The following is a 55,951-nucleotide window of genomic DNA, read 5'->3' as shown; positions in this document are numbered from 1 at the left end:
AGCGCCGACGAGGCGGTGGCCCCGGCACCCAGCACGGCCGCCCCCGCCACTTCGGTGATGCCGCGCTCGCGCAGGGCGTTGACGAGGCCCGGGATGTCGGTGTTGTCCCCGGTGCGCCGCCCGTCGGCGGTGAAGACCACCGTGTTCACCGCGTCGACCGAGCGGGCGGTCGCGCTCACCTCGTCGAGCAGCGGGATGACCGCCCGCTTCAGCGGCATGGTGAGCGACAGGCCCGCCCACCGCTCCGCGTCCAGTCCGGCGAGGAAGCCGGGCAGCCCGGCCTCGTCCACCTCGAAGGCGTCGTAGCGCCAGCCGTCCAGCCCGAGCGCCGCGAAGGCGGCGCGGTGCAGGTGCGGCGAGAGCGAGTGGGCGATCGGCGAGCCGAGGACGGCGGCCCGGTGCTTGCTGGTCAACGCTGCTACTCCGTGAACTACTGGCCCGTCAGGGCTACTTGGTGGTGCAGTGGACGGCCACCTTGTCGAAGCCCTGGCCGGCCGCCTTGCAGTACTCCTCGACATCGGCCGCGAACTGCTTGTCCGTCTCCGAGAAGCGGGTGTTCTTCGGGTCCATCGCGATGAAGTACAGCCACTTGCCGTCCGCCGGGTTCAGCACCGCCTTGAGCGCCGCGTCACCAGGGTTGGAGATCGGCCCGGGCGGCAGGCCCGCGTTGATGTAGGTGTTGTACTTGTTGGAGGCGTCGTTGATGTCCTTCTTGTCCAGCACCTTGCGGCCCAGCGAGTACTGCAGCGTGGTGTCCATGCCGAGCTTGCCGTCGATCTTGCCCGTGTCGGCCAGCCGGTTCTGGATCGTCCGGGCCATCTTGGCGAAGTCGTCGGGGTTGTTGCCCTCGGCCTGGAGGATGCTCGCCTCGATGACCACCTCGTAGCCGGTCTTGAGGCCGATCTTGGCGGCCTCCGCGTCCAGCCCCGCGTAGCGGTCGACGGCGTTCTTCACCATCTGCTTGAGCAGGTCCTCGGGCTTCATGCCCGAGGCGATCGAGTAGCGGGCCGGCCAGAGGAAGCCCTCGATGTTGCCGTTGGCGTACGCGGGCAGACCGAGGCTGCCCAGCTGCGCCTTGGCCACCTCGGCCGTGGTGCCCTTGGCCAGCTGCAGCTTGTCGTCGATCTTGGCGTAGGTGGCGGCGGCCGTCAGCCCCTCCTGGACGATCAGCTTCTCACCGCCGTTCGCCTCCACCAGGTTGGTGACGGCGGCCTCGGCCGACATCTCCTTGGGCATGGTGTAGGTGCCGTACTGGATGGTGGTGCACTTCGGGTTCTTCCCGCACGCCTGGGTGAAGGCCTCGATGCTCTTGACCACACCGGCCTCCTTGAGCGTCTTGCCCATCTCGGCCCCGACGGCACCCTTCTTGATCTCCACCATGACCGAGCCGCTGCCCTGGCCGGTGAAGTCCGGGGGCGGCCCGAAGTGGTCCTGGTAGAAGCCGTACCCCCACCAGCCCGCGCCGGCCACGCCGCCGACCATCACCAGCGCGACCAGCAGGCAGGCGCCACCGTTGCGGCGGCCGGACTTCTTGCCCTTCTCCTTGCGCTTCTTCTTGCCCTCGCGGGAGTTGTCCTCCTCGCCGAGGAAACCGTTCTGGTCGTCCCCGCCGTCCTCGGCGTAGTCGTCCTGGTGCTCGTCCCACTCGACCTCGGCCTGCTCGGGCTCGGCCTCCGCCGGCCGGCCGCCGGCCTCCAGCGCGGCGGCCTCCGCCTCCCAGTCGATGCCGTCCGGGCCGGGACCGGCGGGCCGCTCGGGCTCGGGCTGCCGGCGTCGCGAGGCCCGCCCGCCAGGCACCTGCCCGCCCGGAGCCTGCTCGCCCGGCACCCGCTGCTGACCGGGCTGCTGCGGCATCCCGGGCTGGGAAGCGCCCTGCTGCGGCATCCCGGACTGGGGCGCGCCCTGCTGGTTCATACCCGACTGCGGCATACCCGCCTGCGGCATGCCCTGCTGCGGCATGCCCTGCTGCGAGTACCCCTGCTGCTGCCCCTGGTACCCGGGGGCGCTCTGCTGCTGCCCGGGGAACCCCTGCTGCGGGTAGCCCTGCTGCTGGTCCTGGTACCCCTGCCCACCCGGGAAGCCCTGGCCCCCGCCGTGCCCCTGCTGCGGGTACCCCTGCTGGTCGCCGAAGGCCTGACCGCCGTACTGCTGGGCCTGCTGGGCCTGCTGCTGTCCCTGCGCGAACTGCTGTCCCCCGTACTGCTGGGGCTGCTGGGGCTGGCCGCCCGGGTACGCCTGCTGCGGGTAGCCCTGCTGGGGGTAACCCTGCTGCTGCGCGGCCTGCTGCATCTGCTGCGGGTAGCCCTGCTGGTCGACGAAAGCCTGACCGCCGTACTGCTGGGGCTGCTGCCACTGGTCGTCCGTCGGCCCGGGGACCGGCTGCTGGCCGCCGTACCCGGGGTCACCGGGGTGCCACGGCTCGGAGCCCTGGGGGCCGTAGCCCCGACCCAGATCGGTCATTGATCCCCTTACACCGACGGAGACGGCCGGAGGATCGGACCGGCCGTCCGGGACGGCGTCCCGGCTGATTCTCGAACCGGCGTGCTACTGCAGCGCCTGGAGGGAGACGTTACCGTACCGCAGCCTGGCCTCCGGCAGGGGCGATGTGCCCTCACTGCCCGCCCGGAGCGGTCGGCGCACCCGTCGGCTGACTGCCGCTCGCCCCCGCGGAGGCACCGCCCGAACCGCTCGCCGACGGGCTCGGCTGCGCGGCCCGGGCGGCGTTGAACTCGGCCACGTTGCGCTGCTGCACGTCGAAACTGTCGGTGAACCGGGTGTCCCCCGGCTTCACGGTGACGAAGTAGAGCCAGTCCCCCTGCGCCGGGTCCACCGCCGCCATGATCGCCTGCCGCCCGGGGTTGCCGATCGGCGTCGGCGGCAGTCCGGTGTGCAGATACGTGTTGTACGGGGAGTCCAGCTTGGTCTCCGTGACGGTGGTGTTCAGCGTCGAGCGGCCGAGCGCGTAGTTGATCGTGGAGTCCAGTTGCAGCGGCATGTTCTTGGCCAGCCGGTTGTAGATCACCCGGGCCACCTTGGCCATGTCCTCGGTGTTGTCCGCCTCGCCCTGCACCATGCTGGCGATGGTCACCAGCCCGTACAGGCTCTGCCCGAGGTTCTGCGCGACGACCTCCGCGCCGTCCCGGGCGAACTCCTTGCCGGCCCGCTCCACCATCTGCTTCAGCAGGTCCACCGCGGTGGTCCCGTCGGTCACGCTGTACGTCGCGGGGAAGAGGTACCCCTCCGGGCTGCCCTTGGCGAACTCCGGCAGCCCCAGCTCGGCGCCCTGCTCCTGGGCGGCCCGCTGCGTGGTGCCCTCGGGCAGGTCCAGCTTCTTGTCGATCGCCGTGTAGATCTGGTTGCCGCGCCAGCCCTCGGGGATGGTCAGGCCGTTGGCGTTGGCGGGGTCGACCAGGATCGCCAGCGCGGCGGCCGCCGACATCTTCTGCTTCAGCGTGTAGGTGCCGGGCTGGATCCGCCCGGCGGCGGCCGCGCTGCCCTTGGCCGCCCGGGTGAAGGCCAGCGAGCTGGCCACCACGCCGTTGCGCACCAGCGCGGAGGCGATCTGGGTGAGCCCGGCGCCCTCGGGCACCGAGACCTGGACGTCGCCGGTGCCCGCCCCGTGGTAGTCGGCGGCGGCCGGCGGCTTCTGCTGTCCCTGCAGCCAGGTGTACCCGGTCAGACCGGCCCCGCCGAAGACGACCACCAGGGCGAGCGCGGTCAGCCCGCAGGCGAGCCCGTTGCGCCGGCGGTGCGGATCCGGCGCATCGTGGCGAGGACGGGGCGCACCCGGCGGACGGCCCTCGGGTTCGAGCACCGGCGCACCGAGGTGGCCGGGTGTGAGCCCGGGCGTGAAGTCCTGGTCGGTCATTGCGCCCCCTCGGCGGTCCCGGAACGAGCAGAAGGGGCCCGTGCGGACGCGTCCGCACGGGCCCCTTCACCGGGACGTTAGATCAGGCCGGTCAGCCGGCCGCCTCGACGCTCTCACCGGGCGGGCGTCCGCTCACCCGTTCGGACTCAAGGGCGGTCTGCAGGATCACCACCGCGGCGGCCTGGTCGACCACCGAGCGGCCCTTCTTGGCCTTGACCCCGGAGGCGCGCAGCCCGTGGGTGGCCGTGACGGTGGACATCCGCTCGTCGACCAGCCGGACCGGCACCGGGTAGAGCCGGTTGGCCAGCCGGGTGGCGTACCCGCGGACCTTCTCCGCCGCCGGGCCCTCCTTGCCGCTGAGCGAGCGCGGCAGGCCGACGATCACCTCGATCGCCTGGTACTCGTCGGCGATGGCGGCGATCCTGGCCTGCGACTTCACCCCGGCGGGGACGGTCTCCACCGGCGTGGCGAGCACCCCGTCGGGGTCGCAGGACGCGACCCCGATCCGGGCGTCACCGACGTCGACGGCGATCCGCCGCCCGCGGCGGAAGGGCGGCCTCTCCTCCTGGTCCATCAGCTGGCGCGCTCCGCGACCAGACCGCGCACCGCGGCGATGGCCTCGCCGACCGCGCCCGCGTCGGAGCCGCCGCCCTGGGCGACGTCGTCCTTGCCGCCACCGCCGCCGCCGAGGGTCTTGGCGGCGACCCGGACCAGCTCGCCGGCCTTGATGCCGCGCCCGCGCGCGTCCTCGTTGGTGGCGATCACGGTCAGCGGGCGGTCGTTGGCCACCGTGAAGGCGGCGACCACGGCCGGCCGCGAGCCGAGCCGGCCGCGCACGTCCAGGACGAGCTTGCGCAGCTCGTCGGCGCCGGTGCCGTCGGCGACCCGGGCGGCCACCACGGCGATGCCCTGGACGTCCTCGGCGGAGTCGGCCAGACCCGCGGCGGCGGCCAGCACCTTCTCGGCGCGGAAGCGCTCGATCTCCTTCTCGGCGTCCTTGAGCTTGGCGAGCATCCCCGAGATCTTCTCCGGCAGCTCCTCCGGGCGGCCCTTGACCAGCTCGGTCAGCTGGGCGACCACGGTGTGCTCACGGGCGAGGAACTTGTAGGCGTCCACGCCGACCAGCGCCTCGACCCGGCGCACGCCGGAGCCGATCGAGGACTCGCCGAGCAGCTTCACCAGGCCCAGCTGGGCGGTGTTGCCGACGTGCGTGCCGCCGCAGAGCTCCTTGGAGAAGTCCCCGATGGTGACGACGCGGACCGAGTCGCCGTACTTCTCCCCGAACATCGCGATGGCGCCGGCCTTGCGGGCCTGGTCCATCGTCATGACCTCGGCGGTGACGTCCAGCTCGCGGGTCAGCACGTCGTTGATCTTCTGCTCGACGTCGACCAGCACGCTGCCGGGCACGGCGGCGGGCGAACCGAAGTCGAAGCGGAAGCGGCCGGGGGCGTTCTCGGAGCCGGCCTGGGCGGCCGTCGGGCCGAGCGCGTCGCGCAGCGCCTGGTGGGTCAGGTGGGTGGCCGAGTGGGCGCGGGCGATGGCCCGGCGGCGCTCGATGTCGATGGTGGCGTACGCCGAGGCGCCGAGCACGACCTCGCCGAACAGCACGCCGCCGGAGTGCACCGTCACGCCCGGGACGGGCTGCTGCACGTCGCGGATCTCCACCACGGCGCCGGAGTCCAGCCGGATCCGGCCGTGGTCGGCGAGCTGGCCGCCGCCCTCGGCGTAGAACGGGGTGCGGTCGAGGATGATCTCGACCTCGTCGCCCTCGCTCGCGGCCGGCGCCGGGACGCCGTCCACCAGCAGGCCGACCACGGTGGCCTCGCCCTCGGTGAGGTTGTAGCCGGTGAAGACGCTGGCGCCGGACTTGTCGGCGACCTCGCGGTACGCGGCGACGTCGGCGTGGCCCATCTTCTTGGCCTTGGCGTCGGCCTTGGCACGGTCCCGCTGCTCCTGCATGAGGCGGCGGAAGCCGGCCTCGTCGACCTGGAGGCCCTGCTCCTCGGCCATCTCCAGGGTCAGGTCGATCGGGAACCCGTAGGTGTCGTGCAGCTTGAACGCCTGCTCGCCGGAGAGCACCGCGCCGCCGGACTGCTTGGTCTCGGTGACCGCGGTGTCCAGGAGGGTGGTGCCGGCCTTCAGGGTCTGCAGGAAGGCCGTCTCCTCGCCGGTGACGACCGTCTCGATGCGCTTGCGGTCGGCCTCCAGCTCCGGGTACTGCGGGGCCATCGCCTTGATCGCGACCTCGGTCAGGTCCTTGGCGACCTGGCCGGTGGCGCCCAGCAGGCGCATGTTGCGGATGGCGCGGCGCAGGATGCGGCGCAGCACGTAGCCGCGGCCCTCGTTGCCGGGGGTGACACCGTCGCCGATCAGCATCAGCGCGGTGCGGATGTGGTCGGTGACCACGCGCAGCGAGACGTCCGACTTGTGGTCGGCGCCGTAGGTGTGACCGGTCAGCTCGGCGGCGCGGTCGAGGATCATCCGGCTGGTGTCGATCTCGAAGAGGTTGTCGACGCCCTGCAGGATGGCGGCGAGGCGCTCCAGGCCGAGGCCGGTGTCGATGTTCTTGCTCGGCAGGTCACCGAGGATCTCGAAACCGTCCTTGCCGTCACCGTGGCCGCGCTCGTACTGCATGAAGACCAGGTTCCAGATCTCCAGGTAGCGCTCGCCGTTGACGGCCGGGCCGCCCTCCTCGCCGTACGCGGGGCCGCGGTCGTAGTTGATCTCCGAGCACGGGCCGCACGGGCCGGGGACGCCCATCGACCAGAAGTTGTCCTTCATGCCGAGGCGCTGGATGCGCTCGGAGGGCACGCCGATGACGTCGCGCCAGATCTGCTCGGCCTCGTCGTCGTCCTTGTAGACGGTGATCCAGAGCTTCTCCTTCTCCAGGCCGTAGCCGCCGTCCGCGACGGGAGTGGTGAGCAGCTCCCACGCGAACTTGATGGCCCCTTCCTTGAAGTAGTCGCCGAAGGAGAAGTTGCCGCACATCTGGAAGAAGGAGCCGTGCCGGGTGGTCTTCCCGACCTCCTCGATGTCCAGGGTGCGCACGCACTTCTGGACGCTGGTGGCCCGGGAGAACTGCGGCTTGACCTCGCCGAGGAAGTACGGCTTGAAGGGCACCATGCCGGCGTTGACCAGCAGCAGGGTGGGGTCGTCGGCGACCAGGGACGCCGACGGAACGACGGTGTGGCCGCGCTCCTCGAAGAAGCGCAGCCAGCGGCGGCGGATCTCTGCCGACTCCATTAGTGGTCCTTCCGGTTCGGGGTACCGCCCGGCTGCGGCAGTGCGCGGCCGGGCGTCTTTTCGATGGCTGGGGTGGTGCGCGCACCGTCGGACGATGCGCGGGCACTGCTGGACGGAGGCAGGGCGGCGGCCGGGCTGCCGGGCGCCGCCGAGATAGCTCGGTACTGCGGCTCGCCGCGCAGGACCCGGCGCCGGGGCTCGACGACGGCGGTGCCGTCCAGTCCGAGGTCCTCGCGCAGCTGCTCCTCGCGCTCGGCCATGCCCGCCTTCACGTCCTGGGCGAACCGCTTGGCCGCGTCGCCCAGGTGCAGCGCGCCGCGCGCGGCGGTGCCGGAGAGGCTGTCCGGGGTGAGCCGGTGCACGGCCTCGTTGGCCTTGTTCATGGCCCAGACGGTGGCACCGGCGCCGACCGCCATCCAGAAGATGCGTCGCACCATGCCGTCAGCCCCTCACCGCGCGCCGGACCCGGGCGAGCAGGCCGCTCTTGGCCGTCGTCGCGGCGCGCACCTCGGCCCGGATCAGCCGGGCCAGCTCCTCGCGCTCGCTCGGCTGGGTGGGCAGCGTCACGGTGCCGTTCTGCTTGGCGACGGCCTTGCGGACGCCGTAGCTGAAGGCCGCGACCTTGACCAGCGGCCCGCCCAGGGTGGCCGCGACGGTGGAGGAGAGCGCCTGGGCGTTGGCGGCGGCGTCCTGGACGTTGGCGGTGATCTCGTCCACCCGCTCCAGCTGCTCGTTGGCGCTGCGCACGGCGGCTCCGGCCTCGGTCAGCAGCGGCACGGCCTGCTCGGTCACCGCGGAGACCAGGACGGCGGCCTCCTTGAGCACCCGCGAGAGGTGCACCAGCACGACGGCGAGCAGGGTGACCAGGACCGCCCAGAACACGGCGACGAGCAAGCCGGCCAGCTCTCCCACGGACACCTTGTGCGCTCCCTCGCCTTGCTGTTCTCCGAAGGAGACCCTATCGCGACCACGGCCGGTTTCCGGACCGGATATCGGCCGGGGCGTCCCCGGGCCCGCCCCCGCGGATCCGGTCCGGGGTACGAGCCGCGCGCGTAACCTACCGGCCGGTCACCTCGTTCTGCCGGACGGGCCGTCGCCGGGGCGGCCCGCGGGCACGCCCGAACCGCGACGGTCCGGGCCCGGAGACGGGAGCAGCGCTTGGCCGCGGACCCGACAGCACGGCCCGGAGCGGGGGCGGCGCGGCGGGAGCCGGCGCCCGGCCGGCTCCCGGCCGAGGTGACCAGCTTCGTCGGCCGGCAGCGGGAGCTGACCGAGCTGGCCCGGCTGCTGGCCGCCGCGCGGCTGGTCACGGTGACCGGCCCGGGCGGCGTGGGCAAGAGCCGGCTGGCCCTGCGCGCGGCGGCCCGGGCGGCCGGCGCCTTCCCGGACGGCACCTGGCTGGTCGAGGTCGCCCCTGTGCAGGACCCGCTGCTGCTCGGCCACGCCGTGCTGGAGGCGCTGCGGCTGACCGACGGCACCCCCCGGCCGCCGCTGGACGTGCTGACCGAGCAGCTCGCCGGGCGCCGGACGCTGATCGTGCTGGACGGCTGCGAGCACCTGGTGGAAGCCTGCGCGGAGCTGGTCGACGCCCTGCTGCGGGCGCTGCCCGGCCTGCGGGTGCTGGCCACCAGCCGGGCGGCGCTGCGCGCCCCGGGCGAGCACCTGCTCGTCCTGGCGCCGCTGCCGGTGGGCCCGGTCGGCCCCGGCGTACTGCCGGACGCGGTGCGGCTGTTCGCCGACCGGGCCCGGGCGGTGCTGCCCTCCTTCGAGATCACCGCGGCCTCCGCCGAGGGGATCGCCCAGCTCTGCCGCCGGCTGGACGGCATCCCGCTGGCCGTCGAGCTGGCGGCCGGCCGGCTGCGGTCGCTCTCGGTCGCGCAGATCGACGCCCGGCTGGGCGACCGGTTCCGCCTGCTCACCGGCGGCGCCCGGACGGCGCTGCCGCGCCACCAGACGCTTCGCACGACCATCGGGTGGAGTCACGAACTCTGCACGCCGCAGGAACGTTTGCTCTGGGCCCGGCTCTCGGTCTTCACGGGGAGCTTCGACCTGGAGGCCGCCGAGTACGTCTGCGCCGGCGACGGCATCGAACCGGAGGACCTGCTCGACCTGGTGTCCGAGCTGATCAACAAGTCGGTGCTGCTCCGGGTGTCGACCACCGGCCGGCCGGCCGAGGAGGGGGGCGGCGTCAGGTTCGGACTGCTGGACACCCTGCGCGAGTACGGCCTGCGGTGGCTGCGCTCGACCGGTGAGGAGCGGCGGCTGCGGCGCCGCCACCGGGACTGGTACCTGGGCGTGGCCACCTGGGGCGAGGTCGAGTGGTTCGGCCCCCGGCAGGCGGAGACCGCCGAGCGCACCGAGCTCGCCCACCCCAACCTGCGCGCGGCGCTGGAGTTCTGCCTGGCCGAACCGGGCGAGGAGCAGCTCGCCCTGCTGCTGGCGAGCACGCTCTGGTTCTACTGGGTCGGCTGCGGCCACCTCGGCGAGGGGCGGCACTGGCTGGACCGCGCGCTCGCCCTCGACCCCGAGCCGACCGAGGCCCGCGCCAAGGCGCTCTGGGTCACCGGGTACATGGCGACCCTCCAGGGCGACCTGCTCACCGCGCGCCCGGCCCTGGAGGAGTGCCGCCGCCAGGCGCTGGACACCGGCGACGCCCGGGCGCTCGCCTACGCCGTCCACCGGCAGGGCTGTGCCGCGCTGATCGGGGACGAGCCGGCCCGTGCCGCCGAGCTCTTCGAGGAGGCGCTCTGGCACTACCGGACGATCGGCGAGCTCAACAGCAACGTCCTGATGGCCATGTTCGAGCTGGGCATCGCCTACCTGTTCCAGGGCGACCAGGACAGCGGCGAGTTCTGGCTCGGCGAGGTCCGCGAGCTCTGCGAGGAGCACGGCGAGCAGTGGGCGTACGCCTACGGGCTCTACGCGCTCGGGTACTCGCACTGGCTGGACGGCGAGGTCCGGCTGGCCCGGGCGCGGGCCCGCGAGAGCGTCCGGCTCAACCACCTCTTCCACGACCTGCTGGGCATCGTGCTGGCGATCGACCTGCTGGCGCTGCTGGAGACCGAGCCCACCGGGCCCGGTCGGCCGGGCGACCTGCGCGAGGCCCGGGTGCTGCAGGGCGCCGCGCACCGGATCTGGCAGGCGGTGGGCAAGCCGTTCTTCGGCTCGCGCACCTTCAACGGCCCCCACCGGCACTGCGAGGAGCGGGCCAGGGCCGGGCTGACCGAGCAGGAGTTCACCGAGTGCTTCGACCACGGCGCCCGGCTGGACCTCGACGCCGCCGTCCACCGGGCGCTCGGCGGCGACGGCCGCGCGGGCGGTCCGGGCCGGCTGCCGGGCCCCTTCCCGGTGCCGCCGGCGCCGCACCCCTCACCGGCCAGGAATAGTTGAATCTTGTCCATTGCTACACCGGTCGGCACCTCCCGGCACCCCCGCCGGGCGGACGCCCGGAAGGAGCAATCGTGGCCACCAACACCGCCGACGAGTACCGCCTCGCGACGTACTACTTCGACTCCAAGGCGTACACCGACGCCGCCCGCATGCTGGAGGGCGTCCTCGCCGAGGAGCCGGCCAACCTGTCGGTCCGGCTGCTGCTGGCCCGCAGCTACTTCCACTCGGCCCAGCTCTCCCGCGCCGAGGCCGAGCTGCGCCGGATCCTGGACGCCCACCCCGCCGAGGACTACGCCCGGCTGATGCTGGGCCGGACCCTGGAGCGCCAGGGCCGCGCCGAGGAGGCCCGCCCGCACCTGCGGCTGGCCGCCGCGATGACCGGCGAGGACGACTGAGCACAACCCGGGAGCACCCGGGAACGGGACGAGCCCCCGCCGCCTCGAAAGGCGACGGGGGCTCGCTGGGTACGGCAGGCGTACCGCTCGCGGGTCAGCGCGAGTAGTACTCGACGACGAGCTGCTCGTCGCAGATCACCGGGACCTCCTTGCGCTGCGGCGCGCGGTCCAGGCGGAAGGCCAGGGCCTTCAGGTTGACCTCGAGGTACTTCGGGGTCTGGCCCTCGCCCGCGTAGCCACCCTCACGGGCGACCTGGAACGGGACCTTCTCCTTGCTGCGCTCGCGAACGGTCACGACGAAGCCCGGCTTCATCTGGTACGACGGCTTGTTGACCTTGCCGCCGTTGACCTCGATGTGACCGTGGACGACCATCTGACGGGCCTGGTAGATGGTGCGGGCAATGCCCGAACGCAGCACCAGGGAGTCCAGACGGGTCTCCAGCTCGGCGACGAGCGCCTCACCGGTCTTGCCCTCGGCCTTCTTCGCGCGGTCGAACGCGCGCGCCATCTGCTTCTCGCTCAGGTCGTACTGGGCGCGCAGACGCTGCTTCTCGAGCAGACGGACCTTGTAGTCCGAGTTCTGCTTGCGGCCACGGCCGTGCTGGCCGGGCGGGTACGGGCGGGCCTCGAAGTACTTGACGGACTTCGGGGTCAGCGGCACGCCGAGCGCACGCGCGATCTTGACCTTGGGACGCTTCTGGTTCGCCATGAACCAAACCTTCCTTGCTTACGAATACGGCTTCACCAGGTGTTGACGGAGGTCGCTCCTCGCGGTCCGGAGACAACCGCACCGCCCGGGGGCAGTGCGATCAGCCGCTCTCCACGACCGGGCACGGATGTGCAAGCACACGAGTGGCCCACCGAACCTGGGTTGGTGGGCTGCACGCGACACCGAAACGGTGCGCGACGCTCCTGGGGCCTCCCGGAGGAGACCACGGCCATTGCCCCGCTGGTGCGGCCGGTCGGTCAGGGTCTCCCCTGCCGCCGCGCCCGGGACACGGCACTCCGGACGAGTATACCCGCCGATCACTCGCCCTTGAGCCGGCCCCTGGTCCACTCCACGATGTCCGCGTACCGGGCCTCCCCGCCGTGCCGGGTCGGCCGGTAGTACGCCTTGCCGTGCACGGCGTCCGGCGCGTACTGCTGCGCCGCGATGCCCTCCGGCAGATCGTGCGGGTACTGGTAGCCCTGGCCGTGCCCGAGCTTGCCCGCGCCGCCGTAGTGCGCGTCCCGCAGGTGCGGCGGCACCGCGCCCGCCAGGCCCTGCCGGACGTCCGCCAGCGCCGCGTCGATCGCCAGGTAGGCGGCGTTGGACTTGGGCGCCAGCGCCAGCGCGATCGCCGCCTGGGAGAGGATGATCCGTGCCTCCGGGAAGCCGATCAGCGCCACCGCCTGGGCCGCCGCGACCGCCGTGGCCAGCGCCGTCGGGTCGGCCAGGCCGACGTCCTCGCTGGCCGAGATCATCAGCCGCCGGGCGATGAACCGCGGGTCCTCGCCCGCCTCGATCATCCGGGCCAGGTAGTGCAGGGTGGCGTCCACGTCACTGCCCCGGATCGACTTGATCAGCGCGCTGGCCACGTCGTAGTGCTGGTCGCCGTCCTTGTCGTAGCGCACCGCGGCCTGGTTCACGGCCGTCTCGGTGGTGGCCAGCGTGATGCTCGCCTCGCCCTTCTCCAGCGCCGCCCCGGCGGCCGCCTCCAGCGTGGTGAGCGCCCGCCGGGCGTCCCCGCCGGCCAGCCGGACCAGGTGGTCCTCGGCCTCCGGGGTGAGCTCCAGCGCGCCCTCCAGACCGCGCTCGTCGGCCACCGCGCGGTGCAGCAGGGCGCGGATGTCCTCGTCCGTCAGCGACTCCAGCGTGAGCAGCAGCGAGCGCGACAGCAGCGGGGAGATCACCGAGAAGTACGGGTTCTCGGTGGTGGCCGCGATCAGGGTGACCCAGCGGTTCTCCACGGCGGGCAGCAGCGAGTCCTGCTGGGCCTTGGAGAAGCGGTGGATCTCGTCCAGGAAGAGCACCGTCTCCCTGCCGTTCATGCCGACCGCCCGGCGGGCGCCGTCGATCACCGCGCGGACCTCCTTGACGCCCGCGGTGATCGCGGACAGCTCCACGAAGCGGCCCTCGACGGACTGGCTGATCACGTGCGCCAGGGTGGTCTTGCCGGTACCGGGCGGGCCCCAGAGGATCACCGAACTGGTCGCCGCCGGGCCGCGCGAGCCCGACACCAGCCGGCGCAGCGGCGAGCCCGCCTTCAGCAGCTGCCGCTGCCCGGCGACCTCGTCCAGGGTGCGCGGGCGCATCCGCACGGCCAGCGGGGCCCGGCCGGGCTCCTTGGCCTGGCGTTCCTCGGCGGCGGCGGTGAAGAGGTCCGGTTCGTCCACACCGGAAGCCTATGCGAGCCGACCGACACCCCGGCCCGGCCGCCGCGCCCCCCGACCGGGTCCGCGCCCCGGCGGCCCCGGGGAACTGTCGGGCGGCCGGGCCTACCCGATCCGCGCCGAGTGGTCCGGTACGTACTTCTGCAGGTCCCGCGGCGGCCGCTGGTAGCCGCGCGACTCCGGGCGGGCCGGCAGCTCGATCCGCCGCGGGGCCACCTCGTGGTACGGGACGGTCGAGAGCAGGTGGGCGATCATGTTGAGCCGGGCCCGCCGCTTGTCGTCGCTCTCCACCACGTTCCACGGCGAGTCCGGGATGTCGGTGTAGACGAACATCTCGTCCTTGGCCCGCGAGTAGTCCTCCCAGCGGCTGACCGACTCGACGTCCATCGGCGAGAGCTTCCACCGCCGCATCGGGTCCTCCAGCCGGTCCCGGAACCGCCGCTGCTGCTCGGTGTCGCTGACCGAGAACCAGTACTTGCGCAGCAGGATGCCCGACTCGATCAGCATCCGCTCGAACATCGGGCACTGGTGCAGGAACTGCCAGTACTGCTCGTCCGTGCAGAAGCCCATCACCCGCTCGACCCCGGCCCGGTTGTACCAGCTGCGGTCGAACAGCACGATCTCCCCCGCGGCCGGCAACTGCTCGACGTAGCGCTGGAAGTACCACTGGGTCCGCTGGCGCTCGGTGGGCGTGGGCAGCGCCGCCACCCGGGCGATGCGCGGGTTCAGGTACTCCGTCACCCGCTTGATCGCGCCGCCCTTGCCGGCCGCGTCGCGCCCCTCGAAGACGACCACCAGCCGGGCGCCCTCGGCCCGCACCCACTCCTGGAGCTTCACCAGCTCGTTCTGGAGCCTCAACAGCTCCCGCTCGTACGGCTTCTTCGCGAGCCGCTCCCGCCGGTGCTCCGGCCCGGTACCGGGATCGCGCTCGGCCTTGGCTGCCACCTGGGTGCCTCCGTTCGGCAAAGGCTGATGAGCACTCACCGTAGGCGCAACCCCGGGTTCCCGCAGGCCGGGCGCCGGCCCGGCAGCGGCGGCCCCCTGAACCGCCGCTGCCGGACTCCCCCGTGGCCGGCCCGCGAGGGCCGAGTGATCAACCCTGTCGTAGACCTGCCGGGCCGGTCCAATATCCCGTTCCATAACCTTGGGGCATGGATGTGGACACCCGACTGCTGCGGAGCTTCGCCGCGGTCTGCGAGGAGGGCCAGCTGACGGCCGCCGCGGCCCGGCTGTTCGTCTCGCAGCCGACCCTCACCAAGCAGATCCGCCAGCTGGAGGCCCTGCTCGGGGTGGAGCTGTTCGAGCGCTCGCGCCGGGGCATGGCGCCCACCCACGCCGGCCGGGCCCTGGCCGAGCGCACCGGGCCGGTGCTGGCCGGCTGGGACGACGCGGTGCGCGCCAGCCGGGCGGCGGCGGCCGAGCAGGGCTCGACGCTGCGGGTGGGCTTCGAGGGCGGCAGCATCAACCTGATGACCCGCAGCACGGTGACGGACTTCACCCGGCGGATGCCCGGCTGGCAGGTGGAGCTGCGGCAGAACAACTGGTTCGACCCGACCTCGGGGCTCGCCACCGGGGAGATCGACCTGACGCTCTGGCACGCCCCGCCGTCGCTCTCCGAGCAGTACAACGTCGCGGTGCTGGGCGAGGAGCCGCGCTGCGTGGCGCTGCCGGCCGGGCACCGGTTGGCGGGCCACCAGGTGATCCGGTTCGAGGACCTGCTGGACGAGCCCTTCGTCGCGATCCCGCTGGAGGCCGGGCACTGGCGCGACTACTGGCTGGCGGTCCCGGAACGGCGCGGGCGACCGGTGCGGATCGGCGCGGTGGCGCACAACTCCGACGAGTGGCTGGCCGCGGTGGTGTGCGGTCAGGGCGTCGGCTTCGCCCCGGAGGCGATGAGCAGGCTGGCGGCGCGGGAGGATGTCGCGTACCGGCCGGTGCGGGGGCTCAGCCCGAGCCTGGTCGGGCTCTACTGGCCGATGGGCCGCGAACTGACGCCCGCCATGGCCGCGTTCGTGCGCAGCTGCCGGGCCACGGTCGGGTTCTCGGCCGGCCCGGCGGTCCCGGGCCAGGCGGAGTGAGCCGGACGGAGCCGGTCCGGCGCGTACGGGGGCGGGCCGGGTCGGGTCAGACCGCCTCGAAGGGCTCCGGGTAGCGGCAGAGCCCGCGCGGACCGCCGTCGTAGGCCGGCAGGGCGAGGGTCTGGAAGTAGGCCTCCGGCACCTCGAACGGGCCGGTGACCTCGTGCCGGCCCGCCGGCGCGAAGCCGAACCTGCCGTAGTAGTCCGGATCGCCGAGGACGACGACGAGCTTCTCCGCCGCCTCCTCCGCGGCCGTCAGCGCGGCCCGGACGACCAGCTCGCCGACGCCCTTGCGCTGCCACTCCGGGGCGACCGCGACGGGCGCGAGCGCCAGGCCCCGGCCGTCGCCGACCGCCAGCCGGGTGAGCAGCGCGTGGCCGACCACCAGCCCGGCCTCGTCCACCGCCACCACGGACAGCTCGGGCAGCCAGGCGGGGTCGCGGCGCAGCGCGTCCACCAGATCGGCCTCGTCGGGGCCGGGGAAGGCCGCCATGTGGACCCGTCTGGTGGCGGGTGCGTCCTCGGGACACTCGATTCTGGTGGTGACCTTCATGGGGGGAGCCTCTCTCCGTCGCACACCGTTGTGGACCGGCCCCGGACGGCGGGTGCGCCGTCCGGGGCCGTGAAAGATTAGCCGATTGGGCGTCAGGCCTGGGGCTGGGCCTCGGGCTTGGCCTCGGAGGACTTGGCGTCCTCGCGGACCTTCGGCTGGGCGTCGACGCCGGCCTCGCGACGCTGCGCCGGGGTGATCGGGGTCGGGGCACCGGTCAGCGGGTCACCACCGGTGGACGTCTTCGGGAACGCGATGACGTCGCGGATGGTGTCGTACCCGCCCAGCAGCGTGACGACGCGGTCCAGGCCGAAGGCGACACCGCCGTGCGGCGGCGGGCCGTAGTTGAAGGCGTCCAGCAGGAAGCCGAACTGCGAGGCCGCCTCCTCCTCGGAGAGGCCGATCGCGTCGAACGCCCGCTTCTGCACGTCCCGCTGGTGGATACGGATCGAACCGCCGCCCAGCTCCGAGCCGTTGAGGACCAGGTCGTAGGCGTTGGAGAGCGCCGAACCCGGGTCGGTGTCGAAGGTGGCGAGCGACTCGGCGGTCGGGGCGGTGAACGGGTGGTGCACCGCGTGCCAGCCCTGGAACTCGCCCTTGTCGTCCTCGATCGGCTCGAACATCGGGAAGTCGACGACCCAGAGGAAGGCCCAGCGGGACTCGTCGATCAGCTCGCAGCGGCGGCCGATCTCCAGACGGGCGGCGCCGAGCAGCTCCTGCGAGGGGCGCTCCTTGCCGGCCGCGAAGAAGATCGCGTCACCGTTCTTGGCCCCGGCGGCGGCGGCCAGGCCGGCCAGGTGCTCCTCGGAGAGGTTCTTGGCGACCGGGCCGCGCAGCTCGCCGGTCTCGGCGTCGATCAGCACGTAGGCGAGGCCCCGGGCGCCGCGCGCCTTGGCCCAGTCCTGCCAGGCGTCGAGCTGCTTGCGCGGCTGCGAGGCACCGCCGGGCATGACCACGGCGCCGACGTACGGGGCCTGGAACACGCGGAACGAGGTGCCCTTGAAGTACTCGGTGAGGTCCGTGAGCTCCTGGCCGAAGCGGACGTCCGGCTTGTCCGAGCCGTAGCGGCCCATCGCGTCCGCGTAGCTCATCCGGGGCAGCGGGTTGGGGATCTCGTACCCGTGCACGTCGCGCCAGATCGCGCCGATGATCTTCTCGCCGAGGGCCAGGATGTCCTCCTGGTCGACGAAGGAGGCCTCGATGTCCAGCTGGGTGAACTCCGGCTGGCGGTCGGCGCGGAAGTCCTCGTCGCGGAAGCAGCGCGCGATCTGGTAGTACCGCTCCATGCCGGCCACCATCAGCAGCTGCTTGAACAGCTGGGGCGACTGCGGCAGCGCGTACCAGTGGCCGGGCTGCAGGCGGACCGGGACGAGGAAGTCGCGGGCGCCCTCGGGGGTGGAGCGGGTGAGGTACGGCGTCTCGATGTCGAGGTAGTCGTTCTCCTCCATCACCCGGCGGATGATGTTGCTCACCTTGGAGCGCAGGCGCAGGCCCTTGGCCGGGCCCTCGCGGCGCAGGTCCAGGTAGCGGTAGCGGAGGCGGACCTCCTCGTTGACCGTACCGGGCTCGTACTCGGCGACCGGGAAGGGCAGCGGGGCGGCCTCGGAGAGCACCTCGATCTCGCTGACCACGACCTCGACGGCGCCGGTCGGGATGTCCGGGTTCTCGTTGCCCTCGGGCCGCACGCGGACGTCGCCGACGACCTTGACGCAGTACTCGGCACGCAGGCCGTGCACCGAGTCGAGGTCGCGGACCACGATCTGCACGGTGCCGGAGGCGTCCCGCAGGTCGATGAAGGCCACGCCGCCGTGGTCTCGGCGGCGGGCGACCCAGCCGGCCAGGGTGACGGTGGTGCCTGCGTGCTCCGGGCGGAGCGTGCCCGCGTCGTGCGTGCGGATCACAGCTGCTTCTCCTTCAGGGTGGTGACGAGAGCGTCGAGGGCGACGGGGTTCTGCTCGCCGGTGGTCATGTCCTTGAGCTGGACGACGCCGTCGGCGAGGTCCCGGTCACCGGCGAGCACGGCGAAGCGGGCGCCGGAACGGTCCGCGGACTTCATCGCGTTCTTGATGCCCTTGACGCCGAAGGCGAGGTCGGTGGCGACGCCCGCGCGGCGCAGTTCGACCACCTTGGCGAAGAGGACGTTCTTGGCCTGGTCGCTGAGCGCGACGGCGTAGACGGAGGTGGCGGCCGGCAGGTCGAGGACGACGCCCTCGGCCTCCATCGCCAGGTAGCTGCGGTCCACCCCGAGGGCCCAGCCGACGGACGGCAGCGCGGGGCCGCCGATCATCTCGGAGAGCCCGTCGTAGCGGCCGCCGCCGCCGATCGCGGACTGCGCGCCGAGGCCGTTGTGGACGAACTCGAAGGTGGTACGGGTGTAGTAGTCCAGGCCGCGGACCAGCTTGGGGTCGTCGGTGAAGGCCACCCCGTTGGCGGTCAGCAGCTCGCGGACCTTCTCGTCGTAGGCCTTGCACTCCTCGCAGAGGAAGTCGCGCAGCATCGGCGCGCCGCCGAGCTGGGCCTGCACCGACTCGCGCTTGTCGTCCAGCACGCGCAGCGGGTTGATCTCGGCCCGGCGGCGGGTGTCGTCGTCCAGGTCGAGGCCGGCCAGGAACTCCACCAGCGCGGCCCGGTAGACCGGGCGGCACTGCTTGTCGCCGAGGCTGTTGAGCAGCAGCGAGTAGTCGCGCAGGCCCAGCGAGCGGAAGGCGTCGTCGGCCAGGATGATCAGCTCGGCGTCCAGCGCCGGGTCCTCGGCGCCGATCGCCTCGGCGCCGACCTGCGAGAACTGGCGGTAGCGGCCCTTCTGCGCCCGCTCGTAGCGGTAGTAGGAGCCGGAGTACCAGAGCTTGACCGGCAGGTTGCCCTGCTTGTGCAGGTTGGCCTGGAGCGCGGCGCGCAGCACCGAGGCGGTGCCCTCGGGGCGCAGCGCGAGCTCGTCGCCGCCCTTGGTGGTGAGGTTGTACATCTCCTTGCTGACGATGTCGGTGGACTCGCCGACGCCGCGGGAGAAGAGCTTCACGTCCTCGAAGACCGGGGTCTCGATGTAGCCGTAGCCGGCCCGGCGGGCCGGCGCGGCGATCCGCTCGCGGATCGCCAGGAAGGTCGCGGAGCTGGGGGGCAGCAGGTCGTAGGTGCCCTTGGGGGCGGTGAAGGTGCTCAACTTCTCTTCCGTCACATTCCTCGTCGCGGGAAGGCCGGAGCGCCGAGCGCTCCCGCCGCCTGTCGGAGGTAGGGGTTGGTGGCGCGCTCGCGGCCGATGGTGGTCTGTCCGCCGTGGCCGGAGAGGACCACGGTCGCGTCGTCGAGGGGCAGGCACACCCGGGCCAGCGACCGCAGGATCGCGTCGCCGTCCCCGCCCGGGAGGTCCGTGCGCCCGATGGAGCCGGCGAAGAGCAGGTCGCCCGAGAACAGCACCGGGGGGAGGTCCTCGGCGCCGGGCGTCCGGAACGTCACCGACCCCTTGGTATGGCCGGGCGCGTGGTCGACGGTGAGCTTCAGGCCGGCCAGCTCCAGCACGCTGCCGTCGGTGAGCTCGCGCACGTCGTCGGGCTCGCCGACGGTGAGCTCGCCCATCAGCTGGGTGCCGAGCGAGCGGCCGAGCGCCTTCTCCGGGTCGGCCATCATGTAGCGGTCCTCGGGGTGGATCCAGGCCGGGACGCCGCGCGCGCCGCAGACCGGGACCACCGAGGCGACGTGGTCGATGTGGCCGTGGGTGAGGACCACCGCGACCGGCTTCAGCCGGTGCTCGCGGACCAGCTCCTCCACGCCGCGGGCGGCCTGGTGGCCCGGGTCCACGATGACGCACTCCTCGCCGGCGGCCGGTGCGACCAGGTAGCAGTTGGTGCCCCAGGCTCCAGCGGGGAATCCGGCGATGAACAACGCGCGTCCTTCGTGATTCGGGTCGGCCGTGGCGGCTGCGGGATGCGGCTACACGATGAGATGTAACGGAAGCCTACCGGCGCTCCGGGTCCGGTTGCGAACCAGATAGGCGGGACAGGCTCGCTCCGTCCCGACGGGTTCACCGGGTTCTTACAGCCGCGGTCCCTACACTTGGCCGCCGATGGATGCGATGATCCGCTCCAGCATCCGCACACGATCCCTCCTCGCCCCCGGGCCGGAGGGGCCGGACAGCCCCCAGTACGACAGCACCCATGTAGGAGACACGGCCGGTGGTCAGCAGCGAACAGCGGCGGCGGCAGCTCGCCCGCGAGAAGTACGAGCGCCAGGCGCAGCGCCGGGCCGAGATGCACGCCGCGCGCCGGCGTCGCAACACGATCCTCGGCAGCGCGCTCGCCGTGGTGGTGCTGGCGGGCGGCGGTGTCCTGGTGGGCACGGGTGCCTTCACCTCGGACGACAAGAAGGACACCGCGGCGGCGCCGCCGACCGCGCCGACCGCCACCGACGAGCCCACCACCCCGACCCGCACGCCGGTCGAGGGCTGCGCCGACCCGGCGCCGGGCGCGCCGAACGGCAAGCAGTGGAAGGCCGAGCCGGCCATGAGCGTCGACGCCGCCGGCACGTACACGGCGACGCTGGACACCAACTGCGGCAAGGTGACGCTCTCGCTGGACGCGGCCAAGGCGCCGCACACGGTGAACTCCTTCGCCTTCCTGGCCGGCGAGCAGTACTTCGACCACACCAAGTGCCACCGGCTGACCACCGGCGGCATCTTCGTGCTGCAGTGCGGCGACCCGACCGCCAGCGCGACCAACCCGGGCGGCACCGGCGGTCCCGGCTACAAGTTCGCCGACGAGAACCTGACCGGCGCGACGTACCCGGCGGGCACCCTGGCGATGGCCAACTCCGGCCCGGGCACCAACGGGAGCCAGTTCTTCCTGGTCTACAAGGACACCCAGCTCGGCCCGAACTACACCCCGTTCGGCAAGATCACCGGCGGTCTGGACGTGCTCCAGAAGATCGCCGCCGCAGGCACCCTGGAGGGCGGGACGGACGGTCACCCGATGGCCGACGTCACCCTCAACTCGGTGACCGCCGCGAAGGGTTGACCGGCACCGGGACCGCCCCGCGGACGCCCCCGCGGCGCCCCGGCGCGGTCCCGGCCCGAAATCGCCCGGCCCGGATGCGGACAGCACCGGTCCTGGTCGCCTATGTTGGCGTTGTGTAGGGTGCCCAGACCCGCCGGCCGTCACCCTCGGCAGCAAAGCACGGCGGACGGGACGGCGGGCCCATCGGTCCGCCGCACATCAACTGTGGACGACGTACGCGTCCCGCTCCGGCGCGGGCGCGACGTCATGTGGAGGACGCGCTATGAGCAGCGACCCGTGGGGCCGTGTCGACGAGCAGGGCACGGTCTACGTCAGGACGGCCGACGGCGAACGCGTCGTGGGTTCCTGGCAGGCCGGCTCGCCCGAGGAGGCTCTCGCCTACTTCGAGCGCAAGTACCAGGGCATCGAGGTGGAGATCGGCCTGCTGGAGAAGCGGGTGCGCACCACCGACCTGGCCGCCAAGGACGCCCAGACCGCGCTGGACCACCTGCGCGCGCAGGTGACCGAGGGGCACGCGGTCGGCGACCTGGACGCGCTGGCCAAGCGGCTGGACGCGCTCGCCGGTGATATCGAGAGCCGCCGCGAGGAGCGCAAGGCGGCCCGCGCCAAGGCCCAGGACGAGACCCGTACGGCCAAGGAGGAGCTGGTCGCCGAGGCCGAGCGGCTCGCCGAGTCCACCCAGTGGCGGGAGGCCGGGGACCGGCTGCGCGCGCTGGTGGACACCTGGAAGGGCCTGCCCCGGCTGGACCGCAAGAGCGACGACGAGCTGTGGCACCGGTTCTCGCACGCCCGCTCGGTCTTCTCGAAGCACCGCAAGGCCCACTTCGCGACCCTGGACGCCGAGCGCGACCAGGCCCGGGCCACCAAGGAGCGGTTGGTCAGCGAGGCCGAGGCGCTCTCCTCCTCCACCGAGTGGGGCGAGACCGCGGCCAGCTACCGCGACCTGATGGCGCGCTGGAAGGCCGCCGGGCGCGCCCAGCGGGACATCGAGGACGAGCTGTGGGCGCGCTTCCGCGGCGCCCAGGACGTCTTCTTCCAGGCCCGGTCCGCGGTGTTCAGCGAGCGCGACGCCGAGCAGGTCGGCAACCAGAAGCTCAAGGAGGCGCTGGCGGCCGAGGCCGAGGCGATCCTGCCGATCACCGACCTGAAGGCCGCCAAGGCCGCCCTGCGGGACGTCAACGAGCGCTGGGAGGCGATCGGGCACGTGCCGCGCGACGCCCGCCCGAAGCTGGACGCCCGGCTGAACACCGTCGAGCGGGCGATCCGCGAGGCCGAGGACAGCGAGTGGAAGCGCTCGAACCCGGAGGCCAAGGCCCGCGCCGCCGGCATGGTCGGCCTCTTCGAGGCCAAGGCCGAGAAGATCCAGGCCGACCTGGACAAGGCCCGTGCCGCCGGCAACGCGAGCAAGGTCGCCAAGCTGGAGTCCGAGCTGGCGGGTGTGCGGACCCTGCTGGAGCAGGCGCACCGCAGCCAGGAGGAGTTCAGCGGCTGATCCGCCGCCCTCCGGACCTGACGAAGGGCCCCACCGCCGAGGCGGTGGGGCCCTTCGCCGTACCCGCTACTTGCGGGCCGAGGTGACCCGGTAGACGTCGTAGACGCCCTCCACGCCGCGGACCGCCTTCAGGACGTGGCCGAGGTGCTTCGGGTCGCCCATCTCGAAGGTGAAGCGGCTCATCGCCACCCGGTCGCGGGAGGTCTGCACCGCCGCCGACAGGATGTTGACGTGCTGGTCGGAGAGGACCCGGGTGACGTCCGAGAGCAGCCGGGAGCGGTCCAGCGCCTCGACCTGGATGGCCACCAGGAAGACGGACGACTGGGTGGCCGCCCACTCGACCTCGATCATCCGCTCGGGCTGCTGGCTGAGCGCCTCCACGTTGACGCAGTCGGCGCGGTGCACCGAGACGCCGTTGCCGCGGGTGACGAAGCCGACGATCGGGTCGCCCGGCACCGGGGTGCAGCAGCGCGACAGCTTGACCCAGACGTCCTCGACGCCCTTGACGATGACGCCCGGATCGCCCTTGGCCCGGCGGCGCACCGCCCGGCGGTTGTCGTGCGTCGGCGTGGCCGTCTCGGCCAGGTCCTCGGTGGCACCCTCCTCGCCGCCGAGCGCCTGCACCAGCTTCTGCACGATGTTCTGCGCGGCGACGTGGCCCTCGCCGATCGCCGCGTACAGCGAGGAGATGTCCGGGTAGCGCATCTCGTGGGCCAGGGTGACCAGCGAGTCGCCGGTCAGGATCCGCTGGATCGGCAGGCCCTGCTTGCGCATCGCCCGGGCGATGGCCTCCTTGCCGTGCTCGATCGCCTCCTCGCGGCGCTCCTTGGAGAACCAGGCGCGGATCTTGTTGCGGGCGCGCGGGGACTTGACGAAGCCCAGCCAGTCCCGGGAGGGGCCGGCGTTCTCCGCCTTGGAGGTGAAGACCTCGACGCTGTCGCCGTTCTCCAGGGTCGACTCCAGCGGCACCAGCCGCCCGTTGACCCGCGCCCCTATGCAGCGGTACCCGACCTCGGTGTGGACGGCGAAGGCGAAGTCCACCGGGGTGGCGCCGGCCGGCAGCGCTATCACGTCGCCCTTGGGCGTGAAGACGAAGACCTCGTTGTTGGAGAGGTCGAAGCGCAGCGACTCCAGGAACTCGCTCGGGTCCTCGGTCTCCTTCTGCCAGTCCAGCAGCTGCCGCAGCCAGGCCATCTCGTTGACGGCGCCGGCCTTGTCGTCCTTGCGGGTCTGGGTGGGGGTGTCGGTGCGGACCTTGGAGGCGCCGGCCACCGCGCGCTGCTTGTACTTCCAGTGCGCGGCGATGCCGTACTCGGCCCGGCGGTGCATGTCGAAGGTGCGGATCTGCAGCTCGACCGGCTTGCCCCCGGGACCGATCACCGTGGTGTGCAGCGACTGGTACATGTTGAACTTGGGCATCGCGATGTAGTCCTTGAACCGCCCCGGCACCGGGTTCCACCGCGCGTGGATGGTGCCCAGCGCCGCGTAGCAGTCGCGGACGGTGTCGACCAGGACCCGGATGCCCACCAGGTCGTAGATCTCGGCGAAGTCCCGGCCCCGGACGATCATCTTCTGGTAGACCGAGTAGTAGTGCTTCGGCCGGCCGGTGACGGACGCGGTGATCCGGGCGCCGCGCAGGTCGCCCTGGACCTGGTCGATGACGGTGGCGAGGTACTCGTCCCGCTTGGGGGCGCGTTCGGCGACCAGGCGCACGATCTCGTCGTACATCTTGGGGTAGAGGATCGCGAAGGCGAGGTCCTCCAGCTCCCACTTGATGGTGTTCATGCCCAGCCGGTGCGCCAGCGGGGCGTAGATCTCCAGCGTCTCGCGGGCCTTCTTCTCCTGCTTCTCCCGCTTGAGGTAGCGCATGGTACGCATGTTGTGCAGCCGGTCGGCGAGCTTGATCACCAGGACGCGCGGGTCCTTGGCCATCGCGACGACCATCTTGCGGACGGTCTCGGCCTGCGCGGCCTCGCCGAACTTCACCCGGTCCAGCTTGGTGACGCCGTCGACCAGCAGGGCCACCGAGTCGCCGAAGTCCTTGCGCAGGGTCTCCAGGCCGTAGTCGGTGTCCTCGACGGTGTCGTGCAGCAGGCCGGCCATCAGGGTCGCGGCGTCCATGCCCAGCTCGGCCAGGATGGTCGCCACCGCCAGCGGGTGGGTGATGTACGGGTCGCCGCTCTTGCGCTTCTGCCCGCGGTGCCACTTCTCCGCGACGGCGTACGCCTTCTCGATGTCCCGCAGCAGGACCGGGTCGGCCTTGGGGTCGTTGGCCCGGATCGAGCGGAACAGCGGCTCCAGGACGGGGTTGAGCACGCTGGAGCGCTGGCCGCCGAGGCGGGCCAGCCGGGCGCGCATGCCCCCGGAGGAGGACGGACGGCTTGCGGGAGCCACCGGGCGGGAGGAGGTCGGCGCCGGGCGTGCCGGGGTGGCCCCCGAGGGCGTGGGACGGTTTTCGGGGGCGGCCGCTTCGGCCGTGGGCACAACCTCGTCGGGCAAGGACACTCCTCGGGGCACCGGGCCGGCCCCTCGTGCGGCTCGCACCATCACGCACAACCGGGAGGGGATGAACCTTCATGGTACCGAGCCCGGCGCTCCCGTGTTCAGCCGGTCGGCCCCGGACACGCGGAGGGCGGCGGTCGGATGATCCGACCGCCGCCCTCCGTCCGTTCGTCGGACGCTTCCCTCAGACCGTGACCAGCGTCTCCAGCGGCGCGCCGCCCAGGTGCCCGGCCAGCCGCTCCCGGCCGTCCAGGAAGCCCAGCTCCATCAGCACCACGACGCCCACCAGCTCGGCGCCGGCCTCCTTGACCAGGTCCAGCGAGGCACCGATCGTCCCGCCGGTGGCCAGCACGTCGTCCACCACCAGCACCCGCTCACCGGGTGCGAAGGCGTCGCACTGCACCTCCAGCGTCGCCGAGCCATACTCCAGCTCGTACGAGCGCCGGAACACCTCGCCGGGCAGCTTGCCCTCCTTGCGGATCGGCACGAAGCCGAGGCCGGCCGCGAAGGCCGCCGGGGCCGCCAGCACGAAGCCGCGCGCCTCCAGGCCCACCACCTTGGTCGCACCGAGGGCCGTCGCCCGCTCCGCCAGCGCCCGGGTGAGGGCCGCGAAGGCCTCGGCGTCGGCGAGCAGCGGTGCGATGTCCTTGAACAGCACACCGGGCTTCGGGTAGTCCGGAACGTCCCGGATCCGGCTGTTCAGCAGCTCGGCCAGGGCGGTGTCGGCGGTGGTCACGGAAGAGTCCTCACGGTCGGTCGGGCGTCAGCGCTTGGTGGACGGACGGCCCTTGGCACGCGAGGTGCCGGCCGCCCGGCCGCGCTGACCGACCATACCCGCCGGCAGGTCGCCGTCGGCGATCTCCTCGCCCTCCGGGGCCTCGCCGCGCGCCTCCGCGGCGGCGTTCCTGGCCTCCGCGGCCCGCCGCTGGGCGACCCGCTTGGCCAGCGCCTTCATCTCCGGCTGCTCCTCCTTGAGCTGCGCGAGCAGCGGGGTGGCGACGCAGATCGAGGAGTAGGCACCGGCGGCGAGACCGATGAACAGGGCCAGCGAGATGTCGTTCAGCGTGCCGGCGCCCAGGAGGCCGCCACCGATGAACAGCAGCGCCGCCACCGGGAGCAGGGCGACCACCGTGGTGTTCAGCGAGCGGACCAGGGTCTGGTTGAGGCCCGCGTTGGCCGCCTCGCTGTAGGTGATCTTGTTCTGCTTGGTGAGCCCCTTCGCGTTCTCCTTCACGGTGTCGAAGACGACGACCGTGTCGTAGAGCGAGTACCCGAGGATCGTCAGGAAGCCGATCACCGTACCGGGGGTGACCTCGAAGCCCACCAGGGCGTACACCCCGATGGTGATCAGGAGGTCGTGGATGAGGGCGACCAGGGCGGCCACCGCCATCCGCCACTCGAAGGCGATCGCCAGGTAGACCGTCACCAGGACCATGAAGATGATCAGGCCGGTGAGGGCCTTGCTGGAGATCTGCTCACCCCAGCTGGGGCCGATCACCTGGGTGTCGATCTCCGCGATCGGGACGCTGAGCTCCTTGGACAGCTTGTCGGTGAAGACCGCCGAGGAGACCTGGTCCTCGGAGCTGACCTGGATGCGGATCTTCTTGCCGTCGTCCACGGACTGCACCAGCGGGTGCGAGTGGACGATCTTGTCCACCACGTCCTGCGTCTGCGAGATGGTCAGCCCCGGCTTGGCGACGGTGTAGACCGAGCCGCCCTTGAACTCGATGCCGAGTTTCAGGCCCATGGCCAGGCCGACGGCGGCGACCAGCACGATCACGCCGGAGATGCTGTACCAGAGCTTGCGGCGGCCGACGAAGTCGAAGCTGACCTCGCCCTGGTAGAGCCGGTGACCCAGATTGGAGAAGCGCGACACGGTGTCAGGCCTCCTTCACGGCGGCAGAGGAGGAGGAGCTGCGACGACGGGTGCTGCGCAGCGGCGGGCGGGCGCCCAGGCGCTTCGGGTCCAGGCCCGACCACGGGTGACCGTCGGAGAAGAACTTCCGGCGGGCCAGCAGGGTGATCAGCGGCTTGGTGAACAGGAAGATCACCACGACGTCGAGCGCGGTGGTCAGGCCCAGCGTGAACGCGAAGCCCTGCACCTTGCCGACCGAGACCAGGTAGAGCACCGCGGCGCAGAGGAAGGACACGAAGTCCGACACCAGGATGGTGCGCCGGGCGCGCGGCCAGGCCCGCTGGACCGCCGGGCGCAGCGGGGCGCCCTCGCGGACCTCGTCGCGGATGCGCTCGAAGTAGACGATGAAGGAGTCCGCGGTGATACCGATCGCGACGATCGCGCCGCAGACGGCCGGCAGGTTCAGCGCGAAGCCGATCCCCGCGCCGAGCAGGCTCATGATCGAGTAGGTCAGGATCGCCGAGACGATCAGACCCGCGATCGAGACCAGGCCGAGGCCGCGGTAGTAGACCAGCGAGTAGAGGACCACCAGCACCATGCCGATGAGGCCGGCGACCAGGCCCGCCTTCAGCTGGTCGCCGCCGAGCTGCGGCGAGACGGTGGTGACGTCGTCCGTGGTGAACTCCAGCGGCAGCGCGCCGAAGCTCAGCACGTTGGCGAGGTTCTGCGCCTCCGCCTGGCTGAAGCTGCCGGAGATCACGGCCGAGCCGCCGGGGATGGCGTTGCGCACGTACGGGTGGGAGACGACCTGCCCGTCCAGCACGATGGCGAACTGGTTGGTCGGGTCCGGCTGGGCGGCGAGCTTGCCGGTGACGTCGGTGAAGGCATCGGTGCCCCGGCCGTTGAACTGCAGCGCGACCTGCCAGCCGGCACCCTGCTGGGTGTCGATGGTGGCCTGCGCCTTGGAGACGTCGGCGCCCTTCACCGCGACCGGGCCGAGGGCGAGCTTGTAGAAGATCCCGCGCTCGTCCTTCTGGGTGCAGGCGACGGTCGGCTGACCCTCGGACTTCTGCAGGTTCTTGCGCTGCTCGGGCTTGGAGCAGTCGACGGCGGCGAACTCGGCGGCCAGCTCCGGCGGCACGGTGCCCGTGGTCATCGCGGCGGAGAGGTCCGGGTTGACCGGCGCGGTGGGCGCGGGAGCGCTCGGGGTCGCGGCGGCGGGCGCGCTCGGAGCGGTGCTCGCGCTGCCGGTGGCGGCCGGGCTCGGGCTGGCGTCGGCGGCGAGCGCCTCACCGACGGCGCGGCCCTGCTTGGTCGCGCTGGCGCTGGGGGCGCCGGCGGACGCGGCGGGCGTGCCGGTGGCCGAGGGGGTCGCGCTCGGGGCGGCGCTGCCGCTCGCCGAGGGGGACGCGCTCGGGGCCGGGGCCTGGACACCGCTCGGGGCGAGGGCGAGGACGGGGCGGAAGTAGAGCTGCGCGGTGGTGCCGACCTGGTCGACCGCGCTCTGCTTGTCACCACCCTTGGGGATGTTGACGATGATGTTCCGGTCGCCCTGGGTCTGGACCTCCGCCTCGGAGACGCCCATCCCGTTGACCCGCTGCTCGATGATCCCGGTGGCGATGTCCATGTTGGACTTGTTGATCGCCTTGGGGTCGGTCGACTTCGCGCTCAAGGTGATGCTGGTACCGCCGGCGAGGTCGATACCCAGGCGGGGCTTGGTGTGGCCCGTCCCGAACATGAGGGCGACCAGTCCGACGGTGACCACCAGGATGAGGGCCAGAGCCCGCCCCGGGTAACCGTCGCGCGGGCGCGACTTGGGTGTTGCCACCTTGCTCGTTTCTCCCTGTCCATGCCACCTCCCCTACCGGACCCCCGTCCGGCTCGTGGCGGACGGGGGCATGGCGGATCTGCGGCCCTGAGATCCTGTGGGCTCGCGGCACTACTGACTGCGCCGCGCGGCCGGGCGGGTGCCCGGCCGTACTACTTGGTCGCGGGACCAGCGCCCTCGACGTCGCCCTTGTCGGCGCTGTCCTTGGTGAGCGTCAGCGGCTTGTCCTCGACCGGCTCGACGTCGGCGTCCTCGGCCTCCGGCTCGGACAGCTCGTCCACGGCGGGGCGACCGTTGATGATCGCGTCGTACTCCTGCGGGTCCAGGACCGCCGCCACCGCGCTCTTGGTGAAGTGGGTGACCACGCCGGGCGCGATCTCCAGCTCGACGGTCTCCTCGTTGACCGCCTTCACCTGGGCGTACAGGCCGCCGATGGTGCGCACTCCCGCCCCGGGCTCCAGCGCGGTCTGCATGCTCGCCTGCTGCTGCTGGCGCTTCTTCTGCGACCGGAACATGAGCACGATCGCGATGATCGGGAGGAGAAGGATGATGAGGTTCACTGCAGCCAGGGTCCTTTACGGGCCGCCGGCCGGCGGCCTGTGTGGTAATGGTCGGCCCGTCAGGTGAGAGGGGCGGTCCGGCGGAGTCTAGGCGACCCCGAACTGATCGGACAACGCCAAGCATCGCATCCTGCCGCCGAAAGTGGCGAGCCTGCGCCTGCACAGATTCCCCGGACTTCTCCCCCGGCTTCTCCGCGCGGACCTGCTCAGGCGTCCGCGCGCCCCGATCGCCCCGGTGTCACCCGTTCAGCCCTCGTCCGCCGGGAAAAGTTCCGACTGGGCCGGTACCGCGCCCCTGGTGGTCTGAACCGGCGGGGTCAGGCCGAGGTGCTGCCAGGCGGCGGCGGTGGCGATCCGGCCGCGCGGGGTCCGGGCCAGCAGGCCCTCGCGGACCAGGAACGGCTCGGCGACCTCCTCGACCGTCTCGGACTCCTCACCCACCGCGACCGCCAGGGTCGACAGGCCGACCGGTCCGCCGCCGAACAGCCGCAGCAGCGCGTCCAGCACCGCGCGGTCCAGCCGGTCCAGACCGCGGGCGTCCACCTCGTAGACGTCCAGCGCCCGGGCGGCGATCTCCGGGGTGACCACCCCGTCGTGCCGGACCTGCGCGAAGTCGCGGACCCGGCGCAGCAGCCGGTTGGCGATCCGCGGGGTGCCCCGGGAGCGGCCGGCGATCTCGGCGGCGCCGGCCGGGTCGATCTCGACGTCCAGCAGGGCGGCCGAGCGGTGCACCACCCGCTCCAGCTCGGCGGGCGCGTAGAACTCCATGTGGCCGGTGAAGCCGAACCGGTCGCGCAGCGGCGGCGGCAGCAGCCCGGCCCGGGTGGTCGCGCCGACCAGCGTGAACGGCGGCAGCTCCAGCGGGATGGCGGTGGCGCCCGGGCCCTTGCCGACGATCACGTCGACCCGGAAGTCCTCCATCGCCATGTAGAGCATCTCCTCCGCCGGCCGGGACATCCGGTGGATCTCGTCCAGGAAGAGCACCTCGCCCTCGGAGAGCGAGGAGAGGATCGCGGCCAGGTCGCCGGCGTGCTGGATGGCCGGGCCCGAGGTGATCCGGATCGGGGCGCCCAGCTCGGCCGCGATGATCATGGAAAGGGTGGTCTTGCCGAGCCCGGGCGGACCGCTGAGCAGCACGTGGTCCGGCGCGGTCCCGCGCTGCCGGGCGGCCTGCAGCACCAGGGACAGCTGCTCGCGCACCCGCTCCTGGCCGATGAACTCGTCCAGCTGCTTGGGGCGCAGCGCCGCCTCGACCGCCTGGTCCTCGCCGTCGGCGGCGGCCGTCACCAGCCGGTCGGCCGGGTCGGAGTCGTACGGGCTCATCGGTGCGGGCTCCAATGTCGACAAGGTGACAGATGGTCGGTTCGGTGGAGGGTGGCGGCCGACGCGGCGTCAGCGCGTCCGGTTGAGGGTCCGCAGCGCGGCCCTGAGCAGCGCGCCCACATCGGTGACGGCCTGCGCCTCGGCCTCGGGGGCGACGGCGGTGACCGCCTCGTCCGCCTCGCGCGGCGCGTAGCCGAGGCCGACCAGGGCGGCGTGCAGCTGCTCGCTCCACGGCGCGGGCCCCGCGGCGATCGGCTTCTGGGCCGGGACGCTGCCGTGCGGGGCGCCCAGCTTGTCCTTGTACTCCAAGAGCAGCTTGGCGGCCTTCGCCTTGCCGATACCGGGGACGGCGATCAGCGCCTTCTCGTTCCCGGCGGCGACGGCGGCGCGCAGCTCGTCCGGGCTGTGCACGCCGAGCATGGCCTGGGCCAGGCGCGGCCCGACACCGGGCGCGGCCTGGAGGATCTCGAAGACGGCCCGCTCGTCGTCGTCGGCGAAGCCGTACAGCGTGAGCGAGTCCTCCCGGACGACCAGCGAGGTGGCGAGCCGGGCCGGCTCCCCGAGACGCAGGCCGGCCGCGGTCGCCGGGGTGCACTGGACGGCCATGCCGACGCCGCCGACCTCGACGACGACGGTGCCGCCGCTGACGGCGGCCACCGGCCCTTGGACGAAGGCGATCATCGAGCGGCTCCTCGGGGGGATCGTGCGGAGTACGGGGCCCGGGCGGCGGGCGCGGCCGCGCCGGGTGCGGTCCTGGCGGGCGCCGCCTTGGCGAGCGCCGCGGCGATCCGGTCGCTCGCGCCGCCGCGCCAGATGTGGCAGATGGCCAGCGCCAGCGCGTCGGCGGCGTCGGCCGGCTTGGGCGGGGCGTCCAGCCGCAGCAGCCGCTGCACCATGGCGGTGACCTGGGCCTTGTCGGCCCGGCCGGAGCCGGTGACGGCGGCCTTCACCTCGCTGGGGGTGTGCAGGGTGACGGGGATGCCGCGCCGGGTGGCGCAGAGCATCGCGACCGCGCTGGCCTGCGCGGTGCCCATCACGGTGCGGACGTTGTGCTGGGCGAAGACCCGCTCGACCGCGACCAGGTCGGGCCGGTGCTCGTCGAGCCAGCTCTCGATGCCCTGCTCGACCAGCAGCAGCCGGGGCCCGATGTCCGCCTCGGCGGGCGTGCGCACCACCCCGACGCCGACCATCCTCAGCGGCCGGCCCGGCGCGCCGTCGACCACCCCGATCCCGCACCTGGTCAGCCCCGGGTCCACACCCAGTACCCGCACCTCGACCCCGCCTCTCCGAAACGCCGCTCGCCGTGGCGACCTGCGAAGGCTACCGCCAGGGTCGGACAGTCCCACCGACGACACCGGCCCGGTGGTCGTGGGACCACCGGGCCGGGGAGTGGGAACGATCACTCGGCGTCGAGCTGCGCACCGACCTCGTCGCTGATGTCGAAGTTGGCGAAGACGTTCTGCACGTCGTCGCTGTCCTCCAGGGCGTCGATCAGCTTCAGGATCTTGCGGGCGCCGTCGACGTCCAGCTCGACCTGCATGCTCGGGAGGAAGTTGGCCTCGGCCGAGTCGTAGTCGACGCCGGCGTCCACCAGCGCGGTCCGGACGGCGACCATCTTCGAGGCCTCGGAGACGATCTCGAAGGACTCGCCGAGGTCGTTGATCTCCTCGGGCTCCTGGTCGAGGACGACCTCGAACAGCTTGTCCTCGTCGACGCCGTCGGCCTTGGGGACGATCACGACGCCCTTGCGGTTGAACAGGTACGAGACCGAGCCCGGGTCGGCCATCGAACCGCCGTTGCGGGTCATCGCCACGCGCACGTCGGAGGCGGCGCGGTTGCGGTTGTCGGTGAGGCACTCGATGAGGACGGCGACACCGTTCGGGCCGTAGCCCTCGTACATGATCGTCGAGTAGTCGGCCCCGCCGGCCTCCGCACCCGAGCCGCGCTTGACGGCGCGGTTGATGTTGTCGATCGGGACGGAGCTCTTCTTCGCCTTCTGGATGGCGTCGTACAGCGTGGGGTTGCCGGCCGGGTCGCCGCCGCCGGTGCGCGCCGCCACCTCGATGTTCTTGATCATCTTGGCGAAGAGCTTGCCGCGCTTGGCGTCGATCACGGCCTTCTTGTGCTTGGTGGTAGCCCACTTAGAGTGGCCGGACATCGCCAGCTCCTTTACGTCGCCAAAGGGAAATGAACAGGAGGGATCTTACCGGTGCCGCCACCGGTGGGGTGCACACGGTCCGCGTGCGGCGGCGAAGCGTTACCGGGCGGCCGCCGCCAGGTGCTCCTCGACCATCCGCACGAAGTAGCCGTGCACCCGGTGGTCGCCGGTGAGCTCGGGGTGGAAGGAGGTCGCCAGCAGGTTGCCCTGGCGGACGGCGACGACGCGGCTCTCCGGACCGTCGGCGGCCGGCAGCTCGGCCAGCACCTCGACGCCCGCGCCGACGGCCTCGACCCAGGGGGCGCGGATGAACACGCCGTGCACCGGGGCGTCGTCCAGGCCGCGGAAGGCGATGCCGGACTCGAAGGACTCGTTCTGGCGGCCGAAGGCGTTGCGGCGCACGGTCATGTCGATGCCGCCCACGGTCTCCTGGTCGTCGCGGCCGTCCAGGATCTTGTCGGCCAGCATGATCATGCCCGCGCAGGTGCCGTAGACCGGCATGCCCCCGACGACCCGCTCGCGCAGCGGTTCCATCACGCCGAACAGCAGGGCCAGCTTGGACATGGTGGTGGACTCCCCGCCGGGGATCACCAGCGCGTCGACCTCGGCCAGCTCCTCGGCACGGCGCACCGGGCGGGCGAGCGCGTCGGCCTCGGCCAGCGCGACCAGGTGCTCGCGGACATCGCCCTGCAGGGCGAGGACGCCGATGACTGGAGTGCTCACGGTCTCAAACCTCTTCGATCGTTACGTCGTGTGTACGTGGCGCGGCCCGCCGCGCGCCGAGGCGCTGCGGCGGGCCGGCGCTGGGCGCGGGGCCGACTACCAGCCGCGGTTGGCGTAGCGCTCGCTCTCGGGCAGGGTGTCGCAGTTGATGCCGACCATGGCCTCGCCCAGGTTGCGGGAGGCGTCCGCGATGATCTTCGGGTCGTCGAAGAAGGTGGTGGCCTTGACGATCGCGGCGGCACGCTTGGCCGGGTCGCCCGACTTGAAGATGCCGGAGCCGACGAAGACGCCCTCGGCACCGAGCTGGCGCATCAGCGCGGCGTCGGCCGGGGTGGCCACACCACCGGCGGAGAACAGCACGACCGGCAGCTTGCCGAGCTCGGCGACCTCCTTGACCAGCTCGTACGGAGCGCGCAGCTCCTTGGCGGCGGCGAACAGCTCGTTGTTGTCGTAGCCGCGCAGCCGGGCGATCTCGTTCTTGATCTGGCGCAGGTGGCGGACCGCCTCGACGACGTTGCCGGTGCCGGCCTCGCCCTTGGAGCGGATCATGGCCGCACCCTCGGCGATCCGGCGCAGGGCCTCGCCCAGGTTGGTGGCACCGCAGACGAACGGCGTGGTGAACGCCCACTTGTCCGAGTGGTTCACCTCGTCGGCCGGGGTCAGCACCTCGGACTCGTCGATGTAGTCCACGCCGAGCGACTGCAGGACCTGGGCCTCGACGAAGTGGCCGATCCGGGACTTCGCCATGACCGGGATCGAGACCGCGGCGATGATCTCCTCGATCATGTTCGGGTCCGACATGCGCGCGACGCCGCCGTCCTTGCGGATGTCGGCGGGCACCCGCTCCAGCGCCATGACGGCGACAGCGCCGGCGTCCTCGGCGATCTTGGCCTGCTCGGCGTTGACCACGTCCATGATCACACCGCCCTTGAGCTGCTCGGCCATGCCGCGCTTGACCCGGGCGGTACCGATCTGCGGCTGGTCTGCGGTGGTGGGGGTGGTGGACACGTGAGACCTCACTCGAAGATGAACCAGTGCTATCGCCCTATGGTAGGCGGAAGAAATGGTCTTTCCATGCGCCATCAAGTCCAGGCTGGCCGACGGGATACGACAAACAGGCCGGATCCGGGCACACCCGGTCCGGCCTGTGAGACGCCCGCTCCTCAGGCCGGAGCACCCTCCGGGGTCAGCGCCGACGGCGGGGCGTCGTCCATCTCGAAGGCCATCGGGAACGGTGCCTTGCCCGCCAGCCGGAAGTAGCGCACCAGCCGGTGTTCGCGCACCGCCCGGGCCGCACGCACCGCGTCGTTGTGGAACCGCCGCGCCATCGGCACCCGGCGCACCGCGGCCGTCAGCTCCTTGACCGCCTCCTCGCCGCCCGGCTCGGCCACCAGCACCGCGACCTGCTCCGGCTCGGCGAACACCGCCCGCAGCGCCATGCTCAACTGGCTCTCCGCCACCTCGCGCTGCTCGTCGTCGGCCTGCCGGGCCGCGTGCGCCGCGTCCAGCAGCAGCAGCGAGGCCGCCGGGTCCAGCAGCGAGGAGGCCGCCAGCTCGATCGCGACCGAGGCCCGCCGGACCAGCTGCGCGTCCAGCGCCGCCCGCGCGGCGTCGATCCGGGCGTGCAGCCGGTCCAGTCGGCCGGCCGTCCAACTCAGGTACATGCCGAACAGCACCACGGCCACGGCGGCCCAGATCCAGGTAGTCACGGGGCGCTACGCTACCGGGTGCCCGGCGTCAGCCTCCGACGGTGGCACTCCGGTAGCTGGCGCGGTCGATGTCCTCGACGTTCACCGCGGTGAACAGCCGGGTGCCCGGCGCCGGCGCGATCCGCTCCGCCAGCAGCGCCAGCACGGCGTCGCTGAGCGCCGCCTTCGCCTCCGGGGTACGGCCCGGGAAGATCTGGAACTCGACGTACACCTGGGCGTCGCCCGCGCCCTCGCCGTCCTCCACGCCCACCACGAAGTCCCGCACCTCGCGGAAGACCGTCTTGCACGCCTCCGGGCTCGCGTCGATGGTCTTCACCACCAGCCGGTTGATCGCCAGGCCCAGCGCACGCCGGTCGAAGGCGCCGGACAGGCTCGGGGAGTAGTCGACGGAGATCTGCGGCATCCGGTGCCTCCAGGGTCACGATGATCGGTGGTTCAGGCAGCCCAACCCCGGACGGCCCCCGCCGATTCCCGGCCGACCGGCCCCCGGACGCCCGGGTCAGTCCCGGGCCAGCCCGAACCGCCCGCGCCGGCCGCCGCGCTCGTCCTCGCCGACCACCGCCACCGCGCCGGCCGTCACCGTCTCGTACACCGCCAGGATGTCCGCACCGACCGTCGACCAGTCGAACCGCCGCACGTGCCGGGACGCCGCCTTGCGCAGCTCCTCCAGCCGGCCCGGGTCCCCCAGCAGCCGCAGTGCCGCCGCGGCCAGCGCGTCCGCGTCCTCCACCGGGAACAGCTCCCCCGCGTCCCCGCCGTCCAGCACCTGCTTGAACGCGTCCAGGTCGCTCGCCAGCACCGGGGCGCCCGCCGACATCGCCTCCACCAGGATGATCCCGAAGCTCTCGCCACCGGTGTTCGGCGCCACGTACAGGTCGACGCTGCGCAGCAGCCGGGCCTTGTCCCGGTCGCTCACCATGCCGAGGAACTCCACCTGCGCGCGGACCTCCGGCGCCAGGCCGGCGACCGCCTCCTCCTCGTCGCCCTTGCCGGCCACCAGCAGCCGCACCCCCGGCCGCTCGGCCAGGATCCGCGGCAGGGCCGCCAGCAGCGTCGGCAGGCCCTTGCGCGGCTCGTTGATCCGGCCGATGAAACCGATCGTGCCGGGCTCGCCGGACGCCGCCCCACCCGTCCAGCGCGCGTCCGGCTCCGCCTCCGCGAAGAAGCCGACGTCCACCCCGTTGGGGATCACCACCGCGTCTCCGCCCAGGTGCTCCACCAGGGTCCGCCGGGCGTACTCGCTCACCGCGATCCGCGCCCGCATCTTCTCCAGGCCGGGCTGCAGGATCGGCGAGGCCGCGATCATCGCCCGCGACCGCGGATTGGACGTGTGGAAGGTGCCGACCATCGGCCCCGACGCCGACCAGGCGGCCAGCATCGACAGGCTCGGCGAGGCCGGCTCGTGCACGTGCAGGATGTCGAACCGGCCCTCGTTCAGCCACCGCCGGACCCTGGCCGCCGAGAGGATGCCGAAGCTCAGCCGCGCGACCGAGCCGTTGTACGGCACCGCCACCGCCCGCCCCGCCGAGACCACGTACGGCGGCAGCGCCTCGTCGTCCTCCGCGGGCGCCAGCACCGACACCTCGTGGCCGAGGCCGATCAGGTGCTCGGCCAGGTCCCGGATGTGGAACTGCACCCCGCCGGGAACGTCCCAGTCGTACGGGCAGACGATGCCGATCTTCACTGGTTCCTCGTGATCCTGTAGGTGCGGCGGGTGCGGCGGGTCAGGGCCCGGAGGCCTCGGCGGCGGGCTCGCCGGCGGCCGGAGCGGGGCGGGCGGCGCCGGCCGGCCGCGCCGGCTCCTCCACCGCGGCGCGGACCGGCAGGTCCGCCAGCCAGAACCGCTGCAGCATGTGCCAGTCCTCGGGGTGCTCGCGGATCCCCTGCTCCCAGACGTCAGCCATGGCCTGCACCATCGCCTGGGTCTTCTCCTTGCGGTCCCCCTCCGGCGGCGGAACGATCTCGGGGTGGATCCGCGCCCGCAGCAGCGGGCCGTCGTACCAGAGCGAGACCGGCAGCAGCGCCGCCCCGGTCCGCTGGCAGAGCGCCGCCGGACCGGCCGGCATCCTGGTCGCCTCCCCGAAGAAGGACACCTCGATCCCGGCCTCCGAGAGGTCCCGGTCGCCGACCAGGCAGACCAGCTTCCCCTCCCGCAGCCGGCGGGCCAGCGTACCGACGACGTTCACCCCGCCGCCGGTCAACGCGAGCACCTCCATGCCCAGGCTCTCCCGGAACGCCACGAAGCGGTCGAACAGCTTCTCGGGCTTCAGCCGCTCCGCGACCGTGGTGAACGGGTACCCCTCCAGCGCCACCCAGGCGCCCGCGAGGTCCCAGTTCCCCATGTGCGGCAAGGCGACGACCGCACCGCGGCCGGACTCCATCGCCTCCCGCAGCTGCTCGAAGCCGGCCACCTGCACATCGCGGGCCACCCGCTGCCGGCTCCACACCGGCAGCCGGAAGGACTCCATCCAGTACCGCATGTACGACCGCATCCCGGCCCGCGACAACTCCCGCAGCCCGGCCTCGTCCAGCCCCGGCCGGACCCGCCGCAGGTTCGCCTCCAGCTGGAGCACCCGCTTGCCGCGCCTGCGCCAGGCGAAGTCGGCGATCCGGTCGAACAGGCCCCGCGCCACCGGCTCCGGCAGGTGCCGCAGCACCGCCCAGCCCGACGCGTAGGCCGAGTACACCAGTCGGTCCTTCACCGAAGGCCCGCCCCCCATCAGCTCCCGGCCGCCGCTCGGTCGGCCTCGAACGCCTCGCGGCGCACCGTCAGCATCCGCTGGAACACCGTGACCAGGCTGCCCGCGGCCACCAGCCACAGCGCCACCGGCAACAGCCACTCCACATAGGGCACCCCGAAGGTGTGCAGACCCGCGACGCCGGCCGCGACCAGACTGATCACCAGCCGCTCGGCCCGCTCCACCAGCCCCGACACATCACACGGCAGCCCCTGGCTCTCCGCCCGCGCCTTGGTGTACGACACCACCAGGCCGCTGGCCAGGCAGAAGATCGCCACGGCACAGAGCAGATCGTTGTCGCCCCCGCCCGCGTACCACATCGCCAGCCCGCCGAAGATCGCGGCGTCCGCGACCCGGTCCAGCGTGGAGTCCAGGAAGGCACCCCACTTGGTCGACCGGCCCAGCTGCCGCGCCATGTTCCCGTCCACCAGGTCCGAGAAGATGAACAGCGTGATCGTGATGGTGCCCCAGAAGAACTCCCCACGCGGGAAGAACACCAGCGCACCGGCGACCGAACCGGCGGTACCGATCAGCGTCACGGCGTCCGGGCTCACCCCCAGCCGGATCAGGAACGCGGCGAACGGGGTCAGGACACGTGTGAAGAAGGCACGCGCGTATTTGTTGAGCATGGCCTTCCGAACCGCTCCGATCTCCCTGGTACCCGCCTGCGGCGGAGTACGCGGCAGACGGCCGGACGGATCAGCCCACCCGGCGCACCCATCGTAGTCACGCCCACGACGCCCCTCCGCGCACCGCACCGCCCGCCCGCCCCCACCGCCCGCCCACCCGCGACCCCCGGCGCACGGCCGCACACACCCGGTCACCGCGCACCCCCAGAACACGCGCCCCCGCGAACACCGCCCCTAGACTTTTCACGTCAGCCTCGGCGCGACGGGAGGAGACCCCGATGCCCGACCGCAGCACCGCACGATCCGGCCAGGCGCCCAGCGTCACCGACCCCGGACTGCTGCGCAACGTCGTCCTCATCGGCTGCAGCGGCGTGGGCAAGACCACCCTCGCCGAATCCCTCGCCCTCACCGCCGGCGCCCTCGGCCGGGCCGGCCGCGTCACCGACGGCAACACCGTCTCCGACCACGAGGACATCGAGCACCAGCAGCAGCGCTCCGTCCAGCTCTCACTGCTCCCCCTCGAATGGAACGGCGTCAAGGTCAACCTGATCGACCCGCCGGGCCACCCCGACTTCACCGCCGACCTGCGGGCCGCCCTGCACGCCGCCGACGGCGCCGTCTTCGTCGTCTCGGCCACCGACCCGGTCACCACCCCCACCCGCGCCCTCTGGCGCGAGTGCGCCGCCGAAGGCATCCCCCGCGCCATCGCCGTCGCCAAGTTCGACATCGCCCGCAGCGACTTCGACGACATCCTCACCGCCTGCCACGACGCCTTCGGGCTCGGCCCGGACACCCTTCGCCCGCTCTTCCTCCCCGTCCACCACGACGGCCACCCCGCCGGCACCGTCGACCTGCTCACCGGCCGCACCTACGGCGAGGCCGAACCGCTGCCCGACACCGGCCCCGCCCGCGAGAGCCTCGTCGAAGCCATCTCCGGCCAGGACGACACCCTCATGGAGCGCTACCTCGCCGGCGAACCGCTCGACACCGACGCCCTCGAAGCCGGTCTGCGCCGCGAAGTCCTCGCCTGCGCCCTGCACCCCGCCCTGCCCACCACCGACCGCGGCCTCGGCTCGGCCGAACTCCTTGACCTCATCACCACCGCGTTCCCCGACCCCACCGAACGCACCCGCCCCGGCCCGGACTGCGACCCCGACGCCCCCCTCGCCGCCCAGGTCGTCCGCGTCACCGCCGACGCCTACGTCGGCCGGATCAGCCTGCTGCGGATCTACGCCGGCACCCTGCGCCCCGACACCCACATCCACCTCACCGGCCCCGACCACCCCGAGGACCAGACCGGCGACGAACGCGTCACCGGCCTCACCAGCCCGTTCGGCAAGCTCCAGCGGCCCGTCCCGCACGCCGTCGCCGGAGACCTCGTCTGCGCCGCCAAGGTCAGCACCGCCCGCCCCGGCGACACCGTCCACGAACCCGGCCACCCCGTGAAGCTCGACGGCTGGCCGCTGCCCGAACCGCTCCTGCCGATCGCCATCGAGGCGCACAGCAAGGGCGACGACGACCGGCTCTCCCAGGCCCTTGCCCGGCTCACCGCCGAAGACCCGGCGCTGCGCCTGGAACAGAACCCCGACACCCACCAGCTGGTCCTCTGGTGCACCGGCGAGGCCCACGCCGAGGTCGTCCTCGACCGGCTCCGCGGCCGGCACGGCGTCCACGTCGACACCGTCGAACCCAAGGTCGCCCTGCGCGAGACCTTCGGCACCGCCGCCGCCGGCCACGGCCGACTGGTCAAGCAGTCCGGCGGGCACGGCCAGTACGCGATCTGCGAGCTGGAGGTCGAACCGCTGCCGGCCGGCGCCGGCTTCGAGTTCCGGGAACACGTCGTCGGCGGCGCCGTGCCCAAGCACTTCATCCCCTCGGTGGAGAAGGGCGTCCGCGCCCAGCTCGCCAAGGGCGTCGGCGCCGGGTACCCGCTCGTCGACATCCGGGTCACCCTCACCGACGGCAAGGCGCACTCCGTCGACTCCTCCGACTCCGCCTTCCAGAACGCCGCCGCCCTCGCCCTGCGCGACGCCGCGGAACACGCCGTCATCCGACTGCTCGAACCGGTCTCCGCGGTCAGCGTCCTACTGCCCGACGACTACCTCGGCGCCGTCCTCGGCGACCTCTCCGCCCGCCGCGGCCGGGTCCTCGGCACCGAGACCGGCGGCCCGGGCCTCACCCTGCTCCGCGCCGAGGTCCCCGAGCTCGAACTCGCCCGCTACCCCGTCGACCTGCGCTCCCTCACCCACGGCACCGCCGAGTTCTCCCGCGCCCATCTGCGCCACGAACCCATGCCCGCCGCCCTCGCGGCCAAGCACACCGCCTGACGGCCCCGGAGCGTCAGCGCTTCGGCAGCGCGCAGGCGGGCGTCCCGCCCGGCATCCGGTGCCGGTTCTTCGCCACCCAGCGGTACAGCACGTCCGCGAGCGGCCGCACCGGCGCCAGCGCCAGCACCCCGCCCAGGTACGCCCAGACCCCGCCCGACCGCATCAGCAGCCGCGCCACCGCCTGCGCACCGCCGTACACCCGGCCGGCCGGCGTCACCCAGAGCACCTCGCGCCCGGCCCGCTCCCAGGACACCTCGCCGCGCCCGCCGGCCAGCGCGTCCAGCCCGGCGAGATCCGCGAACTGGAACGGCTCCGCCTCCCAGCCGCCCGACGCCAGGGTCTGGCGCAGGTACCGCTCCGCCCAGCCGGCACACGTCGTGCAGAACGCGCAGTCCCCGTCGAAAACCAGCACCGGATCCTTCATCACGGCTCCCTCCGTACGGCCCATGCGCCCATCGTGCACCATTGCGCCCGTCCACCCCCCGCACACGGGTATCGCACGGCGCAAAGGTGGGCATCATGCCCCACGAGCGCGTACTGGCCCGAACGTGACGGCACTTCAGACGATCATCCGCGCGCCGGTACCGCGGCGCGGTACCCTGCCGCTGACAAGGGGAGGAGGGGAAGCCACCGTGACGACACTCGACATGACCCCGGGTGCGCAGATACCCCGGACCGACACCGGCCCGCAGACCGCCGTCACCCAGGCGCTCTCCTCGGCCGCCTACCGCGACGGCGAGGTCCGCGGCTTCGTCGAGACCGTCGCCAACGCCACCGAGAAGAAGGGCCGCTTCGCCCTCTTCCGCCCCAACCTCGGCGAGGCCTTCAGCCGCGCCGTGATCGGACGCACCCTCGGCGGCGACCGCAAGCCCCTCGTCCCGTCCTTCGGCATCGACACCCGGCAGATCGTCGAGCACTGCCTGGCCGCCGAGGACCTGCGCGCCGCCCGAGACCGCCGGCTCACCACCGTCACCCTCGTCACCGGTCTGCTCTTCCTGCCCGGCGCCCTGGTCTGGCTCGGCGCCTTCCAGCTCCGCGCCTGGCTCAAGCGGGACAGCCCCAGGAACGCCGGCGTCGTCGGCGCGGTGGTCCTCCTCGTGGCGGCCGCCGTCGGCGTGCTGCTCGCCCTCAAGCCGCCCGCCGGCGGCCTGTTGGGCGTCTACCTGCGCATCGTGATGCTCGCACCGGTCGTCGGCTGGTACCTTGCCAAGCGCATCGTCGTCGGCACCGCCGTCGACCTGCGCAACCGCTGGCGCGACCTCGTCGAGGGCAACGCCGTGGCCGCGACCGTCCCCATGGCCGTCCCGCGCGACGACCTGGACAAGAAGGCCGCCGACCTGCGGGCCAAGCTCGGCCGGCTCGAAGCCGAGCAGGACACCAACATCCAGCACTACGCCGGTCCCAAGGGGATCCTCGGCGCCGGCCGGCGCTGGGGCGAGTGGAAGATGGTCGATGCCCTGCGCCCGGCCGAGGGCCACGCCGACTTCCGCGCGTTCCACCCCTGGGACCTCGTCCGCAAGATCGCCGGGCACCTCAAGGGCCTCGGCATCAGCGAGGTCGCCAACAGCGGCATTCCCAACGTCGCCGTCAAGCAGTGGGTGGTCTTCGAGGTCGGCGAGGGCGCCGACGAGATCGGCCGCCCCGGCAACGCCGACATGGACGGCGACCGGATGCGCGACTTCGCCGTCCAGGCCATAGCGGACAAGCAGACCTTCCCCGGCGGCCCCCGGCACTACCTCGCCACCCAGTTCGTCACCCACGACGGCAAGCTGGTGCTCACCTTCACCGTCACCGTCGTCCTGCTCGCGCACACCATGAACGTCAGCGTGGCCGGTTACGCGCTCGGCCCGGTCAACGGCGTCTTCTCCGACAAGCCCAAGGACAAGGAGAAGTCCGTCCCGAAGAGCCTGAAGTTCTGGGAGGAGCGGACGGTCAAGCTCCCGCTGATCGACAACGACGAGGTGGTCCGGCAGGCCGTCCGCGCCCCCCTCCACCGCAGCCCCGGCCTGCTCGCCTGGCTCGGCGGCGGCCTCGGCCTGCCCGAGCCGTTCGGCCTGCGCCACGTCTGGGCCGCGCCGCCCTGGAACACCCGGTCGATGACCGACAACGCGCTCAACGCCGCCACCCCGGTGCTCACCGCCGTCCACGCGGCCGTGCTGGAGTTCCTGGAGGAGCACGACCTCGACACCGAGCGCTTCTTCAAGAACCGCGCCTCGATCATCAAGTCCGAGGCGCAGGGCACCCGGCCCTACAAGGTCGACCAGTACGACGCCGGCTGAGCGGCCCGACGCAGAGCAGGGGAAAGGGGCCCACCGGTTCTTCGGTGGGCCCCTTTCCCCTGCGGTTCAGCCCCGCGGTTCAGCCCTGCGGCCAGGCCTCGGCCAGCATCTTGCGGGTGTCCGCCAGCAGCTGCGGCAGCACCTTGGTGTGGCCGACCACCGGCATGAAGTTGGTGTCCCCGCCCCAGCGCGGCACCACGTGCTGGTGCAGGTGCGCCGCGATCCCGGCGCCCGCCGCCGCGCCCTGGTTCATCCCGATGTTGAACCCGTGCGCGCCCGAGGCCGCCCGCAGCGCCGCCATCGCCTTCTTGGTGAACACGGCCAGCTCGGCCGTCTCCGCGTCGTCCAGCTCGGTGTAGTCCGCGACGTGCCGGTACGGGACCACCATCAGGTGCCCGCCGTTGTACGGGTACAGGTTGAGCACCGCGAACACGGAGCTCCCGCGCGCGACGACCAGCCCTTCCTCGTCGCTCAGCGACGGGATCGAGCAGAACGGACAACCGTCGTCCGGAGCCGGACCGGTGGGCTTGTTCTCGCCCTGGATGTAGGCCATCCGATGGGGGGTCCACAGGCGGCGGAAGCCGTCCGGCTCGCCGACGCCCCGCTGCAGTTCCGGCTCAGTCGTCATGCTGATCAGCATATTCGCCCGGCGTGGCTTGCAAAGCAGTGCGGGGCAGACTCCGTGTGGAGACTGCCCCGCGAACCCCGCTGACGCGGGGCGGGAGGTCACACCTGGACGCGACGCTCCACCGCGTCGACGATCTCGGCGACCGCCTCGGCGAGCGGCACGCCGTTCTTCTGCTCGCCGTTGCGGTAGCGGAACGACACCGCGCCCGCCTCGACGTCGTCGTTGCCCGCGATCAGCATGAACGGCACCTTGCTCTTCTGCGCGTTCCGGATCTTCTTCTGCATCCGGTCGTCCGAGGTGTCGACCTCGACCCGGATGCCGCGCTTCTTCAGCTCGGCCGCGACCTCCAGCAGGTACGGCACGTGCTCGTCGGTGATCGGGATGCCGGTCACGGTGACCGGGGCCAGCCACGGCGGCATGGCGCCGGCGTAGTGCTCCAGCAGCACCGCGAAGAACCGCTCGATCGAACCGAACAGCGCACGGTGGATCATGACCGGCCGCTGACGCGAGCCGTCCGCCGCCGTGTACTCCAGGTCGAAGCGCTCGGGCAGGTTGAAGTCGAGCTGGATGGTCGACATCTGCCAGGTCCGGCCGATCGCGTCCTTCGCCTGGACGGAGATCTTCGGGCCGTAGAAGGCCGCGCCGCCCGGGTCCGGGACCAGCGGCAGGCCCTGCTTCTCGGCCACGTTCGCGAGCACGGCGGTGGCCTCCTCCCAGGCCTCGTCCGAACCGACGAACTTGACCGGGTCCTTGGTGGAGAGCTCCAGGTAGAAGTCGGTCAGACCGTAGTCCCGCAGCAGGTTGAGCACGAAGGTCAGCGTGGAGTCGAGCTCCTCCGCCATCTGCTCACGGGTGCAGTAGATGTGCGCGTCGTCCTGGGTGAAGCCGCGGGCGCGGGTCAGGCCGTGCACCACGCCGGACTTCTCGTACCGGTACACCGTGCCGAACTCGAAGAGGCGCAGCGGCAGTTCACGGTACGAGCGGCCGCGCGCGTCGAAGATCAGGTTGTGCATCGGGCAGTTCATGGGCTTCAGGTAGTAGTCCACGCCCTCGTCGAGCTGCATGGGCGGGTACATACCGTCCGCGTACCAGTCCAGGTGGCCGCTCTTCTCGAAGAGCTTCCCCTTGGTGGCGTGCGGGGTGTAGACGAACTCGTAGCCCTCCTCCTCGTGCCGGCGGCGCGAGTAGTCCTCCATGGCGCGGCGGATGATGCCGCCCCTGGGGTGGAAGACGGCGAGGCCGGAGCCGATCTCCTCGGGGATGGAGAAGAGGTCGAGCTCGTTGCCGAGCTTGCGGTGGTCGCGCTTCTCGGCCTCGACCAGGAAGTCGAGGTGCGCCTTCAGCTCGTCCTTGGTCGGCCAGGCGGTGCCGTAGATGCGCTGCAGCATCGGGTTCTTCTCGCTGCCGCGCCAGTAGGCGGCGGCGTTGCGCATCAGCTTGAAGGCCGGGATGTGCCGGGTGGACGGCAGGTGCGGGCCGCGGCAGAGGTCGCCCCAGCAGAGGTCGCCGCTCTTGGCGTCCAGGTTGTCGTAGATGGTCAGCTCGCCCGCGCCGACCTCGACGTCGGCGCCCTCGCCGGCGGTGGCGGCGGAGCCCTTGAGGCCGATCAGCTCCAGCTTGTACGGCTCGGCGGCCAGCTCCTCGGCGGCGGCCTCGTCGGTGACCACCCGGCGGGAGAACTTCTGGCCCTTCTTGATGATCTCCTGCATCTTCTTCTCGATGGCCCTGAGGTCATCGGGGTGGAACGGCTTCTCGACGTCGAAGTCGTAGTAGAAGCCGTCCTTGACCGGCGGGCCGATGCCGAGCTTCGCCTCCGGGAAGAGCTGCTGCACGGCCTGGGCCATGACGTGCGCGGTGGAGTGGCGCAGGATGTCCAGGCCGTCCTTGCTGCCGATCTCGACCGGCTCGACCTCGTCGCCGTCCTGCACGGCGTACGCGAGGTCCTTGAGCTGGCCGGCGATGCGGGCGGCGATGATCGAGCGGTCGTCGGCGAAGAGCTCGGCGGCCGTAGTGCCCGTGGTCACCACGCGCTCTTCCCGATCGGGTTCGCGGTTGATGATTACCCGGACGTCCGTCACCGGTCTCTCCTGACGTGCTGGATTCATAGGACGCAACACGGCGCTGCGCGTGACGATGGTACCGAGAGCACCACCCCCGCCGTGCACCTACGCCCCCGCTCCCCCTTCTCCCAGGGTCTTCAGCAGCCGCTCCCGCTCGGCCTCCTCCAGACCGCACGGCTCCAGCGCTCCCGGGTGGGTGAGCCGCCGGAACCCGCCGCGGCGCTCCAGCCGGCCGCTGACCCGCACCGGAGCCCCGGCCAGGTGGGCCTCGACGGCCACCCGGTAGGCGGGGTCGGCGAGCCGCACCCGGACCTCGCTGACCTCCGCGCCGCCGAGCACCTTCAGCCGGACGGTGCCCGGTCCGGCGGGGTCGGCGCGCTTGAGCCGGACGACCAGGCCGACCACGGTGACGGCGACCGCCGGTTCGATCCGCTCCAGCAGGGCGGCCGCCTCCTCCAGCGCGGGCAGGTCCCCGGGGGAGAACTCCAGGGCGATCCGCCGGTCGCCGAAACCGCCGGGCGGGCCGGCGGCGGCCGACCAGGCGACGGACAGCTGGGCCGCCGTGGCGCCGCGCACCAGGTCCTCGACGGACTGCACCAGCTCCCGGCTGACGCCCGCCTGCACCGCGTTCTCGAAGGCCTCCGGGCCGCCGCTGACCCGCCGGTAGTCCACGGCGTCCCGCAGCGCCTCCAGGGCGCGGACCAGGGTGGTGACCACCGCCCGCCCCTCGGGCGCCGGGGTGTACGCGGTGAGTCCGGCGGCGCCGTCCGCCGCCGGACCGCCGCCGACCACCAGGACCTGCTCCAGGAAGTCCCCGGCCCAGGTGTCCAGCCGGGCGCCGAAGTAGGCGGCCCTGGTCCGCCCGGCCTTGGCGCCGGCCGCCAGCATCGCCCGGGCCGCCCGCTGGAGCCGCTCGGCGCCGTCCCAGGGCGCGGTGCCGGCCGGCCCGGGGAGTTCGCGCCGCCACTGCAGCTCGTCCCCCGGCACCGCCAGGGCGAGCAGGATCGAGCGGGCGGACGGGCTGCGGGAGCGCGACAGCGCGGTGACGGCGTCGGCGAGCAGCTCGACGGCGTCGTCGAAGCCCTCCCCGGCCGGGACCAGCAGGCTGGTGCCCGGGTCGGAGTCGCCCGGGGGCGTCCAGCGGCCGTACCGGGCCGAGGGGCCGCCGCGCCGGACCCAGCCGTGCCGGGCGAGCAGCGTGGTGAGCACCGCCGGGTCGACGGCCGCCGGGTCGGGCAGCGCCCGGGAGACCTCCTGCGGCCCGTGTGGCAGCGTCATGGTCCTGCTCCTCCCCGCCGGGGCCGGGCCGTCACGGGCTGCCGCCCGCGCCGACCCGCGCCATGATGTCGCACAGTGCCCGGTCGTCGAACACCTTCGCGGTGGGCACCCGGACGTTGGTCCGCCGCTGCCCGGTGACCGGGTGTCCGGCCAGGTTGACCCAGTAGCAGCAGTGCCGCAGCTCCAGCGCGTCCGGGCCGGCCGAGAGCCAGCGGTCGACCCGGCGTGGCAGCAGCATCACGACCAGGATCCGGGGCACCGCGACCCGCTCCCGCGCGAGCTTGCGCAGGTGGTCGTTGTCCAGGGTGAAGCTGAAGAAGGGTCCGCGCGGATCGGGTGCGGTCTGTGCGGTGGCCTTCAGCTGGATCTTGACGGTGACCTCGTCGTCCACCGCGTGGGCGCGCGAGCCGTGGCTGACCTGCCAGTCGATGCCGTTGTCGGGGAAGGGCTGGGACAGCGAGCAGCCGGCCGCCGCCGCCACCGCGTGCAGATAGCCGACCTGCAGTGTCTCCATGCAGGCCGTCACGGCCAGATCGCCCCGCAGGACGGCCGCCGCCCCGTCGGGCTGCGGCTCTGTCAGCGTCATCGCCCCGTAGCCTCCCCCGGCCCGCGGGCCCGTCCGGATTCGAACGGGTCGTCTGATCGCAGGGTGCCCGGCCCGGACAGGGCCAAACGGTTGAAGGGGCGTCAGGAGCGGGTATCACCCGGGCGGGAATCGCAGTACCTGAGGGGCAGTCATGCAGCAGCACTGGTACACCGGTCCGCTCGCCTCCTTCGACACCGAGACCACCGGCGTGGACGTCGAGACCGACCGGATCGTCTCGGCCGCCCTGGTCGTCCAACTCAGCCCGGGCGCGGCACCGCGGACCACTTCCTGGCTGGCCGATCCGGGCGTGCCGATACCCGACGGCGCCCGGGCGATCCACGGCATCGGCGACGAGCGGGTGCGCGCGCACGGCCGCCCGGCACAGACGGTGGTGGCGGAGATCGCCCGTGCCCTCGCCGAGCAGAGCCGCGCGGGGCACCCCGTGGTGGTGATGAACGCGCCGTACGATCTGACGCTGCTGGACCGGGAGTTGCGCCGCCACCGGGCCACCGCGCTGGCGGACGCCCTCGGCCCGGACGGGCTGCTGGTGCTCGATCCCCGGGTGCTGGACAAGCACGTGGACCGCTACCGCAAGGGCCGGCGCACGCTGACCGACCTGTGCGCGCACTACGGGGTGGAGCTGACCGGGGCGCACGACGCGGCGGCCGACGCGACGGCGGCCCTGGGGCTGGTCCGGACGATCGGCGCGCGTTACCCGGCGGCGCTGGGCGGGCTGTCGGCGGCCGAGCTGCACCTGCGGCAGGCGGTCTGGCACGCCGCGCAGGCCCGGGGGCTGCAGAACTGGTTCGACCGCTCGGGGACGCCGGAGCGGGTGGACTTCTCCTGGCCGTTGCGCCCGGCCCGCTGCGGGTGCGGACGGCGGCTGTCGGCGGAGCACAGCTGCGAGGTCGCGGCGTAGCCGGACCGGATGCGACGGCCGGCGCTCGCCGGATCGGTCGCTCGGTCGCTCGGTCGCTCGGTCCACGAACGCAACAGGCCCCGATCGGTATCCGATCGGGGCCTGCGTGCTGTCCGGTGGGCGATACTGGGATCGAACCAGTGACCCCTTCGGTGTGAACGAAGTGCTCTCCCGCTGAGCTAATCGCCCGGGCAACGAGAAGAACAGTAGCACCATTCGGGGGGTGTCGTACAACTCGCACCAGCCCGGGCGGCCGGCGCATCGGCAGAACTCGCGCTCCGCGCGGAAGGTGACTGCGCCTCAGTCCGATTCTCCGGCGGCAGTTCACGGGATTGCGGAAATACATGTGAGGCCCAGCCGATAATCGACTGGGCCTCACATATCACAATGCATTCCGGTGGGCGATACTGGGATCGAACCAGTGACCCCTTCGGTGTGAACGAAGTGCTCTCCCGCTGAGCTAATCGCCCGGGTGCAGGGAAAACATTACCGCATCCCCCGGGGTGCTCCGAACACGCCCGCCCCGGGCCCCCGCCCCGACCCGTCACCCGAACGGGCCGCCACCGGTCGCCGCGGCCGGGTCAGTGCCGGTCGATCTTCCAGGGCATGGTGAGCCCGTACTTCCAGAGGTACCAGGCGCCGATCCCGGCGATCACCGCCAGGCCGATCGCGGTGAGTGTGATGTTGCGGCGGCGGACCCTCGGGTCCATCGCCTTCTGCGCCGCCTCGGCCACCTTGCGGCGGGTCCAGCGCAGGGCCAGCTGGGCCCAGACGAACTCGGTGGCCCAGACGCCCATCCCCAGGAAGATGACCACCCAGCCGGGGCCGGGCAGCGGCAGCATGATCACCCCGGCCACCACCACCGCCAGGCCGACCAGGAAGACGGCCACCTGCCAGCTCAGGTGCAGCGGCCTGGACCGCCGGATGAAGTGCGGCGCGCGCGAGCCCAGCGGCCGGCCGCCGTCGGCGCCCGCCGCGTCCTGCGCCCCGTCCCCGTCCGGCGTGGGTACCCCCGAGTCGTCCGGCACGACCGCATCACCCGTTCTCGTGTTCCCGCCCGCGTTCCCGCGCGCCTTGTCGCTTCGCACAGTCATGCCAGGAAACTAACCGAGAAGTGGCCCGGTAATGCCCCGGCGGGCACTCCGTGCCGATTCCGCAATGCGCCGTAAGGGGTACGACTCGGCCCCGAATCGGGACAGAGGGGTTTACATCGGTCGTGGAGGTGGGATGGTCCGTTCGCCGACGTGCGATTCCCCGAGCGCACACTGAGCGAAAGGCCATGGCGCTTATGAACACCACGGTCAGCTGCGAGCTGCACCTGCGCCTCATCGTGTCCAGCGAGTCCTCACTGCCCGTCCCCGCGGGCCTGCGCTACGACACCGCCGACCCCTATGCCGTGCACGCCACGTTCCACACCGGCGCCGACGAGACGGTGGAGTGGGTGTTCGCCCGAGATCTCCTTGCGGAGGGGCTGCATCGACCCACCGGCACCGGCGACGTCCGGGTCTGGCCCTCGCGCAGTCACGGGCAAGGGGTGGTCTGCATCGCGCTGAGCTCTCCGGAAGGAGAAGCCCTGCTGGAGGCCCCGGCCCGAGCGCTTGAGTCGTTTCTCAAGCGCACGGACGCCGCCGTGCCGCCCGGCACCGAACACCGTCACTTCGACCTCGACCGGGAGCTGTCCCACATCCTCGCCGAAAGCTGACCCCGACCGGAGGCGGTCACGCCCCGCCGTCGGCGGGGCCGTAACCCCCTGCTGTCACCGCTGCCGTCCTACTCGGGGGCACGGCAGCACGACTCAGCCGCGCACGACGCGGACTCGGGGCCGGTGAAACGGTCCGCCCCCACCGGGGCGGACTGCAGCACCGCAGGCGCCCGGCACTGGAGCCGGCCATCCGTACGGGTGGCCGGCCTCGCTGCCGGGCGCCGCTGTTTCCCGGCGGTGGGTGATCGGACTTCGCGGGTCCGCGACACGGCCGCCCGCACACCCCGTCGCAATCCGTACACGCCTTCGACCGAAGCGGCGGCCCGCCGCTGCGGGGCCCGGTAAGGTCTGAGACTGACCGTAGACGCGGGGTGCCGACGGCCCCCTCCGCGCGAGGAGCCCCCACGTGCTGATCACCCATGACACCGAGTGCGCGCTGAGCATCCTCGTCGAGCTGCTCAACACGGCGCCCGAGGTGTGCGGCAGCGAGCTGCTGCCCGACGTGGCCGCGCTGGACGCCTTCGTGGTCCGCCAGGAGATCAGCGAGATCGACTCGCTGACCGAGGACGACCTGCGCAAGGTGCAGGAGCTGCGCACCCGGCTGCGGGAGGTGTTCGGCACCGAGTCCACGGCGGAGGCCGCCGAGCTGGTCAACGCGCTGGTCGCGGCCGCCGGCACCACGCCCCGGCTCACCAACCACGACCACCACGGCTGGCACATCCACTACTTCGCCCCGCACGCCGCGCTGCACGACCACCTGGCGGCCGAGCTGGGCATGGCCCTGGCGTTCATCCTCACGGCGGGCGAGCGCGAGCGGCTGCGCCGCTGCGAGGCGCCGGACTGCGCCCGCGTCTTCGTCGACCTCTCCCGTAACCGGTCCCGGCGCTACTGCGACAGCCGGACCTGCGGGAACCGGCTGCACGTCGCCGCCTACCGGGCGCGCCAGCGCTCGGCGGAGGCCGTGCCCTCCGCCTGAGCGCTCACCGGCCCCCGCTCGCCGTGACCGCCGCGTTCAGATGCCGCGGCGGCGCAGGATCTCCTCGATGTCGGCGAAGTCGCCGAGGCCGTCGTCCCGCTTGCCCGCCTTCGGCGCGGTGCTCCTGGGAGCGGCGGCCTTCGGGGCGGCGGAGGGCCGGCCGGCCGGTGCACCGGTGACGGCGGCCCGTCCCGGGGCGGGCCCGGCGGCGGGCGGCGCGGAGCCGGTGGCGTCCACCGCGCGGCGGCGGCCCGCCCAGCGGGTGGTGACCAGCAGGGCGGCCGACACCGCGAGCAGCGCGATGCCCGTCCAGACCCGGGGGTCGAACACCAGCTTGGTCGCCCAGTCGGCGAGCTCGCTGCCGATCGTGCGCGCCACCGGGAAGAGGCCGGTCAGGTAGAGGCCGGCCGGCAGCAGCGCCACGGCGAACCAGCGGGTCGCGGAGAGGTAGCGCCGGCGGTAGGCGCGCAGGCCCGCGACGGCCACGCCCGCGGCGGTGAGCACGAAGGAGACCGCCGCCGTCAGCACGGCGGCACTCCGTCACGTCCAGTTGTCCTCGTCATCGGGTCGGACCTCCCGTCGCTTCCGGCCGGCGCCCGGGCACACCGCCGGGACGGCGCGGTGCCCACTAGTGGAACACTGGGGGCATGATCGAAGGTTCCCTCCCCCGTCTCGAGTTCTGGTGCGAGCTCCAGTGTCCGGACTGCCGCACCGCCCTGGACGACGTCCGGGCGCTGCGCGAGCAGTACGGTGACGCGCTCGTCGTCGAGTTGCGCCACTTCCCGCTGGAGAAGCACAAGCACGCGTACGCCGCGGCGCAGGCCGCCGAGGAGGCGTTCGCCCAGGGCCTGGGGTGGCCGTACGTGGAGGCCCTGCTGGAGCGGGTCGACGACCTGGCGGCTCGCGGCGAGGAGGTGCTGCTGGAGGTGGCCCGCGCCGTGGGAGTGGATGCCGAGGAGGTCGACACCGCGCTGGTCGACGGCCGGCACACGCTGATCGTGGACGCCGACCAGGCCGAGGGGAAGGCGATCGGGGTGCGGGGCACCCCGACGTATGTGATCGGCGGGAAGCGGCTGGACGGCGGGCAGAGCCAGGACGGCCTGCGGGACCGGATCGTCGCCGTCATCGAGGCGGCGAAGGCGTCCTGACGCCAAGTCAGGTCAGCGGCTTGCCGTAGACCCGGTTGGTGACCCGGTAGCCGAGCGACTCGTAGAGCCGGATCGCGACCGCGTTCCCGGTGAACACGTTGAGCCCGAGGTCCCTCACACCGGCGGCCAGGCACTCGCGTTCGGCGAGCAGCATCAGCGAGCGGCCGTGGCCGGCGCCCCGGTGGGCCTCGGCCACCTCGACGACCATCACCCAGGCGAGCGGGGCGCCGTCGGGCAGGTCCCGGACCCGCAGGGCAAGCCAGAGCGAGCCCAGCGGGTCCGGCGCGTCCCCGTAGAGCCGGCGCAGGGCCACGCCGGGGCTGTCGGCGCCCTGCGGCAGCAGGGACTGGTGGTCGGCGTCCGACTTGGCGCGGGCCTGCTCGGCGCCGAGGCCGGAGGAGACCAGGTCGGACAGATAGCCCTCCTTGGCGTCGGCCAGCCACCCGGGGAAGGCCTCGGCGTCGATCCGGCGCGCGGCGACGCCGGCCGGGAGCGCGGGCGGGGCGGCGAGCCGCTTGGCCATGTTCCGCATCCGCTCGGTGTAGCCGAGGGCGACGGCGAGGCCGCGGGCGGCCGGCGCCGCCTCCGGGACGTCGGCGTCGACCCGGGTGCAGCCCCAGCCGCGGAGCACCTCCTCGGCCGCGAGCGCACCGAAGGTGCCGCGCCCCCGGCCGCGCCCCTCGTGCACCTCCAACTCCGATATCTCACCCCAGAGTTGATTGCCGCGGCGAATGGCGGTGGTGCGCAGCGCGCCGACCGGGCGGCCGTTGGCGCAGATCTGCCAGCGTCTGGTGCGGCCGCCGGCGGCGGGTGACTCCGGCCCCTCGGGGCGCAGCGTGGTGGTCATGTCGTGGTCCCTTCCCCGCCGCCCGGGTGTTCTATCCGCCGGGGGGCCGCGAGGAGTCCGGGGCCGGTGTGGTGGGGCTCAGGGGTCGAGGTCGTCGCCGCTGCGCTCGGTGAAGACGGCCAGGGCCTTGGTGGTGACGGGGCCCGGTCCGGCGAGTTCACGGTCGTCGATCCGGGTGACGGCCTGGACGTCGCGCAGGGTGGAGGTCAGGAAGATCTCGTCGGCCTCCCGGAGCACGTCCAGCGGCAGGTCCGTCTCCTCGGCGCCGCACCAGTCGACGACGAGCTGCCGGGTGATGCCGGCCAGGCAGCCGGAGGCGAGGGTGGGGGTGAGCAGGCGGCCGCCGAGGACGACGAAGACGTTGGAGCCGGTGCCCTCGCAGAGCTGCCCGGCGGTGTTGGCGAACAGGGCTTCGGAGGCCTGGACGCGGTGGGCGGCGGCGAGCGCGACGACGTTCTCGGCGTAGGAGGTGGTCTTGAGGCCGGCGACGGCGCTGTGCTCGTTGCGGCGCCACGGGACGGTGGCGGCGGCGGTGGTGTCGGGGCGGCGGGCGGCGGTGCCGAGGGAGACGACCAGGGTGGGGGCGTCCTGGCCGCGCTCCGAGCCGAGCGGGGCGATGCCGCCGGTGTAGGTGAGGCGCAGGCGGCCCAGGGGCATCGGGTTGGCGGCCAGCACCTGGGCGCAGGCTTCGCGGACCAGGTCGTGGTCGGGGTCGGGCAGGCCGAGGCCGCGGGCGGAGCGGGTGAGCCGGTCGAGGTGACGGGTGACGGCGAAGGCCCGGCCGTCGACGGCCTTCATCGTCTCGAAGACGCCGTCGCCGGTGGTGAGGCCGTGGTCGAGGACGGACAGGGCGGCGTCGGCGGAGTCGACGAGTGACCCGTTGACCCAGCTCTTGGTGGGGTGCTGCATCGAGGGCTGCTCCTCAAGGCGGTTGCGCGGTGCGGTGAGCCTGGGTCGGTGGTGGCCCGGGGGTGTGCGTCCCGCTTCAGTCGGTTGCGGTGCCCGACGCTATCGCGACCAGGCGGGCGGCCTTCAGTTCGGTTTCCGCCCACTCGCGCGCCGGGTCGGAGCCCCAGGTGATGCCCGCGCCGGTGCCGAAGCGCAGCACGGGTGCGCCGGGGTCGGTCCGGTCGATCCAGAACGTGCGGATGCCGACGGCGAGTTCGCTCTCGCCGCGGTCGGCGTCGACCCAGCCGACGGCTCCGCAGTAGGGGCCGCGCGGGGCGGTCTCCAGGGCGTCGATGATCCGCAGCGCGCTGGACTTGGGGGCGCCGGTGACGGAGCCGGGCGGGAAGGTCGCGCCGAGGAGTTCGGGCCAGCCGGCCTCCGGGCGCAGGGTGCCCTGGACGGTGGAGACCAGGTGGACGAGGCCGGGGTGCTTCTCGACGACGCAGAGGTCGGGGACGGTGACGGTGCCGGTCTCGCACACCCGGCCGAGGTCGTTGCGGACCAGGTCGACGATCATCACGTTCTCGGCGTGGTCCTTCTCCAGCAGGTCGGCCTCGGTGCGGCCGGTGCCCTTGATCGGGCCGGAGGAGACGGTGCGGCCGTCGCGGCGCAGGTAGAGCTCGGGCGAGGCGGTCGCGATCTCGACGCCGTGTCCGGGCAACCGGACGGTGCCCGCGTAGGGGGCGGGGTTCCCGTGTGCGAGCAGACCGGTGAGGGCGTCGATGTCGGTGCGGTCCCGGTCCGGCAGCGGCGCGGAGAGGACGCGGCAGAGGTTGGCCTGGTAGACCTCGCCGGCCGCGATGTGGTCGCGGATGCGGCGGACGCCGGCCTCGTAGGCGGCGCGGTCCAGGGAGCTGTGCCAGCTGTCGGCGGCCGGGCCGAGCCAGCCCGCGCCGGACGGGGGCGCGGGGGCGGGGCGGACGTCGTCGAAGCGGGCGCAGGTGAGGCGGCCCTCGAAGTCGTGGACGACGGCCCAGAAGCCGGCGGAGTCGAGGGCGGCCGGGTCCGAGGTGACGTCGCGCAGCCCGGTGGCGAGGCGGCCGCCGAAGCGGGCGAGCGGGCTGTGGGGGACGGGCTGGCCGGACACGGTTCTCCTGCGCGGGCTGGTGGGGCTGCGGTGCCTGAAGTGTAGGTCGGGGGCGCGGGCGGGGGTCGGGCCGCCGCAGGGGGCGTGAGCAGGTGCGGGCGTCGCGCGGGTGTGCGCCGGGTGGCCGGCGGCTGACCGTCGGGTGCGCCGCAGGTGGGGGCGGTGGCCACCCGGAACGGCTGACGGGGCGGCACCCCGGGGGCACCCCCGCGGCACGCTGCGGGAACGGATTTTTAGCTGGCCCGGGAATCCGCTAGAGTTCAACACGTCGCCAGGGAGCGCAGCCGCACAAAAGCGGTGAGACCCCCGGGAGACAGGCGGACGTGGCTCAGTTGGTAGAGCATCACCTTGCCAAGGTGAGGGTCGCGAGTTCGAATCTCGTCGTCCGCTCGATGGAGAACAGTGTAAGATCGTTCTTCGAGTGTTGCCTGGTGGAGTGGCCGAGAGGCGAGGCAACGGCCTGCAAAGCCGTCTACACGGGTTCAAATCCCGTCTCCACCTCCAAGAGGTACGACCGGTTCGACCGGGCGACCTCCCCGCGCGATTAGCTCAGCGGGAGAGCACTACCTTGACACGGTAGGGGTCACTGGTTCAATCCCAGTATCGCGCACGTCGGATCCTTCGGGGTCCGCTGCAGGACCGCCACACCAGGCGCGATTAGCTCAGCGGGAGAGCACTACCTTGACACGGTAGGGGTCACTGGTTCAATCCCAGTATCGCGCACGTCGGATCCTTCGGGGTCCGCT

The 55,951-nt window shown here is 72.6% G+C and carries 51 protein-coding genes and 6 tRNA genes (1 of these 57 cut by a window edge); 15 read left to right on the top strand and 42 right to left on the bottom strand.

The window, feature by feature from the left end:
• From ACFWA9_RS12825 to ACFWA9_RS12795, 7 genes are all read right to left on the bottom strand, one after another.
• Positions 1-413, bottom strand: the 5' portion of a protein-coding gene (locus tag ACFWA9_RS12825) for a shikimate dehydrogenase (protein WP_380386271.1). Its footprint begins 418 nt before the window's first position; only the first 413 of its 831 coding nucleotides appear in the window; the start codon lies at positions 411-413; its stop codon lies beyond the left edge, outside the window.
• Positions 414-447: 34 nt separating this feature from the next.
• Positions 448-2,460 (bottom strand): endolytic transglycosylase MltG, encoded by a 2,013-nt coding sequence (gene mltG, locus ACFWA9_RS12820; protein WP_380386268.1) that lies wholly within the window; start codon positions 2,458-2,460, stop codon positions 448-450.
• A 151-nt stretch (positions 2,461-2,611) separates the two neighbouring features.
• Positions 2,612-3,868 carry an endolytic transglycosylase MltG gene (gene mltG / locus ACFWA9_RS12815; RefSeq protein ID WP_380386265.1) on the bottom strand — a complete coding sequence of 419 codons (1,257 nt, stop codon included), beginning with the start codon at positions 3,866-3,868 and terminating at the stop codon, positions 2,612-2,614.
• Between the two features lie 91 nt (positions 3,869-3,959).
• On the bottom strand, positions 3,960-4,442 hold the full coding sequence (ruvX, locus tag ACFWA9_RS12810) for a Holliday junction resolvase RuvX (RefSeq protein WP_329486798.1): 483 nt from the start codon (positions 4,440-4,442) through the stop codon (positions 3,960-3,962).
• Complete coding sequence (gene alaS, locus ACFWA9_RS12805) at positions 4,442-7,111, bottom strand: alanine--tRNA ligase (protein WP_380386262.1); 2,670 nt, start codon at positions 7,109-7,111, stop codon at positions 4,442-4,444. Before alaS ends, ruvX begins: the two co-directional genes overlap by 1 nt.
• Positions 7,111-7,548 (bottom strand): DUF6167 family protein, encoded by a 438-nt coding sequence (locus ACFWA9_RS12800; protein ID WP_329486800.1) that lies wholly within the window; start codon positions 7,546-7,548, stop codon positions 7,111-7,113. The genes alaS and ACFWA9_RS12800 overlap by 1 nt, the downstream gene beginning before the upstream one ends.
• 4 nt (positions 7,549-7,552) lie before the next feature.
• Entirely contained in the window at positions 7,553-8,029 is a 477-nt protein-coding gene (locus ACFWA9_RS12795; RefSeq protein ID WP_329486801.1) for a DUF948 domain-containing protein, read from the bottom strand.
• A 318-nt stretch (positions 8,030-8,347) separates the two neighbouring features.
• Here ACFWA9_RS12795 and ACFWA9_RS12790 point away from each other — a divergent pair, with 318 nt between their 5' ends.
• Both ACFWA9_RS12790 and ACFWA9_RS12785 read left to right on the top strand, forming a co-directional pair.
• A complete protein-coding gene (locus ACFWA9_RS12790) occupies positions 8,348-10,501 on the top strand; it encodes an ATP-binding protein (protein ID WP_380386259.1) in 2,154 nt (717 codons plus the stop codon).
• Between the two features lie 71 nt (positions 10,502-10,572).
• Positions 10,573-10,896 carry a tetratricopeptide repeat protein gene (locus ACFWA9_RS12785; protein ID WP_380386257.1) on the top strand — a complete coding sequence of 108 codons (324 nt, stop codon included), beginning with the start codon at positions 10,573-10,575 and terminating at the stop codon, positions 10,894-10,896.
• A gap of 94 nt (positions 10,897-10,990) precedes the next feature.
• Here the strand turns inward: ACFWA9_RS12785 and rpsD are convergent, their stop codons facing one another.
• The 3 genes from rpsD to ppk2 form a co-directional block, all read right to left on the bottom strand.
• Entirely contained in the window at positions 10,991-11,605 is a 615-nt protein-coding gene (rpsD, locus tag ACFWA9_RS12780; protein ID WP_063346792.1) for a 30S ribosomal protein S4, read from the bottom strand.
• Between the two features lie 317 nt (positions 11,606-11,922).
• Positions 11,923-13,272: a replication-associated recombination protein A gene (locus ACFWA9_RS12775; RefSeq protein WP_329486804.1), complete on the bottom strand. Its 1,350-nt coding sequence runs from the start codon at positions 13,270-13,272 to the stop codon at positions 11,923-11,925.
• A gap of 102 nt (positions 13,273-13,374) precedes the next feature.
• Positions 13,375-14,130 carry a polyphosphate kinase 2 gene (gene ppk2 / locus ACFWA9_RS12770; protein WP_380386276.1) on the bottom strand — a complete coding sequence of 252 codons (756 nt, stop codon included), beginning with the start codon at positions 14,128-14,130 and terminating at the stop codon, positions 13,375-13,377.
• Positions 14,131-14,420: 290 nt separating this feature from the next.
• Here ppk2 and ACFWA9_RS12765 point away from each other — a divergent pair, with 290 nt between their 5' ends.
• Positions 14,421-15,347: a LysR family transcriptional regulator gene (locus ACFWA9_RS12765; RefSeq protein WP_380386253.1), complete on the top strand. Its 927-nt coding sequence runs from the start codon at positions 14,421-14,423 to the stop codon at positions 15,345-15,347.
• 46 nt (positions 15,348-15,393) lie between these two features.
• Here the strand turns inward: ACFWA9_RS12765 and ACFWA9_RS12760 are convergent, their stop codons facing one another.
• The 4 genes from ACFWA9_RS12760 to ACFWA9_RS12745 form a co-directional block, all read right to left on the bottom strand.
• A complete protein-coding gene (locus ACFWA9_RS12760; RefSeq protein WP_329486807.1) occupies positions 15,394-15,900 on the bottom strand; it encodes an N-acetyltransferase in 507 nt (168 codons plus the stop codon).
• Between the two features lie 92 nt (positions 15,901-15,992).
• Positions 15,993-17,798, bottom strand: coding sequence for an aspartate--tRNA ligase (gene aspS, locus ACFWA9_RS12755; protein WP_380386250.1), 1,806 nt, complete (start codon positions 17,796-17,798; stop codon positions 15,993-15,995).
• Positions 17,795-19,057 carry a histidine--tRNA ligase gene (hisS, locus tag ACFWA9_RS12750; RefSeq protein WP_329486809.1) on the bottom strand — a complete coding sequence of 421 codons (1,263 nt, stop codon included), beginning with the start codon at positions 19,055-19,057 and terminating at the stop codon, positions 17,795-17,797. Before hisS ends, aspS begins: the two co-directional genes overlap by 4 nt.
• Before the next feature lie 11 nt (positions 19,058-19,068).
• Positions 19,069-19,776, bottom strand: coding sequence for an MBL fold metallo-hydrolase (locus ACFWA9_RS12745; protein ID WP_329486810.1), 708 nt, complete (start codon positions 19,774-19,776; stop codon positions 19,069-19,071).
• A 290-nt stretch (positions 19,777-20,066) separates the two neighbouring features.
• Between ACFWA9_RS12745 and ACFWA9_RS12740 the strand changes: the two genes are divergently transcribed.
• A complete protein-coding gene (locus ACFWA9_RS12740) occupies positions 20,067-20,903 on the top strand; it encodes a peptidylprolyl isomerase (protein ID WP_380386246.1) in 837 nt (278 codons plus the stop codon).
• Between the two features lie 262 nt (positions 20,904-21,165).
• Positions 21,166-22,395, top strand: a complete 1,230-nt coding sequence (locus ACFWA9_RS12735) for a DUF349 domain-containing protein (RefSeq protein ID WP_352293285.1) — start codon at positions 21,166-21,168, stop codon at positions 22,393-22,395.
• Between the two features lie 66 nt (positions 22,396-22,461).
• Here ACFWA9_RS12735 and ACFWA9_RS12730 read toward each other — a convergent pair whose 3' ends face one another.
• From ACFWA9_RS12730 to pgsA, 16 genes are all read right to left on the bottom strand, one after another.
• The gene (locus ACFWA9_RS12730) at positions 22,462-24,942 is read right to left on the bottom strand and encodes a RelA/SpoT family protein (protein WP_380386243.1); all 2,481 of its coding nucleotides are present in this window, start codon (positions 24,940-24,942) and stop codon (positions 22,462-22,464) included.
• Between the two features lie 139 nt (positions 24,943-25,081).
• On the bottom strand, positions 25,082-25,633 hold the full coding sequence (locus tag ACFWA9_RS12725; protein ID WP_329486814.1) for an adenine phosphoribosyltransferase: 552 nt from the start codon (positions 25,631-25,633) through the stop codon (positions 25,082-25,084).
• Between the two features lie 27 nt (positions 25,634-25,660).
• Positions 25,661-26,773: a protein translocase subunit SecF gene (secF, locus tag ACFWA9_RS12720; RefSeq protein WP_380386240.1), complete on the bottom strand. Its 1,113-nt coding sequence runs from the start codon at positions 26,771-26,773 to the stop codon at positions 25,661-25,663.
• Positions 26,774-26,777: 4 nt separating this feature from the next.
• Positions 26,778-28,580 (bottom strand): protein translocase subunit SecD, encoded by a 1,803-nt coding sequence (gene secD, locus ACFWA9_RS12715; RefSeq protein ID WP_380386237.1) that lies wholly within the window; start codon positions 28,578-28,580, stop codon positions 26,778-26,780.
• Positions 28,581-28,732: 152 nt separating this feature from the next.
• Entirely contained in the window at positions 28,733-29,140 is a 408-nt protein-coding gene (gene yajC, locus ACFWA9_RS12710; RefSeq protein WP_329486816.1) for a preprotein translocase subunit YajC, read from the bottom strand.
• Positions 29,141-29,386: 246 nt separating this feature from the next.
• The gene (gene ruvB, locus ACFWA9_RS12705; protein WP_329486817.1) at positions 29,387-30,463 is read right to left on the bottom strand and encodes a Holliday junction branch migration DNA helicase RuvB; all 1,077 of its coding nucleotides are present in this window, start codon (positions 30,461-30,463) and stop codon (positions 29,387-29,389) included.
• A gap of 69 nt (positions 30,464-30,532) precedes the next feature.
• Positions 30,533-31,144, bottom strand: coding sequence for a Holliday junction branch migration protein RuvA (gene ruvA, locus ACFWA9_RS12700; RefSeq protein WP_329486818.1), 612 nt, complete (start codon positions 31,142-31,144; stop codon positions 30,533-30,535).
• Complete coding sequence (gene ruvC / locus ACFWA9_RS12695) at positions 31,141-31,734, bottom strand: crossover junction endodeoxyribonuclease RuvC (protein ID WP_329486819.1); 594 nt, start codon at positions 31,732-31,734, stop codon at positions 31,141-31,143. Before ruvC ends, ruvA begins: the two co-directional genes overlap by 4 nt.
• A 128-nt stretch (positions 31,735-31,862) precedes the next feature.
• Positions 31,863-32,621: a YebC/PmpR family DNA-binding transcriptional regulator gene (locus ACFWA9_RS12690; protein WP_329486820.1), complete on the bottom strand. Its 759-nt coding sequence runs from the start codon at positions 32,619-32,621 to the stop codon at positions 31,863-31,865.
• 99 nt (positions 32,622-32,720) lie between these two features.
• Positions 32,721-33,344: a pyridoxal 5'-phosphate synthase glutaminase subunit PdxT gene (pdxT, locus tag ACFWA9_RS12685; protein WP_380386232.1), complete on the bottom strand. Its 624-nt coding sequence runs from the start codon at positions 33,342-33,344 to the stop codon at positions 32,721-32,723.
• A 96-nt stretch (positions 33,345-33,440) separates the two neighbouring features.
• Positions 33,441-34,352 carry a pyridoxal 5'-phosphate synthase lyase subunit PdxS gene (gene pdxS / locus ACFWA9_RS12680; protein ID WP_329486822.1) on the bottom strand — a complete coding sequence of 304 codons (912 nt, stop codon included), beginning with the start codon at positions 34,350-34,352 and terminating at the stop codon, positions 33,441-33,443.
• 155 nt (positions 34,353-34,507) lie between these two features.
• Positions 34,508-35,053, bottom strand: a complete 546-nt coding sequence (locus ACFWA9_RS12675; protein ID WP_329486823.1) for a hypothetical protein — start codon at positions 35,051-35,053, stop codon at positions 34,508-34,510.
• 28 nt (positions 35,054-35,081) lie between these two features.
• On the bottom strand, positions 35,082-35,456 hold the full coding sequence (locus ACFWA9_RS12670; RefSeq protein ID WP_380386229.1) for a 5-carboxymethyl-2-hydroxymuconate Delta-isomerase: 375 nt from the start codon (positions 35,454-35,456) through the stop codon (positions 35,082-35,084).
• A 96-nt stretch (positions 35,457-35,552) separates the two neighbouring features.
• Positions 35,553-36,737, bottom strand: coding sequence for a glycosyltransferase family 4 protein (locus tag ACFWA9_RS12665; RefSeq protein ID WP_329486826.1), 1,185 nt, complete (start codon positions 36,735-36,737; stop codon positions 35,553-35,555).
• A 40-nt stretch (positions 36,738-36,777) separates the two neighbouring features.
• Positions 36,778-37,773: a phosphatidylinositol mannoside acyltransferase gene (locus ACFWA9_RS12660; RefSeq protein ID WP_352293277.1), complete on the bottom strand. Its 996-nt coding sequence runs from the start codon at positions 37,771-37,773 to the stop codon at positions 36,778-36,780.
• Positions 37,773-38,420, bottom strand: a complete 648-nt coding sequence (gene pgsA, locus ACFWA9_RS12655; RefSeq protein ID WP_352293275.1) for a phosphatidylinositol phosphate synthase — start codon at positions 38,418-38,420, stop codon at positions 37,773-37,775. The genes ACFWA9_RS12660 and pgsA overlap by 1 nt, the downstream gene beginning before the upstream one ends.
• 278 nt (positions 38,421-38,698) lie before the next feature.
• Here pgsA and ACFWA9_RS12650 point away from each other — a divergent pair, with 278 nt between their 5' ends.
• Complete coding sequence (locus ACFWA9_RS12650; RefSeq protein ID WP_380386225.1) at positions 38,699-40,747, top strand: elongation factor G-like protein EF-G2; 2,049 nt, start codon at positions 38,699-38,701, stop codon at positions 40,745-40,747.
• Positions 40,748-40,760: 13 nt separating this feature from the next.
• Here ACFWA9_RS12650 and ACFWA9_RS12645 read toward each other — a convergent pair whose 3' ends face one another.
• Positions 40,761-41,195 carry a DUF393 domain-containing protein gene (locus ACFWA9_RS12645; protein WP_329486831.1) on the bottom strand — a complete coding sequence of 145 codons (435 nt, stop codon included), beginning with the start codon at positions 41,193-41,195 and terminating at the stop codon, positions 40,761-40,763.
• A gap of 184 nt (positions 41,196-41,379) precedes the next feature.
• Between ACFWA9_RS12645 and ACFWA9_RS12640 the strand changes: the two genes are divergently transcribed.
• Complete coding sequence (locus tag ACFWA9_RS12640) at positions 41,380-43,026, top strand: hypothetical protein (RefSeq protein WP_352293271.1); 1,647 nt, start codon at positions 41,380-41,382, stop codon at positions 43,024-43,026.
• Positions 43,027-43,105: 79 nt separating this feature from the next.
• On the opposite strand, the gene ACFWA9_RS12635 is transcribed toward ACFWA9_RS12640, so the two are convergent.
• From ACFWA9_RS12635 to ACFWA9_RS12620, 4 genes are all read right to left on the bottom strand, one after another.
• Positions 43,106-43,666 carry an HIT family protein gene (locus tag ACFWA9_RS12635; protein WP_380386222.1) on the bottom strand — a complete coding sequence of 187 codons (561 nt, stop codon included), beginning with the start codon at positions 43,664-43,666 and terminating at the stop codon, positions 43,106-43,108.
• An 86-nt stretch (positions 43,667-43,752) separates the two neighbouring features.
• The gene (thrS, locus tag ACFWA9_RS12630; RefSeq protein ID WP_380386219.1) at positions 43,753-45,732 is read right to left on the bottom strand and encodes a threonine--tRNA ligase; all 1,980 of its coding nucleotides are present in this window, start codon (positions 45,730-45,732) and stop codon (positions 43,753-43,755) included.
• 87 nt (positions 45,733-45,819) lie between these two features.
• On the bottom strand, positions 45,820-46,992 hold the full coding sequence (locus ACFWA9_RS12625; RefSeq protein WP_352293266.1) for a hypothetical protein: 1,173 nt from the start codon (positions 46,990-46,992) through the stop codon (positions 45,820-45,822).
• 31 nt (positions 46,993-47,023) lie between these two features.
• Entirely contained in the window at positions 47,024-47,578 is a 555-nt protein-coding gene (locus tag ACFWA9_RS12620) for a DUF4365 domain-containing protein (RefSeq protein WP_380386216.1), read from the bottom strand.
• A gap of 151 nt (positions 47,579-47,729) precedes the next feature.
• Here ACFWA9_RS12620 and ACFWA9_RS12615 point away from each other — a divergent pair, with 151 nt between their 5' ends.
• Positions 47,730-48,497, top strand: coding sequence for a 3'-5' exonuclease (locus tag ACFWA9_RS12615; protein WP_352293261.1), 768 nt, complete (start codon positions 47,730-47,732; stop codon positions 48,495-48,497).
• Positions 48,498-48,614: 117 nt separating this feature from the next.
• On the opposite strand, the gene ACFWA9_RS12610 is transcribed toward ACFWA9_RS12615, so the two are convergent.
• The 3 genes from ACFWA9_RS12610 to ACFWA9_RS12600 form a co-directional block, all read right to left on the bottom strand.
• Positions 48,615-48,686, bottom strand: a tRNA-Val gene (locus ACFWA9_RS12610).
• Between the two features lie 209 nt (positions 48,687-48,895).
• A tRNA-Val gene (locus ACFWA9_RS12605) sits at positions 48,896-48,967 on the bottom strand.
• Between the two features lie 111 nt (positions 48,968-49,078).
• Positions 49,079-49,591: a TIGR02611 family protein gene (locus tag ACFWA9_RS12600; protein ID WP_380386213.1), complete on the bottom strand. Its 513-nt coding sequence runs from the start codon at positions 49,589-49,591 to the stop codon at positions 49,079-49,081.
• Positions 49,592-49,785: 194 nt separating this feature from the next.
• Between ACFWA9_RS12600 and ACFWA9_RS12595 the strand changes: the two genes are divergently transcribed.
• Entirely contained in the window at positions 49,786-50,199 is a 414-nt protein-coding gene (locus tag ACFWA9_RS12595; protein ID WP_030056266.1) for an SsgA family sporulation/cell division regulator, read from the top strand.
• Positions 50,200-50,605: 406 nt separating this feature from the next.
• The gene (locus tag ACFWA9_RS12590) at positions 50,606-51,175 is read left to right on the top strand and encodes a CGNR zinc finger domain-containing protein (protein WP_352293258.1); all 570 of its coding nucleotides are present in this window, start codon (positions 50,606-50,608) and stop codon (positions 51,173-51,175) included.
• A 36-nt stretch (positions 51,176-51,211) separates the two neighbouring features.
• Here ACFWA9_RS12590 and ACFWA9_RS12585 read toward each other — a convergent pair whose 3' ends face one another.
• Positions 51,212-51,703, bottom strand: a complete 492-nt coding sequence (locus ACFWA9_RS12585) for a hypothetical protein (RefSeq protein ID WP_380386210.1) — start codon at positions 51,701-51,703, stop codon at positions 51,212-51,214.
• Positions 51,704-51,822: 119 nt separating this feature from the next.
• On the opposite strand from ACFWA9_RS12585, the gene ACFWA9_RS12580 reads away from it, so the two are divergent.
• Positions 51,823-52,323, top strand: coding sequence for a DsbA family protein (locus ACFWA9_RS12580; protein WP_329486842.1), 501 nt, complete (start codon positions 51,823-51,825; stop codon positions 52,321-52,323).
• Positions 52,324-52,330: 7 nt separating this feature from the next.
• Here ACFWA9_RS12580 and ACFWA9_RS12575 read toward each other — a convergent pair whose 3' ends face one another.
• The 3 genes from ACFWA9_RS12575 to ACFWA9_RS12565 form a co-directional block, all read right to left on the bottom strand.
• Complete coding sequence (locus tag ACFWA9_RS12575; protein ID WP_329486843.1) at positions 52,331-53,170, bottom strand: GNAT family N-acetyltransferase; 840 nt, start codon at positions 53,168-53,170, stop codon at positions 52,331-52,333.
• A 78-nt stretch (positions 53,171-53,248) separates the two neighbouring features.
• Positions 53,249-54,079, bottom strand: coding sequence for an aminodeoxychorismate lyase (locus tag ACFWA9_RS12570; RefSeq protein ID WP_352293254.1), 831 nt, complete (start codon positions 54,077-54,079; stop codon positions 53,249-53,251).
• Between the two features lie 76 nt (positions 54,080-54,155).
• Positions 54,156-55,205 (bottom strand): chorismate-binding protein, encoded by a 1,050-nt coding sequence (locus ACFWA9_RS12565; RefSeq protein ID WP_380386205.1) that lies wholly within the window; start codon positions 55,203-55,205, stop codon positions 54,156-54,158.
• Positions 55,206-55,522: 317 nt separating this feature from the next.
• On the opposite strand from ACFWA9_RS12565, the gene ACFWA9_RS12560 reads away from it, so the two are divergent.
• The 4 genes from ACFWA9_RS12560 to ACFWA9_RS12545 all read left to right on the top strand — a co-directional run bounded on the left by ACFWA9_RS12560 (position 55,523) and on the right by ACFWA9_RS12545 (position 55,928).
• A tRNA-Gly gene (locus tag ACFWA9_RS12560) sits at positions 55,523-55,595 on the top strand.
• 40 nt (positions 55,596-55,635) lie between these two features.
• Positions 55,636-55,709, top strand: a tRNA-Cys gene (locus ACFWA9_RS12555).
• A gap of 34 nt (positions 55,710-55,743) precedes the next feature.
• Positions 55,744-55,815: transfer RNA gene (locus tag ACFWA9_RS12550), tRNA-Val, on the top strand.
• A 41-nt stretch (positions 55,816-55,856) separates the two neighbouring features.
• A tRNA-Val gene (locus ACFWA9_RS12545) sits at positions 55,857-55,928 on the top strand.
• Positions 55,929-55,951 lie beyond the last annotated feature (23 nt).

Source organism: Kitasatospora sp. NPDC059973 (assembly GCF_042737525.1).
Lineage (GTDB): Bacteria > Actinomycetota > Actinomycetes > Streptomycetales > Streptomycetaceae > Kitasatospora.
This window is presented reverse-complemented; position numbering and strand designations above follow the sequence as displayed.

Bases quoted from the DNA above. Each gene is read 5' to 3' on its own strand.
- mltG (WP_380386268.1), bottom strand. From the start codon at position 2,460: ATGACCGATCTGGGTCGGGGCTACGGCCCCCAGGGCTCCGAGCCGTGG.
- alaS (WP_380386262.1), bottom strand. From the start codon at position 7,111: ATGGAGTCGGCAGAGATCCGCCGCCGCTGGCTGCGCTTCTTCGAGGAG.
- rpsD (WP_063346792.1), bottom strand. From the start codon at position 11,605: ATGGCGAACCAGAAGCGTCCCAAGGTCAAGATCGCGCGTGCGCTCGGC.
- ACFWA9_RS12595 (WP_030056266.1), top strand. From the start codon at position 49,786: ATGAACACCACGGTCAGCTGCGAGCTGCACCTGCGCCTCATCGTGTCC.
- ruvB (WP_329486817.1), bottom strand. From the start codon at position 30,463: ATGAGCCCGTACGACTCCGACCCGGCCGACCGGCTGGTGACGGCCGCC.
- ACFWA9_RS12570 (WP_352293254.1), bottom strand. From the start codon at position 54,079: ATGCAGCACCCCACCAAGAGCTGGGTCAACGGGTCACTCGTCGACTCC.
- mltG (WP_380386265.1), bottom strand. From the start codon at position 3,868: ATGACCGACCAGGACTTCACGCCCGGGCTCACACCCGGCCACCTCGGT.
- ACFWA9_RS12650 (WP_380386225.1), top strand. From the start codon at position 38,699: ATGCCCGACCGCAGCACCGCACGATCCGGCCAGGCGCCCAGCGTCACC.
- ruvA (WP_329486818.1), bottom strand. From the start codon at position 31,144: ATGATCGCCTTCGTCCAAGGGCCGGTGGCCGCCGTCAGCGGCGGCACC.
- ACFWA9_RS12635 (WP_380386222.1), bottom strand. From the start codon at position 43,666: ATGCTGATCAGCATGACGACTGAGCCGGAACTGCAGCGGGGCGTCGGC.
- ACFWA9_RS12600 (WP_380386213.1), bottom strand. From the start codon at position 49,591: ATGACTGTGCGAAGCGACAAGGCGCGCGGGAACGCGGGCGGGAACACG.
- ACFWA9_RS12690 (WP_329486820.1), bottom strand. From the start codon at position 32,621: ATGTCCGGCCACTCTAAGTGGGCTACCACCAAGCACAAGAAGGCCGTG.
- ACFWA9_RS12800 (WP_329486800.1), bottom strand. From the start codon at position 7,548: ATGGTGCGACGCATCTTCTGGATGGCGGTCGGCGCCGGTGCCACCGTC.
- ACFWA9_RS12645 (WP_329486831.1), bottom strand. From the start codon at position 41,195: ATGGGCCGTACGGAGGGAGCCGTGATGAAGGATCCGGTGCTGGTTTTC.
- ACFWA9_RS12765 (WP_380386253.1), top strand. From the start codon at position 14,421: ATGGATGTGGACACCCGACTGCTGCGGAGCTTCGCCGCGGTCTGCGAG.
- ACFWA9_RS12580 (WP_329486842.1), top strand. From the start codon at position 51,823: ATGATCGAAGGTTCCCTCCCCCGTCTCGAGTTCTGGTGCGAGCTCCAG.
- pgsA (WP_352293275.1), bottom strand. From the start codon at position 38,420: ATGCTCAACAAATACGCGCGTGCCTTCTTCACACGTGTCCTGACCCCG.
- ACFWA9_RS12625 (WP_352293266.1), bottom strand. From the start codon at position 46,992: ATGACGCTGCCACACGGGCCGCAGGAGGTCTCCCGGGCGCTGCCCGAC.
- ruvX (WP_329486798.1), bottom strand. From the start codon at position 4,442: ATGGACCAGGAGGAGAGGCCGCCCTTCCGCCGCGGGCGGCGGATCGCC.
- ACFWA9_RS12620 (WP_380386216.1), bottom strand. From the start codon at position 47,578: ATGACGCTGACAGAGCCGCAGCCCGACGGGGCGGCGGCCGTCCTGCGG.
- ACFWA9_RS12670 (WP_380386229.1), bottom strand. From the start codon at position 35,456: ATGCCGCAGATCTCCGTCGACTACTCCCCGAGCCTGTCCGGCGCCTTC.
- ACFWA9_RS12660 (WP_352293277.1), bottom strand. From the start codon at position 37,773: ATGGGGGGCGGGCCTTCGGTGAAGGACCGACTGGTGTACTCGGCCTAC.
- ACFWA9_RS12730 (WP_380386243.1), bottom strand. From the start codon at position 24,942: ATGGTGCGAGCCGCACGAGGGGCCGGCCCGGTGCCCCGAGGAGTGTCC.
- ACFWA9_RS12575 (WP_329486843.1), bottom strand. From the start codon at position 53,170: ATGACCACCACGCTGCGCCCCGAGGGGCCGGAGTCACCCGCCGCCGGC.
- ACFWA9_RS12615 (WP_352293261.1), top strand. From the start codon at position 47,730: ATGCAGCAGCACTGGTACACCGGTCCGCTCGCCTCCTTCGACACCGAG.
- ACFWA9_RS12760 (WP_329486807.1), bottom strand. From the start codon at position 15,900: ATGAAGGTCACCACCAGAATCGAGTGTCCCGAGGACGCACCCGCCACC.
- ACFWA9_RS12735 (WP_352293285.1), top strand. From the start codon at position 21,166: ATGAGCAGCGACCCGTGGGGCCGTGTCGACGAGCAGGGCACGGTCTAC.